This is a genomic window from Massilia frigida (genome assembly GCF_011682175.1).
In the GTDB taxonomy this organism is placed as follows: Bacteria; Pseudomonadota; Gammaproteobacteria; order Burkholderiales; family Burkholderiaceae_D; genus Telluria_A; species Telluria_A frigida.
Window position 1 is genome coordinate 1 of record NZ_WHJG01000036.1, and the last position, 57,671, is coordinate 57,671.

The following is a 57,671-nucleotide window of genomic DNA, read 5'->3' on the forward strand; positions in this document are numbered from 1 at the left end:
TCATGGTGTGGGCGTTTTGATTAAGCGTTAGAAACTAAATCATGCCAGAAATGGGCGCCCACCCCCACCTTTTCGCTTGCGCTGCCAAGCAATTTTCATCCGTTCCGCTAGTTTTGCAAGAGGCTCACAAGCTAAATCTAAAACCGTCGACGCCGGGCATTTTCCGCATCTGGAAGTTCCCTTTTCGGAATGGCACCCGCTACACTTGAGCAATAACGCAGTCTCGCCATGACTTCCTTCAACAGTGAGTTGTTGAGCTTGTACAAAGATTGCCGTTCTGAATCAATCGACAGGTTCCAAATCGCAGTGTTTGAACGTATAAAGGCGCTAGTTCCTTTTGATTCGGGACGTTTGATTGGAGTTGATACAACTCGTGGCGGCGCTGAGGTCCGTACCTCACTAAATCACCGAGAGCCTGAAGCAGTGAACGTGCATTGGGAAGAAGTCGCTCGTCTTGATCGGGTTTTGTCCGCAGTATCGAACTCTCCAGGAATTGCATGCAACTTCAACGCTCGACGTCTCTTTTCGGATGCAGAAGTCGCAGTTGTTCTTGACTACACTGTGCGCTTCCGCCATTTGAATGGACTTGTCATCGCAACCATCAATGAGATATCGGGTTTGCTAGAGGGACTTTCGCTATACCGCGCGCGCGACGACGATCAGTTTACGTATGCAGACCAACGTTGTATTGAGGGGTTTGCTCCCCACCTTCAGCAAGCGTTGCAGATAAATCGTGCGTTGACTCAAGGTGCTGAACCTGCCTTTCCCTTTGCAATTATTTCTTACTCTGGATTGCTAAACTTCTGCACCTCTCAGTTCGACGAGTATTTACGCGCAGAGTTCGCCTCTTGGAAGGGCTACCGCATCCCTGAATTATTGCAACGAACGCTCGAAACGGATGGTTATTATAATTTCGTTAGTCATCCCGTTCGACTTACCGTCCAATGTCTCGAATCTGTATGGTTGGTGCGAGCACACCGCATCGAACCATGTGGACTAACTCCGCGGGAGTTAAAAGCTGCATTGTTATATGGGCAAGGTCTGACTCACAAAGCAGTAGCACGCCAACTCAACGTGGCGCCGTCTACAGTCCGAAATTTTATACAGAATGTTTACCAGAAATTAAACGTCCACGATAGAGCATCTCTGGCCCTAAAGCTTTCGGCTACTCCTGGCTCATTGTCGGCTTGATCCGCCGGTGGATGATGGAGCGATGAATAACACAATTCGTGAACTACGCGCCGAACGTGGATGGAGCCAGGCCAACCTGGCCGATCGGCTCGAAGTATCGCGTCAAACCGTCAAGGTTCTGTCGCGTTGTTGATCAAACGACGGAATGTTGGTTCTGTCGCATTAGCGAACGTCGGCGGGGCAATCATGTAAACTGCGGCGCCCCAACCCAGGACGAATCGACATGCTCAACTTCAAAGGGATGCGCTTCCCTATCGATGTGATCCTCGTCTGCATCCGGTGGTATGCCGGCTATCCACTGAGCTACCGGCACCTCGAGGAAATGATGGAAGAGTGCAGCGTGTCGGTCGACCATTCGTCAATTAACCGGTGGGCGATTCGCTTCCTGCCGCTCATCGAGAAGATGGCCCGGAAACACAAGCGCCCGGTCGGCTGCAGCTGGCGCATGGATGAGACCTACATCAAGGTCAAGGGCGTCTGGAAATACCTCTACCGTGCCGTCGACAAGCAGGGCAAGACCGTCGACTTCTTGCTGACGGCCAAGCGCGACATGGCCGCAGCGAAGCGCTTCTTCGACAAGGCCATCGTGGCGAACGGCTATCCGGATAAGATCGCGATGGACAAGAGCGGCGCCAACAAGGCGGCGATCGATGCGATCAACACCAGCCGCGACGTCCCGATCGTAGTACGCCAGGTCAAATACCTCAACAACATTGTCGAGCAGCACCATCGCGCCATCAAGCGGGTGACCAAGCCCATGCTCAACTTCAAATCGTTCCGGTCCGCCGGCTCGGTGCTCGCTGGAATCGAGCTGATGCACATAATCCGCAAGGGTCAGTTCGAAATCGACGGCGCCGATGCGATGTCGTTCGCCGAGCAATTTTTTACGCTGGCAGGGATGGTCCGTCCAGTTTGAGGCGCACAGTGCCGTTCCAGGGAAAATTCCGTCGTTTGATCAACAACGCGACAGAACCCGCGATGACGGGCAGGTAGCCGTCCGGGTACACCGACACGATATTTTCATCCTGCAGCGGACGGCGGAAGAAGCCGGCCGCGCGCGAATCGCGCCGCTGGTAGCTGGCCGAACCGTACAGCCGGGCCTCGTCCTGCAAGGGGATGCCGGCGTTGGCGAACACGGTCGCCTGCGTCAGTTCCGGCTCGCCGCCCCAGGTGTCGTAACGTTGGAAATCTTGCTCGCGCGGGTCGAACTTGCCGTTTACCAGGGGATACTGCTGGCGCACGTCGTAGGCGCTGCGTTCGGTATGCGATTGCTTTTTGTACTCGGCGGCCACGGTGAGGAAGGCATCCTCGGCCAGCGTAAAGCCTTTCCAGCCGCTCAGCGTGGTGCTGTGGCCGTCGGTGCGCTTGCGCGACCTGGGCACGTCGAGCGCCAGGCCGGCCGGCGGGGTGCCCGGATTGACTCCGTAATCCGTGATGCGCGCGCCGCTGCTGGCGCTCAGTTCGCCGCCGCTGCGGTTTTCGCGCAGGCGGAAATTGATGACGCCGGCAATCGCATCCGAGCCGTATTGGGCGGCGGCGCCGTCGCGCAGCACTTCCACCGTCTGGAGGATGGCAGCCGGAATGGAATTGAGGTCGGCGGAGGCCGAGCCACGGCCCACGGTGCCGTTGACATTGACCAGGGCCGAGGCGTGGCGGCGCTTGGAATTGACCAGCACCAGAGCCTGGTCCGGCGCCAGGCCGCGCAGGGTGACCGGGCGCACCGTGTCGGTGCCATCGGTCAGGCCGGGGCGCGGGAAGTTGAGCGCGGGCAGGGCGGCCGACAGCGCCTGGCTGACTTCGGTGACGCCATTATTGTTGATCAGCTCGGCCGACACCACGTCGACCGGCGACGCCGTATCGAGCACGGAACGGTTGGACACCCGGGTACCGGTCACCACCACGGCCGGCGGGGCTGCCTCGGCCCCGGCGTCCGCGCTTTGCGCCCAGCCCATGCCGTGCAGCGATGCGATCGACATCGCCAGGATGCTGAGACGGATGCCCGTGGGGCCGCGATGATAACCGTGTTGCTTCATTCCGTGTACTCCTGAGTGATAGGGGCGCCGGCGCGCGGCCGTGCGTTGGCAGCCACTATAAATTGTGCCTACCGTTAACAGAACGACGCATTTCACATAAGCTTGGAAGGCCGGAACAACACCGCTGCGCTGGCCCGACGGCTTGGCCTATTGGCCAGTTGGCTTTTCAAACCGCTTGCTGTAGTGTCATCAGTGTCACACCGCCGGGGCCTCCGCGCATGTCATGCGTTCGGACAAAAGGTGGCGTGGATGATCCAAACGACGTTTCGGATGAGTTTGGAGTCGTAGCGTGAACATTCACGCGACGCCTTATGTGGAGAATAAAATGCGGCGCTTTGCTCTCTCGTTTTTATTGCTCATGTTTGCCTTGACTGCACTCGCTGCCACAGAAGCGGACAAGTACGCGGCATTTCATGCGCTCACCAGGGACCTTGCGGCAAACGTCGAGGCGACGGCCGCGCGGCTTCATGCGGAGGGAATTCAAGGCTACGCGCCCGGTAGCGATCGGCGCAGTGCCGTCGAACGTTTAGGTAGCAGGCTCGAAAAATTTTCCCGGATTCCTGCGCCGACCGAGTGGGAGATTCGAAACGCCGGCTATGTGCTGGGCGGGCTCATCGAAGAGGCACCGGAGGTCTACGCGGCAGTCATCAACGAGCCTGCCATGCTCGCCCGGCTTCATTCCGCTGAGCTGAGCATGGGGATGGAGTTCTTTGTTTCGCCGGGATTGCTTGCGCAGGGCATGAAAATTCTCGACGATCTGCTCGCCTTGGCGAAGACCAGTCCAATTAAAAAGCCTGCTGCGGACAAGGAAGAGGAGCTCTTCGGTAGCGAGAATATCGACGATATGGTCAGTGAGCTGAAAAAGAAAGTGCTCAGGTCGCAGCCGAGGCCTTCGCCAATCGCCATATGGCGGCCCGAAGCGGGGCAATGTTCTATAGGGCGCTTGGTACCTTGCATCGAAGCGGGCGAGCCTCCAACGAATCGCTGGATGTGCAGATCATGTCTTACCTGCTTGAAGCCAGGGGGCCAGCGTACCAGTACTATCGCCTGAACGCTTTCTACGGCAACAACTACGCACTGGCCAATCGCCTCGGCAGCATGTTCTTCGCAAAATACTGCGCTGACATGGACAACGCCAGTTTTACGTGCTTCACCGTCATAACGCAGACGGCCTTCAACTATTACCGGCTCGGCGATAGTGTCAGCTACAGGGCTACGCTGCAACTGCTGGATAAAGCACTCGCGCGACATCCGCAGCTGCAACTGGCACTCATGCCAGTTAGTAAGGTGTCCGGAGCAGACACAGAAAGGCGGAAAAAGGCGCTGGTGGAATTGCGCTCCTACGTACCCGATATGGACCGCCTGTTTGACGGAAATGACGGAGAGTGGGGATTCGAGGAGATGGAAAGGATTGCGGCCAACCTGATGCAAGCCCAAGCTGTGGGCTACTGGATCGCGCGAGCTGACGGCAAGCACTTCCCCCGGATCGCAAAGGCAATGGCCGCCGCCAAGGATGAGGAAATGTCCGAAGAAGACTGGGCGGCAGTGTTGATCTCCATGGCCTATTTAAGTGCCGCCGCACTCAATGACTACGATATATTACTGGCGTCCGTTAACGCTATGCGCGACTTATATGCCGCACTCGCGGCAGCAGAAGAGGTAAAGATCGACCTCACCCCCTTCGATCTCATGAAGCTTGGAGCGCTGTACAGCGCCAACCAGCTGAAAGAGGCACGGCAACTCGTCAAGACAATAAGGAATAGCCCCGCATTGCGCTCGCCCCACATCGATGCCGTGCCAGCGCCTTTGAACGTCCTGTCCAGCTGCCACGCGGCGGCGAACTTCGCGCCGAACGAGGATGCGGATCAGGTAATGCCCGCTAAAGAATATCTATTAAGTAAGATCGCCATGAAGATCGGGCTGAAAATGGGCGAACGGGTACCGACAGCGGCGGTCCGCTCGATCATGGAATACGAGGCCCGCGAATTGTTCGCAAAAGCATCCGGCATGGACGAGGCACGTCAAGCGTTCCTGCCTTCGGATTTTGTCGCGAACTGGCCGGACTACAGCAAGGTATTCGCAGGCGATCACGTGGCGCGAACCCGACTCGCCCAGGCGGCCAAATGCTTGCTCGCGCGGCCAGAAATCGTCATGCGCCTGGGGCAGGAGTTCGTTAACAAAGGCAGCAAGGAACGCCAAACCCTGAATGCCGCCATTTTCACCATGCTGGCCGACAGTGGGACGTTTCAGCAGCACAGCAATGCGATCGGCAACGAAGACTTCGTTTTGTTGCAGGCTGCCTCCATCATGCAGGCGCACAACGGCATCTCCTCAGCGACGGCCCGATCCGTCTTCGCAAGCGTCGATGTCCGCAACAGTATCCAGGAGGCAGAGCTTGGCATGGTGCGGCTTTCCGACCAATTTAACGTGGCGGCCAAGGAGCTTCACTTATCGGACATGGTAAGACGGATGTCCACGAACAGCGCTGACGGCCTCGAGAAAATGATGTCCAGCATGATGGATCACCCAGCAGAATACGCAAGATATGCGGAACTGAGGAATCAAAGCATTGCCACGCTGGCCGAAGTAAAGAAAGCGCTGACGGCAGACGATGCCGCTATGCTGTTGACGCTGTTTGATGACACGCTGGTATCCGTCGTAGTGCGGCACGATTCTGCCAGAATTGTGTCCACCAAGGTCTCGCGCAATGCGATGAAAAATGCCGTGGCAAAACTAAAGGCAAGTACCAATTTTCTCTCGCAGCAGAGTACCCGCTTGCCTCCCGCTTATCGTGCCGACATCGCCTGGCAGCTCTACAAGCAGTTATTCAAGCCCGTCGAGGCATTGCTCGCCGGCGCGCGCACGGTCTATCTGGTGGCAGGTGAAGATCTGGCGCTGATTCCATTTTCAGCGTTGGTCACAGCGGCGCCGCCGGCCCAGTCGGCCATCGATTTCTCGACGTATCGCCGCTTGCGTTGGCTCGGAGACAGGCTTGCCTTTGTTTCGCTTCCCTCCGTGCATTCGCTGCTAAAAACCAGCGCCGCAAACGACCGGGAAAATCCCCGTTTGCTCGGCGTCGGCAACCCGGAGGTCGCGATGCAAATGCTGATCGATCTTCGTCTATCGCCGATGCCCGATACCGCAAGCTTGCTCGACAGGGTTCGCAAGCCCGGCGATCCGGCGCCGCTGCTACGAGCCCAAGCCAACTATGGGGGCCTGGAAGCGGCCAGCAATAGCGCAATCCTGTCGAGTGGCGACATGGCCTTGATCAACTCGCACGCATTGGCTGCGGGCGAGAGCGCAAAATACGGAACGCAGGAACCTGCCATTCTGCTGGCACCCACAAGCCAGGCCGATGTCGCCGATTTCCTCGATCCGTCCAAGGTGATGTCGCTGAAGCTCTCACTAAGACTGATCATGTTGCTTGCGTGCGAGACGGCGGGTGGCCGAACGATCGACAATGCCCAGCCATATGCGGGACTGGTCAATTCATTTTTCTTCGCAGGTGCGGATTCCGTTGTGGCGACCAATTTGCCGGTTGATCCGGCTGTCGCGGAAGACTTCGCGGTGAACTTCCTTCGCTACGTGAGGGACGGCAAGAAGTCCAGCGCAATGGCGTTGCAGATGGCCGCAGCCGATGTCCGTTGCGCAAACGATTCCATGGCATGCGCCGAGGGCGACAAATATGTGTGGGCCCATCCTGCGTATTGGTCGCAATTTACGCTAGTCGGTTCGGGCCGCTGAATCCGACGTTAACGCGCTCTAAATAAAGGAGAACACATGAGCTCATCCCATTGCCAGACCATACATGCGCATGCATGGCAAGCTGCCGCCGCCCTGTTTTTTAGTGGCATGTGTTTTGCCCAGGCCGCACCGACGGTGTCGGAACTGATCATCAAGAACAATGCCAAAGACGGTGAGGTGTCGACCGCTACCCTGATGCACATCATTGCGACGGCGGCGCCCAAAGACAAGGATGAGCGTGAGGTGGTGCTCAGTATGAAGCTCGATGCCCTTGAGCGCTACCTGAACAATGAGGCACCGGATAAAGCCACCGCTCTGGCGCTATCGAAAACGGTCGTTGACGAGGCACGCGAGCTCTACGGAAAGGACAGCGCCAGGTTGATCCCTGTATTACGCCTGGCTGCAAACGTGTGCTTGCGCTCCAAAGAACCGGCCCGTGCCGTCGGTCTGCTGACCGACGCGCTGAGAGTGTCCGACATCGTTTATGGCGCCGATGACCCGGCCAGCCGTTTTGTCCTGCGCGATTTGGGCCGGATCCATGCCGCAAAAGGCGATGCTGCCCAGGCCGTACAGTTCACGAAGAAAGCAGACTATTTGAAGAAGGTGGCTCCCGCCTCGATCAAGGGCATCAGCGTCTTGGCGAGCGCTCCGCCCGCGATTGAATCGAAGCCTTATCAGCTGGTTCCCGTCTTTTTTCAGACCACCCGCACAAAAACAGGTAACGACGATCCCCAGGCGTATTTCGGCACGCAGCGCGCCGGGGCGAGCAGCTATGGCGTTTCCTACGTCAGCGTTCCGCGCCAGCGCGAGAGCGGCACAATTCCGCACGCATCCATCCTCAAGCTCGACTTCAGCACCGATCCCAACCACCATGTGATTCTGAAGGAAATCTCCCTTTATGACGGCAGGGCTGGTTTCCTGAAAGCCATCGGCGAGAGAATGAATGCCTCCGCTCGCAAGGAATCGCTGGTCTACATCCACGGCTTCAATCAATCGTTCCAGGATGGCATGGAAACGGCGGGAATGCTGGCCGTCGATCTGGAAATCGATGGCAGCGTGGTCTCCTACGCCTGGCCCTCCAAGAAAAATGTGTTGAAGTACGTCGCGGATATGGATGAATCGAATGCCCTGATCAATAAGGAGGCCCTTAAAGACTTGCTGGTCGACGTGTCCAGCTCGGTTGGCGCGAAGAGCGTCTACGTCATCGCACACTCGATGGGCAATCGATTGCTGCTCGAAGCGCTGCAGCTCTTGCCTTCCAGCGGTGAAAAGCGGCGTTTCGATAGCGTGATCTTCGCCTCGCCCGACGTCGAGAGCAAGGAGTTCGACACAATGGTCGGCAAAACCTACAGCCAGGCAAGCAGAATGACGCTATACACGGCAGGGCGCGATATCCCTCTCAGTCTGTCGGAATTGATTCGCACCGGACTGTTCAATACTGATCATTTGAAGCGTGCCGGCGACCGCGATGGCGGTGTCCAGTCACTCCCATATCTGGACGTGGTCGATGCGTCCAAGGCGCAGTCGGATTGGCTGGGACACAGCAACTTCACCCAACTTGCGAAGGATGACTTGAGGGCTTTGTTGTGGCTGCGCGTCCCGGCAACCAGGCGCTGCGTGCTACAGGCACAGACTGGAGGATGGCGCTACGATCCGCAGGAAAACTGCAGCTCTGGCGCCTTTGGCATGGCGACCTTATTTTATAGGCGTCTCCAGGATACGGCCAAGGCGGCGGCGCAGCTCGATAGCACTGCCGGCCCGCTGGCGAAGCAGGCCAGTTCTATCCTCAAAGCCATGCTGCCGACGAACTAGCGCCGACCCGGCGATTCGTGCATCCGCCTCACGCGGCAATGGGCTGGTGAGCGCGCCGCGCGCGTTTCCTTCCGGCTTGGCCTATTGGCCAGTTGGCTTTTCAAACGGCTTACTGTAATGTCATGAGATTCGCGCCGCCGGGGGCGCCACTGCGCCTGTCATGCTTTCGCTAAGGGGTGGCTTGGATGACGTCAGAAGTCAGGGATGCAACCGCACACAGCCTCGAAGCCGAGCTCCTCCGGCTGCTCGCGCGCCAGGGCCGCCGCGTGCCCATCCCGGTCTTTCTCGGCGCCGTCATGATCGCCGCCCTGGCGTGGGGACGCGTCCCCATCTTGTACCTTGGCGCCTGGCTGCTGCTGGTGGCGCTGGTGCTGGTGGCGCGCTGGGTCATCCTGGGACGGCTGCCGGCGCTGGCCGACCTGAGCGACGCGCGCCGCCTGCAAATCTGCATCGCCCTGAGCGCCCTGAATGGCTGCACGCACGCGCTCTCGCTGCTCTTTTTCACGGCCCTGCCCGAATTCCAGCGCGCCATCCAGTCCCTGCTGCTGGTGGGGCTGTGCGCCGGTTCGGTCGCCACCACCGCCGGTTACCGCCCGGTGTTTCTCGCCTTCCTGCTGCCGGTGATGGCGCCGCTGGTGGCCCAATGGGCGCTGATGGGCCATGGCGGCTGGATCGGCGGCGCCACCGCGCTCATCCTGGCCCTGTTCGGCGCGGTGCTGATCGCCCTGGCCAGCGACTCGTTCCGCCTGTTTCGCGAATCGTTCGAAATCCGCCTGCAGCAGGCCAGCCTGAACGCGCAGCTCAACACGGCGCTGAGCGCGGCCGAAGCAGCCAACCGCGCCAAGACCCGCTTCCTGGCCTCGGCCAGCCACGACTTGCGCCAGCCGGTGCATGCGCTATCGCTGTTCGCGGGCGCGCTGGGCATGCAGCAGCTCGACGACGCCAGCCGCGACATCGCGCGCCACATGGGGCAGGCGCTGCAAACCCTGTCGGGCCAGCTGGACGCCTTGCTCGACGTCTCCAAGCTCGATGCCGGCATCGTCCAGGTCCGGCCGGCGGAACTGGAGGTAGCGCCTTTTCTCGCCTGCGTGTTCGACGAATACCTGCCGGCCGCCCAGGCCCGGGGCTTGCAGCTGACGCTCGACTGCGGCTGCGCACCGCTGATCGTGACCGATGAAGTGCTGCTCGGCCGGCTGGTGTGCAACCTGGTCGACAACGCCATCAAGTACACCTCCCACGGCACGGTCAGCCTGAGCCTGGACGGGCACGGCGGGCAGGTGGTGCTGGCCGTGGTCGACAGCGGTAGCGGCATTCCGCTCGCCGAGCACGACCGCGTGTTCGAAGAGTTTTACCAGCTCGGCAATTCCGAGCGCGACCAGAGCAAGGGCCTTGGCCTGGGCCTGTCGATCGTGCGCCGCCTGGCCGACCTGCTGCGCCTGCGCCTGGAAATGGTGTCGCTGCCGGGCGTCGGCACCAGCTTTTACCTGGTCTGCGATCAACATGGCCAGCAGCGCAGCGCCGAACGCCCGGCCGCCGCGCCGGCCGCCCCGATTGCGGCCCGCCATGTGCTGGTGGTCGACGACGACGCCTCGGTGCGCGCCGGCATGCAGGCCTTGCTGCAAGGCATGGGTGCGCAAGTCACGCTGGCCGGCGGCACGGCGGAGGCGCTGGTGGCGGGCGCGCACTGGTGTCCGGACTTGCTGCTGGTCGATTTTCGCCTGCGCGACGGCGACAACGGCCTGGCCACCGTGGCGGCGCTGCGCCAGCTCTACCCGCGCCTGCCCGCCATCCTGATCAGCGGCGATACCGCACCCGACCGCCTGCGCGAAGCGAACAGTGCCGGCCTTCCATTGCTTCACAAACCCGTCGCTGCCGACGTCCTCAGGCAAGCCCTGAACGAGGCCAGCGCACTTCAAGCGAGCGCGTGCCATGGACCAGACGAACAGCGGTAAGCGGGCGCCGGCATGGCTCTCGCAAGGCGTCGAACAGCTGTTTTCCACGCTGAAGGAGGAGGGCGAGCCGGCGCTCGATGTCGACGTGCTGATCGTCGGCAGCGGCTACGGTGGCGCGGTGGCGGCGGCAGGGCTGGCCGGCAGCGCGAAGGATGGCAAGCCGGTGACGGTCTGGGTGCTCGAACGCGGCAAGGAATACCTGCCGGGTTCCTTCCCCGGCCGCATGAGCGAACTGGCCGGCCACGTGCGTTTCAGCACGTCCAACGGGGCCGCGCCAAGCGGCGAGCGCGAGGGCCTGTTCGATGTGCGCGTCGGCAGCGACGTCAGCGCGCTGGTCGCCAACGGCCTGGGCGGCGGATCGCTGATCAATGCGGGCGTCATGGTGCGCCCGCGCGGGGCGCCCCTCAAGAAACTGGCCGCGCTGGTGGGCGAGCTGGAACCATACTTCGTCACGGCGCTCGACGCCCTGGGTGCGCGGGTCGGCGGCGCGGCGAATACGATCGAGAAGCACGCCGGCCCGGCGCCCGCCAAATACGAGGCCCTGCGCAAGATGGCCGGCCGGCTGCAACCGAACGATGGCGTATTCAGCCCGGCCGCGATCACGGTCGCCATGGGCGAGCGTCCCAGCGCCGGCGGCGTGGGCTTGTCGGCCTGCGCCATGTGCGGCGACTGCGCCACCGGCTGCAACCTGAACGCCAAGGAGTCGCTCGACACCAACCTGCTGTACCAGGCATGGAAGCAGGGCGCGAAACTCTACACCGGGGCCACGGTGCTGCGCATTGAGCGCGACGCCAGGCTGGGCGCCTGGTGCGTCCACGTCAACTATACCGACGCCCAGCTGCGGGCGCGGCGCGACCTGCCGTACAAGATCCGGGCGCGCAAGCTGATCCTGGCGGCCGGCACCTTCGGCTCCACCGAAATCCTGCTGCGCTCCCAGTGCGAGGAGCTCAGGTTCTCGTCGGCAATCGGCCAAAAGTTTTCCAGCAACGGCGACATGATCGCGGTCGCCTACGATGGCCCCGATCAGGTCAATGGCGTGGCCGACGAGAGCGTGCCGCCGCGCGAGCGCCAGGTCGGGCCGACGATCACCGGCATGGTCGACCTGCCCGGCCGCTTCGGCGACCTGCTGGTCGAGGACATGGCGGTGCCGGGCCCCCTGCGCCGCCTGTTCGAGGAAATGGCCACCACCGCGAACAGCCTGCATGAACTCGGCCGGCGCGACAGCGGCGCGCATAGCGGCCTGCCCGACGAGCGCGACCCGTGCGCGCTCGACCCCGCGCGGCTGGGGCGCAGTGCGCTGCTGGCCGTGATGGGCGACGATGGCGCCGGCGGCGCGCTCGAACTGGTCGGCGGCAAGGATGACGCCAGCGGCGACGGCGCGATCCGGGTACGCTGGCCGGGGCTGCGCGATCATCCCCTGTTCGAGGACCAGGTGCGCGCGCTGGGCGGCGCGCCGGACAGCGGCAATCCCGGGCCCGGTCCGAACGGCACCATTCTCCCGAATCCGCTGTGGAAGATGCTGCCCGAATCGATGGAATTCCTGCTGGCGAAGCGGCGCGGGCCCTTGCTGACCGTGCATCCGCTGGGCGGCTGCGCCATCGGCGCGAACGCGCTCGACGGCGTCGTCAACGACTGCGGCGAGGTGTTTCGCGCCCAGGCCGGGGACGACGGTGCCGTGTACGACGGCCTGATGGTGCTCGACGGCGCCATCCTGCCCGGCGCGCTCGGCGTCAATCCGGCCCTGACCATCACGGCGCTGGCGCTGCGCGCGATCGACAAGCTGAAACGGAAATGGGGGTGGAGTACGGCGCCTGCCGCCGCGCCGTCGCCGGTGCTCCGGCCGCGCTTCCGGCCAGAACAGGAGCCCGAGACACCACGCCCGACCACGGCCGAGTTCATCGAACGCATGTCCGGCCCGGCCACGCTGGTCGACCGGCGTGGCGTCAAGCTGCATTGCGTAATCGAGCTGAGCCTGCATTTTTCCACCATCGACCTGGCCGCCCTGGTGCTGCCGCAGGGGGGCAAAGCGGCACCCATCCAACGCGCCTTGCAGGTCGATCCCGCGACCAGCACCTTGGACATCTTCGACGCCACCCAGTGGGACGACTGGAAACTGCGGCGCGACGTGCCGGGCGAGATGCCGCCGCCGCCCTTGCTCAAGGCCGGCGTGGCGGGGACGCTGCATTTCTTCCATCGGGAAGCGTCCACGCCGCAGCAGCGCCGCTCCAACAGTTTGCGGCCGTGGCTGCTCAACCGCGGCTTGCGCGACTTGTGGCAGTGGGGCGCCGAGCGCTTGTCGCACGGCGGTTTGTCGTTCACGCGCGCGACGGCGCGCCAGTTGTGGGGCGACGTGCGCACGCGCTACGACAACGCCATGGCCGTGGCCTCGCACGCCGGCGAAGTGCGCCTGTTCGAGTACGCCCTCGTGATCGGTGCCGCCGAGGTGGCCGGCGCGCGCCTGGACGCCGGCAAATTCAGCGGCCAGCCGATTCTCGGCTGCAAGCGCTTCACCTACGCCCGCGCTTCGAACCCCTGGAACCAGCTGATGCGCATGGAGCTGGGCGCCTTCCCCTGCCTGAGAACGGGCACCCGGCCCGAGCTGGAGCTCGACACCAATTTCCTGGTGCGTGAAAACGTGCCGCTGTTCCGCATCCTGGATCAGCAGGACCAGCCATCCGCGCTGGCCGACGTGGTCGCGCTCGGCGCCTACCTGCTGCGCCTGCTGCTCACCATTCACGTGTGGAGCCTGCGCAAGCCCGATGCGACGCCAATGCGCGTGCCGGCGCGCCTGCCGGGCATCATCCCCGGGCTGCCGCATCCGGAAATCAGCGAACTCGAAGTCGACCAGTTGCCTGACGGCACGCCTGTGCATGTGCGCCTGACGCGCTACCGCTGCGACCAGCAGGACCCGGATCGCCCGCCGGTGGTCATGATCCACGGCTACAGCGCGAGTGGTACCACTTTTGCCCATCCGCAGGTCAAGCCCAACCTGGCCAGCTATTTGTGGAAGCGAAAACGCGACATCTGGATCGTCGACCTGCGCACCAGCAGCGGCATGCCGCACGCGCGCCACCCGTGGTCATTCGAGGATGCGGCGCATGCCGACATCCCGGTCGCGATCGACCATATCTGCCGCGCCAGCGGTTTCGGCTATCTGGACGTGGTCGCCCACTGCATGGGCGCGGCCATGATCAGCATGGCCATCCTGGCCGAGCCGCGCGCAGGGGAGCGCTTTGCGGCGGAGCGGCGGGCCATGAATGGCAGTATCCGGCGCCTGGTATTGTCGCAGGTGGGGCCGCTGGTAGTGTTCAGCCAGGCCAATATTTTCCGCGCCTATCTGCTCGGCTACCTGCGCCAATTGTTGCCGCTGCGTGATTTCGCGTTCCGGATCGACGGCGAACCGGGCCTCATGGACGAGGTAATCGACCGCCTGCTGGCCACCACCCCGTATCCAACGGAAGAATTTCACCTTGAAAACCCGTGGTGGCCGTGGGGCAAGGCCGATTTCGTGCGCACGCGCCACCGCATGGACGCGCTGTACGGGCGCGACTTCAGCCTGTGCAATGTGGACCGCCCGGTGCTCGACCATATCGATGACTTCTTCGGGCCGCTGAGCATCGAAACGGTATCGCAGGCCATGCATTTCGCGCGCCTGAAAACCATCACCAACCGCGCCGGACGCAATGTGTACGTGTCGCGCGAGGACATCAAGAAACGCTGGATCTTCGATACCATGAGCGTGCACGGCCTGGACAACGGCTTGTCCGATCCGGCCACCCTGGGCCGCATGGATGCCATGTTCAAGGACACCCTGTTCGCCTATGTCACCCGGCCAATGGAGGGATTCGGCCACCAGGACTGCTTTATCGGGCGCGACGCGCGCAAGGTGTTCGCGGCCGTGGAGGCGTTCATCGGACCGGAATCGACCTCGCTCGCGCAATACAAGACGAGCGACTCGCCCAGCGTCGACCGCTGGTCGCTGCGCACGCCCTGGAGCGGGCCGGTACGCACCAGTGTCGACACGCCGAACGGCTTCCAGGTCGGGGCCGGATCGGACCCCGCATACACGCGCGCGCTGCTGGTCGCCTTTATTCCAGTCAAGGTCGATGGCGAACACTACCGCATATGGTCGGGCACGGCCGGCGATTCGCCCAAGGCCGCTTTGTGGCGCGGCCTGCAGCTGTACGCCGGCGCCGGCGACGAGAATGGCTGGATGCAATTCGCGCCGGCGCGGCCGGAGGGCGCGGACGGGTTGCTGATGCTGCTCTTCTATGACGAAAAGCCGACCTTCTGGGATAACAGGGTGGACTTGCCGCAGTTCCTCCATCCGTCCTTGCGCGGCAGGGAGTTGATGGGGCTGCTGCGCGGGCGGCGCGCCATGGCCAGCCCGCCCATCCTGCCGGGCAACCCGCTCACGCTGGCGGCGATCCTCGCCGAGCTGCTCGATTTCGTCGACAAGACCTTCGACGATATCGTCCTCAGCATCGAGCGCGAACTGGCGGCCAGCCTGGCGACGACGCTGTTGCCGGGCCTGCTCGGTTTCGGCACCGGGGCCATTGGCAAGCAGCCAGCGCGCCTGTGCTTTGCGATGGGCAGTTGCCAGTACCCGGCCGGTATGCTCGACGAGGAACCGGCGTTCGCTTCCTTTGGGCGTCTATCCAGGCGGCTCGACAGCGATGACGGCACGCTGCCAGCCTTCCTGCTGCTGCTGGGCGACCAGATCTACAGCGACGCCACGGCCGGCCTGTTCGACCCCAGCGCGCTGGACGACCGCTATGTGCAGCCCTACGAAAAGCTGTTCGCGAACGAACACGTCAAGTCGGTCATGCGGCGCCTGCCCACCTTCATGATGCTGGACGATCACGAGATCATGGATAACTGGGAACCGCTGGCCCATGCGCGCCGGGTCGACCCCAACCTGACGGCGGGCCGCGCGGGCTATCTGCGTTTCCAGCGCACCAACGCGCTGGTGCCGTCGCTGGGGGCGGCGCAGGCGCCGCACAGCCTGGAGACGGGAACGCCGCTGCACGGTTTTGCCTTCTTCATCGCCGACACCCGTACCGAACGCCAGCCGCGTTCCGCAGCCACGGCGGCCAGCGCCTCCATCATGAGCGAGCGCCAGTTCAAACGCCTGCTCGACTGGCTGCTGGCCCAGCAGCGGGCCGATCCGGAGCGGCCCAAGTTCATCGCCTCGCCATCGATCCTGGTGCCGCGCCGGCTGCGCGCCATCCACGGCGGCCCGGGCGCGCACTGCCTGCGCTCGGACGCGTGGGATGGCTACCCGGCGTCGATGCAGCGGCTGCTGGCGCACATCGGCGGCCATGGCATCCGCAACGTGGTGTTCCTTTCCGGCGACGAGCATCTGTCGTGCACGGCGACCTTGCTGGTCCAGCCACCCGGCGCGGGGCCGGCGGTCACGATCCGCTCGTTTCACAGTTCGGCCCTGTACGCGCCATATCCGTTCGCCAATTCGATCGCGGAGGACCTGGCCGACAGCGGGGACGCCTTCGATTTTGCGGACCCGGCCGGCGCGTTTTCCGGCCGCTTCGACTGTACGGTGGAAGAGGTGGTGTATGCCAAAGGCGACGGTTTCGCGCTGGTCACGGCCGAACAGCGCGGCGGCCGCTGGGACATCGTCTGCACCTTCGACCGCGCCGCGCTCTAGCAGGCGCTGTGGGTGCGCTCCGGCGCGCGGTAGCTGGGCTGGCTTGACTCCACGTCGGGAAACAGGTGCAGGCGGTTCGCCTCGTACACTGCCGCCGTGCGGTTGAGTACGCCCAGCACCTTGAACGCGATGGCCAGGTGATGCTTGACCGTGCTCGGGGTCACGCACATTTCGCGCGCGATCACCTTGTTGCTCTGACCGCGAATCGCGCTGAACAGGGCTTCCCGCTGGCGCGGCGACAGTGCGTCGAGCACCGCATTGTGCGCAGACGGCGGGCGCGCAGGCGGCTGTGCGCCGGGAAATTGCGGGCGCGGCAGCTTGCTCGGCAGCGCCACGCCGCCGTTGAGCACGGTTTCGAGCGCCTCCAGCAAGGTGTTCAGGTCGGACGCCTTGGACACATAGCCCGCGGCACCATGCTCGATGGTCTGGAACACGATGCGCGGATCGGTCTCGCCCGAGACGATCACGATGCAGGCCGTATCGTAAGCCTTGCGCAGGATGGCCAGGTTGTCCATGCCGTCGTTGCCGGGCATGTGCAGGTCGAGCAAAATCACCTCGAAATGCTGACCGGCGCTGGCGTATTCCAGTGCTTCCTCGCGGCTTTGCGCGACCAACAGCGTGTTGCCCTTTTGCAGGCGGTCCAGCGCCATGGTCAGGCTTTCCGTGAACATCTTGTGGTCATCGACAAGCAGCAAGCGCACGACGGGCTCCTTTGAGGACATCGTCCGGACTAGTGCTCAGTCCGGTACTGGCCCGAATGGCCAGTTGACCCCGTAAGGCTAGCACATTGTCCATCCGGAATGGGCCCTCGGACTGGCCATGCGGACAATTTCGCACGCTGGTGCAACTTCCTATACTGGCTCCAGCTACCGGGCGGCGGACTGCGATGCCAACCGGACTGCCTTCCATCGGATGCGGACAAGGGAATCAACATGAATACTTTTCATCGGCTTGGCTGCGCGTCGCTGTGCCTGGCGTTATCGGGCTGCGCCGGGATGCACCTGTACAGCGAGAAGCGCGACCAGCAAGGCAAGGACCTGAAGGCGGCGTGGGCGAAAGTGGACTTGAACGGCTATTTCGCGGCCATGCATGAGCAGCGCAAGAAACTGCTCAAGGCGGACATCGATAGCATCGCCGCCGGCCGCAGTGCCGAGGTCGACAGCGCGCTGGTGCTGCTGCTCGATGCTCCGGTCGCCACGGGCGGCCCCAGCGAGAGAACGTTCTATTCGATCCTGGACGGCGAGCTCAAGCCGCTGGCGGCCACGACGGACGCCAGCGGCTTCCTGGGCGCGGTAAAACGATGGAAGAGCCTGTCACTGCAGCTGCAGGCAAACCGGGCCAGGCAAACCGCCTATCGCAAACTGCTCAAGGCCGAAGGCGCCGACGCACCATCCTGCAGTGCGGTCAATGTTGCCGCTAACGGCGAGCTGAGCAAGTATGCCGCCGAGTATCTTGGTGAGCTCGGCAAGCTGTGCGCAAGCGAAGTAACGCTCGCGGGCAATCAGGACGCGCTGATCGCGAAGCTACCGGCCGGGACGCTGCTCACCAGCGCCAAGAACACAGCCGATCTCGAGCGAAAGCACGCCGCTCTCGCCGCCGATGCCGATGCCTTGATGGCACAGTACCGCGCCTCGCTGGAGGAGTATGCGGCGGCGGTGCGCGCCAGCCAGCCCGGCAGCGCGCCTTCCGTGCGCTTGACCGCACTCGGCAAAAAGGTGCGCAGCGCGCTGGCACAGATGGCGACGCTCAACAATGTGCTCGGCAACGAGGCGCTCGCCGACGACCGCGTCAAGCGCATCGACGCCATCCTGCGCAAGCTGGGCACCAGCGCCGATCCCGGCAAGGATGCCAGCCGCGCCGAACTGGCGGCGGTCCTGGTCACGCGCGTCGCCGACGATGTGCAGGTGCTCGCCGATCTGGACAAGCCGCTGGTTCCGATGAGTCTGCTGATCCGGCGCGACCTGGAGAAAAACCGGGCCGACCTGGCCACGGTCCAGGCCGACCTGGTTCGCAAGGACATTGACCTGGTGCGGGCTGCCCAGGCGTCCCGGGTGGCCGAGGCAGTCGAACTGCTGGTGGCGCGCTCAAGACTCGACACCCTCCAACGCTGCTACAGGAGCATGCGCTTGGTCGACGCCATTGCCTTTCCTGCGGTTAAGGTCAATCCCCCCTGCGACGATGCCGACAGCCGGGCAGCGCTGTACGACGCCGCCGGCCGCTATTCCTATGCGATCGGCGACCAGCGCGCCCGCACCTTGCGGCTCGAAGAGTTGCGCCGCGACCTCACGCGTGAACGGCAGCTCGCTTTCGCCCAGGCCAACGCCGGCCAATGGGCGGTGCTGATCGATGCCACTGCGGGACAGGCGGTGGCGTACGCGGCGTCGGGCCAGAAAGCGTCCGATTACAAAGACCTGGTCCAGGCACTGTCCCTGCTCTGGATTGGACGAGGAGTGAACAAATGACGATCCGCTTTCTACCTTGCATGACGGCCGCGCTGCTGCTCGCGGGCTGCGCCACCTCGCCGGTGGCGCTGGAAGAAGCGCAGCACGGCCTGTCCCTGAGCGCCCAGCTCAAGCAGGAGCTGGCGCTGTACGCCAGGCGCCAGGCCGCCGTCGACGACATGCGCAAGGAGCAGCTCGGCGACAACATCAAGAGCTACAACGCACGCCTGCTCGACTTGCCGGGCGACGAACAGCTATATGAGTTCAGCGGCCAGGCCAAACGGCTGGCGGCGCTCAGGCAGTTGCGCAGCAGAGTGGCATTGCTGGGCGCCGCTGTGTCGGCCAAGGAAGCGGGCGTGGCCCACGTCGAGGAACTGATCAGCCAGCTGGTCACGCCGCTTCCTCCGCTGGGCGAGGCGCTCGGCGCGACCGGCAAGGCGTTCGGTGCACTGGGCAAGGAGTTGCCGTTTGCCGAGCGCGCCGCGCTGGCGGCATCGTTTTTTGAAGAGGTGCGCGAAGAAGCAAAGAAGAACCAGGCTGCGGCAACCGATATCGCCTCTGCCACCGCCAAGGAGCTCCCACAGAGCGCCGACGCCGTGGTGAGCACCGCAGTCAATCCATCCACCCACTAGGAGAACAATATGTCCGACTCAGCATTACCCTGGCTGCAAAGCGTCGAAACCATTTTGCAGCGCGCCATCGCCGACGTCACCATCGAATACGAAACCGCCAGCCTGAAGGACCGGGCGAAGGTGTACATGGTGCTGGCCAAGCTGCGCGAGCGCCGCAACACGGTCAACAACGCCATCATCGACATCCTTCAAGAACGAATCCAGGTCCGGCCGCCGTCGGCCGAGACGGTGGCGCGTAGCAAGGCCCTGACCGACGCGCTGCAATTGTTGGTTTTTACCATCGACAAATACGATGCCGTACTGAAACTGCTGTCCGATCTTTCCGTTCTGATCAGCAAAACCATCATGGAGCCCGCACATGTCTAAGCCAACCGACCTGAGCACCGCGCTGACGGCGCGCCTGCGTTATCACTACACCAAGGAGCAGATTGCCGGTCTCACCGATTCGGTGGCCGAGCTGCATGACATGGGGTTCAAATTCGACGACATCTTCCCGGACGGCATACTCAATCCCGACGCCCTGGTCCTGAAAACCTCGGTGCCGATGGCCGGGCTGGAGGCGGCGATCATGAAAATCCAGAAGCATCCCGAGCTGCGCCGCATCGAGATTTTCCCTTACGGCATTCCGGTACGCGATCTCTGGCGCATGCATGTCAAGGTCGGCCTGAAATGAACGCCGCCGCCACGCCTGGCGCCGGCCCGACCGCCAGCGCCATCTTCCATCTGCATCCTCTGCGCAGATGCAACCTGGCGTGTGCGCACTGCTATTCCGACAGCGCCCCGCACGCCGCCGGCCTGCTCAGCTTCGAGCAGGCCGGCGGCGCGATCCGGCAGGCGGCGGCGTGGGGCTACACCCGGCTCGCCATCTCGGGCGGCGAGCCGCTGCTCTACCCGTGGCTGGCCGATGTGGTGGCGCTGGCGAAGGACTGCGGAATGCAGACGGCGCTCATCACCAACGGCCTGCTGGTGCCGCACCGGAGCAACCTGGACATCCTGCGCCAGGTCGACACGGTGGCGGTCAGCATCGACGGCCTGGGCGCCACGCACGACGCCCTGCGCCGCCGGCCGCGCGCCTTCGCCGGCGTGCTGCACAGCATCCGCCTGCTGGCCGACGCCGGCATCGGCTTTCACATCATCTGCGGCGTGAGCGGCGAGAACCTGGATGATATCGATGAACTGGCCGCGCTGGCCTGCGACCAGGGCGCGGCGGCGCTCCAGCTGCACCCGATCTCGGCGGCCGGACGCGCGCTCACCACCATGGCCGACGCCGTGCTCGGCCCCGACGACGCCAACCTGCTGTACCTGGCCGGCACGCTGCTCGCGGCGGCGTACGCCGGGAAGATGGGCGTGCACACCGACCTGGTGCACCGCAATTGCGTCATCGCGCGGCCCTGCATGATCTATGCCCGCGCCGCCGGCGCCGGCGATACGGACGCGCGGCCAGCCGACCTGCTCGGCGTGCTTGTGCTCGAACCGGATGGTACGGTCAATCCGGTCAGCTTCGGCTTTGGTTCCCTGTACGGCTTGGGGAACATTCTCGAACAGCCGCTTGGATCGATGTGGGAACCCTGGCTGGACGACGGTTACCGCCGGCTCGTGCGGCTGGGACGCGGCCTGCTGGACGAACTTGGCGCGCCATCCGCCCCGTCAGTGTTCAATCCCAGCGACGTGCTGCGCGTCGCCTCGCATCGGCTTGGCGCAACCCTTATGCGGCGTGGCGTTGCGCGGGAGGCGCTGGCGCTGGGCTGAGCGGCGTGGCGGAAGGATGGGATAATAGGCAACGAAGAACCGGTTCCGGAGACATTGTCATGCTCATGCTGTCGAAGCACTTACCCAGCACCAGGACCTTGCAGTGCTATCTCGCGGTGGCGCAGGAACTCAATTTCCGCCGTGCCGCCGAGCTGCTGAACATGTCGCAGCCGCCGCTGTCGCGCCAGATCAAGGGCCTGGAAGACCTGCTCCGGGTGCAACTGATCGTGCGCGACACTCACCGGGTCAGCCTGACCACGGCCGGTGAAGCCTTCAAGGACGAGGCCCACCGCGTCCTGCTGGCGCTGGACGCGGCGGTCGCCGGCGTGAAGGCCGATTGTCACGATGACGATGCGGCCACCGTGCGCATGGGCCTGACCAGCGTGATCAATCATTCCCTGATGCCCGGGCTGAACGCGCTCGTCACCGATCCGGCCTTCACCGGCGGACGCGCGCTGGAGCGTGCCTGGTCGAAGCGCCTGGTCGAGCGCGTCCGCAGCGGCGAGCTCGACCTGGCGATCGTCGGCGATATCGCCACGCCCGCCGATGACCTAGCGGTCGAGACGGTCGGCAGCGAACCGATGATCGTGGTCCTGCCAGCCTCCCATCCGGCCGCCGCGCAGGCCGAGGTGGACCTGGCCGCACTGGGCGCCATGCCCCTGTTCTGGTTTTCGCGCACCGACAATCCCGCCTACTACGACAAGTGCGAGCGCAGCTTCAGGGACTTCGGCTACGCGGCGCCGCGCCGCCTCGAACCGAAGGACTTCACGATGCTGCTGGCGCAGGTGGCGGCGGGCGAGGGCGTGGCCCTGTGCCCGCAGTCGATGCAGGCCACCTCGCGCATCGGCGTGGCTTACCGCGCGCTGCCGCCGGCACTGGCGCGCCTGCTGTCGATCGATGTACAGGTGGTCTCGCGCGCGCACGAAACGCGCGGCGCGGTGCGCGACAAGGTCGGCACCATCCGCGCGGCCCTGGCCGGCAAGCCGACCTGACTCAGCGCGGGCGCGGGGGCCGTATTTGCGAGGCCATGCGCCACTGAGTCGCCTTGACCGGGTCGGCCGTCACACCCTCGCCGCGTTCGTACATCGTGGCCATGAGACGCTGCGCCGGCTTGCTGCCGCCGAGCGCCGCCTTTTCGTACAGCGTCACCGCCATGGCTTTATCCTGCGGCACGCCGCGTCCGGTGTCGTAGCATTGCGCGAGGAGGAACTTTCCCGTGAAATCGTCTTGCGCCGCGGCCTTGTGCAGCAATGCAATGCCTTGCGCTAGCATGTCCGGCGTGTTCTTGTTGAGCAGGAACCCAGCAAAATACGCTTGGCTGACCGCCAATCGTTGCATGGCCGCCCTGCGAAACCATTCCCGCGCCACAACTTCGTCAACGGGCACCCCGATACCTTCGAGTGTCAGGACTCCCATCATGTGCTGCGCCTCGGGCATGTTCAGCTCGGCGGCCTTGCGATACCAGATCATGGCCTGTGCCAGGTCTGGCTTGCCGGAAACGCCGAAGTGAAGCGCGGCGCCCAGGCTGTAGATGGCCCAGACATGACCTTGTTCCGCCGCCTTGCGCCACCACGCGAAGGCTTGCGCGGGGTCGCGCACGACGCCGTCGCCATCCATGTAGATCGACCCCAGCTTGTACTGCGCTGCGGGATCGCCGCGTTCTGCATTTGCGAGGGCGGCAGGCAGGGCGGCGGCAGCCTCGGCCGGGGTCGGTCCGTCCAGGGTCCAGACGTATTGCATCTTCGTCCATGCGACCACCGGTTTGCCGTCGATGCGGCTGGGCCTGAACATGCAGCGCCGGATGCCTTCCTGGGCAGCCAGGTCGAGCAAAGGAAAGCCGCTCGACTTGACTACTTTGGCCTCCTTGACTGCGCCGTCGCTGCCGATCAGAAACGCCAGCGTGACCGTCCCTTCCTGCTCGCCGTACAGGGCGGCTTTGGGATAGACCGGCTTGGAGCAGGAGCGGAACTCGGCCACGGGCTCGGTCGCTTTACCGTTCTTCACTAACAGGGGTACCACGCTCGTGGGCGAGCGAGCGCCCATGTTTTGTTGCGCAAGCGCGTTGCTGGACATGGCCGTCAGCACGGCGATCATGAGGGCAAGCCGGCGCGGCAAGCGGGAGAGGGGGACAGGGAAGCTCATGCAGACTCAGGGGAAAATTTCATTGTTCCAATTTTACATGGTTGCATTCCCTATGGAAAAATCCCTTGCGGCCGGCGTTCGGGCTCAGCGCGGCTGCGGGAGCGGCTTTTCCGCAATCTTGCGCCATTTGGCCGCCTTGACCGGGTCGGCCGCCACGCCACGGCCCTGTTCGTACATCGCGGCAATGGATTCCTGCGCCGGTTTGCTGCCGTTCAGCGCCGCTTGTTCGTACAGGGCTGCGGCCTGGGCCACATCGCGTGCCACGCCGTTGCCGTTTTCGTAGCAGCGCCCGAGGAGAAACTGCCCCTGGACGTCGTTTTGCGCGGCCGCCTTGCGCACCAGCGCGAGGCCGTGCTCAATCCACTCAGGAGAAACTTCTTTCATCAGCAACCCGCCGTAAAACGCCTGGCTCGGTGCGTATCCTTGCGCGGCGCCCTTGCGGAACCATTCGCGCGCCGCGTCCACGTCGCGGGCGTAGCCGGGCTGGCCCATCGCCAGCATGCCCATCCTGTGCTGCGCTTGGGGCAGGCCCAGGTCGGCCGCCTTGCGGTACCAACTCGCCGCCTGTGCCGGGTCCTGCTTTTCGCCAATCCCGAGGTGGAAGGCCAGGCCCACCGCCATATGGGCGGCCGCGTGGTCTTGCGCCGCCGCCTTGCGCCACCATGCCAAGGCTTGGGCCGGATCTCGCGCCACGCCCGCGCCATCCATGTAGCTGATGCCGAGCGCGTACTGCGCCTGCGGTTCGCCGCGCTCGGCCGCCGCGCGCGTGTCGGCCAGTGTGGCCGCCGTTCCTTCCACGGCCGAATTGTCGATCGTCCAGACGTATTGCATTTGCATCCAGGATTCGATCGCCGTGCCGTCCACCTGCGCCGGCTTGAACTTGCAGGGCACGAGTCCATTGTGGGCGGCGATGTCGAGCAGTTGAAAACCGCTCGACTTGACGATCTTGGAATCCTTTACCACACCATCGACGCCGATCAGGAAGGCCAGCGTGACCGTGCCTTGCTGGTCGTAGCGCAAGGCGGCTTTGGGATACTCCGGCTTGCCGCATTCGCGGTGTTCGGCCGTGCGAAGGGCGGCGTTGGTGCTGTACGTACCCGCAGCTGGCGCGACCGGGATAGTCAGGGGCGTCTCGCTGCGCTGGGCCAGCGACTGGGAGCATACGGTCGCCAGCATGACGGCAAGCGCGGCGAACCGGCGCGGGTGGTGAAGCGAAGGGAAGTGGGCAGTCGTGGCCATGAGAATTCGAAGTAAAATTGCAATTGTGCAATTCTACAGGGGAAGTTCTCTGCGGTAGGACAAGTCCGGTCGACCTGAACGGCCGCGTCAGGACGATGCCCGTGTTTTTTGCTTGCGCCAGAAGGTCGCGCAATGCATTTTGTCTAGCATATTGAATTCGACAATTCGCTGGAGGAGTGGGAAATCGACATCGCGGTTCCACGGAATGCGGATCAACAGTTTGGTATGTTCATAGCCAGCCTGTTCGATCTCCCTGGCAAAATGATCGATCGCCGCCGCTTCGGGCGCGACCGCCAGATGCGGCTTGGCCAGGCTGAAACCGATGATGAAGGTGCCGTGATCGGTGAACATCGGCTGGTTCCAGGCGATTTTCCCATCCAGTTGCGGGAACTTTTCGCCTACCCAATCGAGAACGGCTTGCGTACGTTCACGTTGCTGTGGATCGGCGATCTGCGCCAGGAAATCCGCGAACACGGTCATGATGTCACCTTGAGAGTTGCCGATAGTCAGGCCGGCGCGCCATCGTCAGGGCACGCCGGCGACACGATACTGGTTTTTGCCCGCATGCTTGGCGCCGTACAGGGCCGCGTCCGCATGCGTGGCCAGCACCTGCGCTGTGGCGGCCTGATGCGGGCACCAGGCGATGCCGATGCTGGCCGACACGCTGCACGGCTGGCCAAGGACATCGAAGGCCAGCGCCATCGCGGCCACCAGCTTCTACCCGACCGTGTCGCATTCGGCGGCCGACTCCACGTTTTCCAGGGTGATGCTGAATTCGTCCCCGGCGAGACGGCAGACGGTGCCGGTTTTCCTCACCGCTGCGGTCAGGCGGCGGCCGAATTCCTTGAGCACTGCGTCGCCGCCGGCGTGCCCGAGGGTATCGTTGATGGTCTTGGTCAGCCGGTCGAAGCGCTCTTCAGGCGGCGTGTCGAGCAAGGCGAGCGCCTCAAGCGCGCGTACGCGCGCGGCATCGTCCACATCGTCAATAACCGTATGCATGGCCAGCGTCATCCAATCTCGCGTCGACGGCGGGCAGCACAGCAATGCGTCGCCCTGGTCAGGCGAGCATAGCAAATTGAGTCAGATCCTGTCGGCGTTCACGGCAGGCGAATCGCGGCCCGCTGCCAGTCCATGATCCAGTTTTCTTCCCAGTTGGCGCCGCCGTCGCGCGAGACCGCCTGGTACCAGCGGCACGAGTTGGCGCCGATCCGGTCCCATACGCCGCGCGTAATGACCGGTTTGCCCTCCTCGACATCGGCGCTGTCCCAGGTGCCGACGCCGTTGCTGAAACTGCCCCACGAGGCTGGATTGAGTACCCCGTTCTTTCGGTTGCACCAGTGGTCGGCCCACAGCTTTTTCTCGACGTCGAGGATGCGCAGCCCCATGCCGCTGAAATGTCGTGCTGGAATGCGCAACTCTTCGACGCTGGCCAGGCCGCCCAGCATGCCGACCACGGTCGCTTCGCCGTCGAACGAGTCCCAGTGCTTCTCCTTCAACTGCTTGTGGTGGATGGTCCATTCGCCCGACAGGAAATCGAAATCGCCGGGCTTGCCGCTTGCCGCCGGTGCCAGTGCGGCTGCGGCGGCGTTACCGAGCCCGAACTGGCCAGCCGCGCCGATCCCGGCAGCGGCCTGTAGCAGCAGTCTGCGTTGTGCATTGTTTGTCGTGGTCATTTCATTCTCCTGAGAAATCGTTATAAGGTCATGCCCGGCCGTTGCGGCCATCTGGTGGCAACGGCGGGAAGGATGAGGCTTAATCAGGGCCGATTGCGCCCTGTTACGTTTCCTGGAGAGTGGATCAGCCCTCGAACTTCACCTTCACGCCCACAGCGCCTCCACATCGCGAATCAGTTCGCTGGCCGCGATCGGATCGAGGGTCGACATCGGTTCGGGGTGATCCACGCTACCCCACTTGTCGCCCGCACCGGTTTCGAGTTCGCGCAGCGTCTGTTCGGGGGCGATGTCGGCCGCGCCAGCGAAGATGCCCGGATCGAGGCGCAGCACCACAATGCGTTGCGGCGCCACGAACTTGAAGAAGTCGTGGATGGCACCGCCGTCTTGCGGGGTGCCGCGCCGCCAGCCCCGCTCGGCCAGGCCGAGCACGCGCGCCGTGGGCACCAGCGTGCCGTTCCAGCGCAGCAGGCGCTCGGCCGCTTGTTCGGCCTGGTCCAGGGTGTGGGTGTCGCGCCCGATCTGGGCAAAGGGCTGGGTCAGCTCGTAGTCGGCCAGCAGGGCGCCGAAAGCGGCGGCATCGGAGGCCGGGAGCTCCAGCGCGTGGGGAATGCCGATCGCCGCGCCGGACGGCAGCGCGAAGGCGTCGTCGGCGGCGTCGGTCAGGGCGCCGTCGGGCGCGACCCGGAAGCAGGCGAGCAGGCCGCCGCCGTCGGCCTCGTAGGCGCCCCAGACGATGCGCCGCACCAGGTGGCGCAGCAGCGGATGCCCGGCCAGGAAGGTGTGGAACACGCCGGCATCCCAGCGCCGCCGCGTGCACATCGCCATTTCCAGGCGCCGCACCTGTTGCGCGGCGATGGTGCGCGCGTCCTTCTTGAGCAGCTTGAAGCGCGCCACGGCGGCGCCGGCCAGGGCTGCGTCATCGCCCTGGTTCGGCTTGGGCAGGTCGGGCAGGCGTTTGCCGTCGGCGCCGCGCACGCAGGGCTTGAGCGCTTCGTCGAAGCCGACCAGGAAAGTGCGCGCGCCGAAATCGAGCAGCAGGGTGCCTTGCGCGTCCAGGCCCAGGTCGGGCGCCAGGCGGTCTTCCAGTTCCTCGGCGCTCAAGCCGCGCGCCTCGGCGAGGTCGGCGATCTTGTCGCGCGCGCGGTCTTGCAGGGCTTTGAACCTGACCCTCTGGGCGACGCCGTTGAGCAGGACCAGCGCAGTGTCGCTGCCGATCCGGGCCAGTACCTCGAGTCCCGTGACGGCGCGCGCATGCTGTCCTTGGCCCGGCCAGGCGCGGATCAGGGGCGCCAGCTTGCGCGCGCTGTCGTCGTCGCCCAGCAGGCCGAGCGCAGTGAAGGCCCAGCTCTCGCGCGATTCGGAACCGGCATCGGTCCAGGCACGAAACGCATCCCACGCAAAGGCCGCCAGCGACGCGCTGGTACAGGCTTGCTTGAGCTGCGTGACGCCGGCGTACACGCCATCGGCATGCGGAAAGCGCAGCATGATGCCGATGTGCTCCAGGCTTGCGGCGGGCAGGGCCTGGCCGCCCGACGCAAGCTGCGGCCGGGTCCATGTTTGCGGTTGCCAGAAATCGGGAAGCCTGGCGATCTTGGCGGGATAGTGGTCGAGCGGGTCGGCGTCGAGCAGCGCGTGCAGGGCCGCTTCCACCCCTTTTTGCGGGTAGCGCGCGGCCACCCGCATCAGCAGGGGTACATGGCCGGCGGTGGCGAGCAGCAGCAGGGCGGCGCGCGCCTGGTCGCGGGCCGCGCCGGGTTTGCCCAGCGCCGGCGCAATCAGGGCGCACGCGGCATGCTCGGGATAGGCCAGCAGCCAGTCGCGCGCGCCGGTGCGGGCGGCGCCGGCCTTGAGCGTGGCGCAGGCGCGCGCCACCGGCACCGCCAGCTCCACCGCGCCGATGTGGGCGGCGTGCCGCAGTTCCTGCGCCGGGCGGCGTTCGCACATGGCCGCCAGTCCGGGCAGGCCGCGCACGCCCAAGGTGCCCACCACATGCCCTGGATCGCGCATCTCGAAGCCGTCGAGGGCATTCCACACTTCTTCGTTCATCGGTTCGGGCAAGCTGGCCAGCACCCAGCTGTTCATGCCCCCGCCGGTGCCCTCGGTAGCCCGCCATGCGGCCATCAGCGCGGCCGCGTCGGCGTTGGTAATGGCGCTTGCCGCCTGCCGGGTGTAGGGCGGCTTCTGTATCCCCAGGTGCTTGGCCGCCAGGACCGGATCTTTCAGGATGTCGGCCGGAGCGTAGCCGGGAACGGGGAGGTGGATCATGGCGGCGCGCTCGGCGGCGCTCCAGCGTTCCACCGGCGCCAGCGCGAGCGGTTCCAGCAGCAGCGGGGCGGCGGCTTTTTTGGGCGCCGCCTTCCATGGCGGGCAGGCCAGCACCGGCGGCAGGCCGCTTGTATCGGTGCTGTCGGCGGGGGCGGGGGCGGTGGTGCCGGTTCCGATCTCGGCGAGTACGCGCGCGGCGCCGGCCGAAATCCACGGCGCGAACGCCGCCAGCGACTGCGCGTGCGCATGCGCCAGCGCTGCCAGGGCCGTGCGCGCCGATGCCGGACCGGCGCCGTCAAGGGCAATGAGTTCACTGAGCGCGGCAATGGCGGCCAGCGGCCAGCGCTGCGCGGCTTTGGAAAAGCGCACTACCGCATCCTTGTTGACGTCGCAGGCGAGCGCCATGGCCCGCATCGAGGCCGGGGTGCCGATGCAGGCCAGCGCGCGGCCGGCCGCCGGAATCGCCGCGCCGTCTTCCAGCAGCGCGACCGCGTCGACGCCGCGTTCCCGCACCAGGCTCGCCACGGCGCCCGGGTCGCCATGGTACATCTGGTGCCAGTAGCCTTCGCGCGCCTTCAGGCCAGCCAGGGCGGCCAGGCTGGCCGGCGCGGTGGCGGTCAGGCGCAGCCACGCGGCTGACTGGTCATCGGCCAGGACGTCGGGTAGCAGCGCCAGTTCGTCCGACAGGTCGGGAACGTCGGGCAGCAGCACGCCGAGCAGCGGCTGGCGGCATGCTTCGAGGGTCGGCAGCGCGCGCCGGATCATCTGTACGCACTGGGCATAGGTGTCGGCGTCGGCCACGGCCAGGTGGGCGCGCACGGCCAGCTCGGTGGCGCAGAACACGCCCAGCCCGAGGGAGAAACGCCGTCCGCCGCTCTCGGACAGGTACACGTCGCCCATCATCGAATGCAGGCGGCAGGATTTTTCCATCTCCAGCAAGACTGCCAGCGCATGCGGCAAGCCTTTGCTGGCGACCAGGAAGTCGATGAAGGGCGAGCCGTCGGCGCGCTTGAGGTCTTTTTCGAAGATGGTCTGGGCCGCGAGCAGTATCACGTCCGACAGCAGCGAGCCGTCGCGCAGGCCGTGTTGCACCCGCTCACCCGCTTCGCGGTGGCCGTCTTCCTTGCTGACGAAATTGCACTTGCGGCGCGCATGCGCGAGATACGTGTTCCAGGCGGCGTCGGCGTCGCGCGATGGTGGCGTTCCGGGAAAGCGGCGCGATGGCAGCGCCACGGATGCCAGGGCCGGCGCAAGGTCGATGACCGGACCGCCGGCGAGCCATGGCGCTACATCGGTGGCGGCGCATGTGGGAGCTGTCATGCCGCATGATCCAGAGTAGTTCGGTGATTGTTCGCCAGAATACTACAGTTCCGGGCATGCTTTCATCGCAGGCAAGAAGGCGGGCAGGTACGGCGGCGTGCCGCACCTGGGTGCCCGGCCCGTATGGCGATCAGCACATTGATTTGGTGTCCATCAGCAGGCTGGCGCGAGCGGCGCCGTCCTCGTCCGCCATGGTGCCGGCCGGTTCGCCGCTGTCCGGTTCCACGCGAATGGATACCATTTTCCCGGCATTGACTTCGAACAGGATACGGTCATGCCCGCGCTGTTGCATGATGATGAACGTTCCCGCGGATGGAACGGCGTGTGGGCGTGCAGGCATAAAATTTCCTTTCGGTTGATCAGGCGTTAAGTCGGGCGGCGGGCGCGCTGTCGCAGACATCGATGCGCGCACCACGTGACAGCCGCACATGCAGGCGACTCCCACTGCTACCCACTTGAGCAAATTCCGGGCCATGGCCGCAACAGCTGCGAGTCGAGCGTGTTCCGGGGCGCCATACCCATAGCGCTTACCCGAACGGATCGGTTGACATGTAAATGGCGTGACGCGGCAACACGTAAGCGTGGGCGCCGGCCGCGCCGGCCGTGAAACGTCTGGTAACAAACTAGTCGCGGCAGGCCGGTTTTTTTGGTGAGCCGAGAGGACGAATTGCCGTATGATCTGCGCTCACTATCATGATAGAAAGATAAAAATGCGTTTTCCACAAGGTTCCCTCGTTCGTGGCGCGGTTACGGGTCTGTGCCTGCTGGTGCTACTGTCCGGCTGCGCGACCCGTTCCATTTCGGATTCCGGTTATCCCGCCCAGTCGAGCGGTTACGGACGGCCGATGAGTACCCAGTACCGCGGCGAACTGACGGAATTTAACGTGCTCGGTATCGATCAGGACGCGGTGGTCAGCGATGAAGCCATCCGCACGGCGCTGGCGACGCGCCAGCGCTTGACGCTTCCCCGGAATAGCGCGGTCATGCTGGTGCAGTCCGGCGCACTGATTCCCGACGAGGCGATGGTCAAGGCATTTTCGCAGTACTACCAGCCGATTGCCTTCAGCGGCGTGCCCGAGGAAGGGAAGGGCAAGGCCAATTACGCCGGCCACCTGCGTCTGGCCGCCGCCCGCAGTGGTAGCGAGAAAATGATGGTCTACTGGGGCATCCTGGAATCGGGCCGTGAAAACATGTCCACCAAGGTGGTGTCGTGGTTCCCGATCCTGGGCGCACTCGTGCCGGACGAGAACCAGCATATGCGCATTCGCCTGAAAGTCGCACTGGTCGACGTCCGCACCGGGCAATGGGAAATGTTCTCGCCCGAGCCGTTTGAAGACGTCGACTTCAGCTCGCGCGGTTCGCGTGCCGCCGTCGACCAGGCCCAGGTCGCCCTGTTGAAAAACAAGGCGTATGGCGAGGCTGTCAAACAGCTGTTCTACAAGTTCTCCAACTAAGCGCTTGACGGCAGGGCCGCCCGCACCATGCGGCGTACACAAGACGCCGGATCGGGACAATACCCGGCAAGGGTGCCGGGGCGGAACACTCCCTGACGGCCCTTGTCCTTCAACCGCGCGGCGTTGGCGGCGGCTACCAGGTCGCTCGCCTTGCCGGGCCGTTGCCGCGCCGGCTGGACAGCGTGTCCGGCAGGCGGCCAGGCTGCCTGATTCATCGGCTCGTCCTCGCGCGCTGACGGCCTATTTGCTCTTTGGTTGAAATTTCTCCTGGTCGAACCCACTGACATCGAACTCGAATACAGGTGCGCCTTGCTGATAGATATTGACCGAGAGCCGTACGGTTTTCGCTTTTCGCAGCTTTGCCGAAAACTTGTCATACCCACGGATGAAAATGGTATCGGAGCTGTTATCGGCAGGTCCGGCGGCGGCATATTTGGCTGGCTTCTCATCGTCGAATCTGACCAGCACGACGCAGTCCTGGAAGGAGTGACACAAAATCTGCCCTTTTTCGATTGAAAATATCACATCCTTTCCATATTTCCGGTCAATGCGCAGGCGCAGGGTGCCGTGTTGTTGGCCGGAATACGGGAAATCGAAACTCACCGTATTGCTGCTGCTGACCGCCGCGTTATAGGTTGTGCCTCCCGTCATCTTGTCCGCTGTAGCCGAATAGTTCCACTGCTGTCCCGTCGGCGCAGCCGGGGCACTTGCGATGGCAACTGCAGCCGCCGCCGCTGCTTGCGGCGCGCCTTTGCTGCCGGCTTTCGGCGTTACCTTGACTGTTTCCGGGGCGGGATGTTTGGCTTTTTCGAATGCCAGCTGGGCCTCAAGCTTGGCAATTTTCTGTTTCGCCTCATCGAGTTCAGTATTGCCCGAAAAGCCGGCAAACGGAATCGACATCAGTAGTACAGCGGCGATCCTGGTCAATGTCATACGGTTCCGTTTCACGTGAGTGATTCATTGTGGCCGCGTCCGAAACGGTACGCCAGCCAGGCAAGCGCCATGGCGCTCGTCATTCACCCAGTTTACTATCTTTATTTTCGGCAATACTAACAAATAGTCACCAATTCGCGGGTTTAGCCTGCGATCTGGGCAACTGCTTGCCCTTACAGGTCCACCTTCACGCTCAGCTTGACGGTGCGCAGCGCGCCGGCGGCCAGGCGTCCGCCAGCGCCGGCCCAGTACCGCTTGTCGCCGAGGTTCTCGATATTCGCCTGCCAGGTGGTGCGTTTGCCCATGGTCTGGTTGACATAGCGCGCGCCGGCGGTCCACAAGGTAGCGCCGCCCAGCCAGGCCTGGTTCAGGTCATTGACCGGACGGCGGCCCGTGTAATACATGCCGCTGTTGAGCGACAGGCCGGGCACGGCATCGTCGAAAGCATACGAGAGGAAGGCGCTGGCGGTCTGCTTTGCGGCGTTTTCCGGCAGCTTGCCGTCGTAGCTGGCGTTGATGCCGGCCAATTCCGGCCGCAGGAACTGGGCCGATGTTTGCCACGCCAGCTGGCGCGTCAACTGGCCCTGGGTCGCCAGCTCCACGCCCCGGTAGTGCTGCGCGCCGTCCGCCACGAGGTGATGGCGCCGATGGCCACCGGGTCGTACAGGTTCTGCGCGGCGACCGCGTAATTGTTCTGGTAGATCGGGTCCTGGGTCTTGCCGGTGCGGCTCACGCCCAGCGTCATCTCGTGCCTGATGGCGCCGGTGGTGGCGCTGCCGAACAGCTCCGCGCGCACGATGCTTGATCCAAGCACGCTGTATTGCGCATTGCCGGCGATGCGCCCGGCGCCCGTCGCCACGGCGGCCGCGTTGGTGAAGCGGAAAATCGCCAGGTTGCGTTCGCGCGCCACTTGCGAGCGGCCGCCTTCGAGCGTGAGCGCCCAGCCCTCGGCCAGCGCGTAGTCGGCGCGCAGGGCCACGCTTTTGCTGGTGGCGTTGAATGGGGCGATGTCCGGGCCGACCAGGCGTGCCGGGTCCACCGTGCGTGGCAGGGCGATTACGCCATTGACGGCGGCGGGCAGCGCCACGCCTGCTTGCTCGGTGATCTTGCGGCGGTCGTATTCCAGGTCGGCCTTGAGCAGCAGGCGGCTGTCGACGCGCCAGTCCAGCGCGGCGGAGGCAAAGCGCCGGCGGCCGTCGCCGGTGTTGTCGAGGAAACTGCCCAGCGTGCCACCGGCGGCGTTGACGCGCACGCCAACTTGCTGCTGCCCGCCGAGGCGGCGGCCGATGTCGACGTTGGCCATCGCCGTGCCCTGGTCATCGAGTTTCAGGCCGAAGCTGGTGATGGGGGCCGTGCCGGCGCGCCGGGTGACGAAGTTGACCACGCCCGCCGGCGAGGTAAAGCCGTAGTACAGCGCCGATGCGCCCTTGAGGACTTCGACGGGCTCCTTGTTCTCCATCGGCACCTGGGAGAAGTTCATGAGCGGCACCGAGCCATTCAAGCGGTAGTTGGTGCGGTTGTCGAGCGCGATGCCGCGGATGACCAACTGGTCCCAGGTGTCCCCGCCATTCTGCTGGCGCGTGACGCCGGCGGTATTGCGCAGCGCATCGTACAGGCCGGCGGCGCCTTGCAGGTCCAGCACCTCGCGCGTGATGACGTTGACGGTGGAGGGCACGTCCATCACATCCGCACCGCGAAAACTCCCCGCCGACACCGAATTGGGCACGAAGCCCTGGGCGCGTACGGCCGTGATGGTGACCGCTTCCACCGCGCCGCCGCCCTGGGCGAGTGCCTGGGCGCAGGAGGGAAATGGCGAAGCAGAGAGGGCGAAGGCGGGGTGCGGTCATGGTAAAACTTTCAAGAGCTCATGCAAAGGCCCAGGATTTTATGCTAAATGAGAATCATTAGCAATTGCGTGGGCGTTCGGCTCCGGGTAAAACCATGTCAATCAGGTCGTTGCGCCTTGGTCGGACCGGAACAGTTTGCGGTAGGCCGAGGGCGAGGTGCGCAGGGTGGTGCGGAAATGCAGGCGCAGCGAGAGTGCACTGCCGAAGCCGGCTTCCTGTGCCACGCGTTCAATCGAGGCATCGCCGGTTTCCAGCATGCGCTGGACGTGCGCCGTGCGCTGATTCAGGAGCCATTGCTTGAACGAGGTGCCGGTCGTCTGGCGGAAGTGGCGGGTGAAGTTGCGCCGGCTCATGGCTGCGCGTTCGGCCAGCGTGTCGATGCTGTGGGCTTCGCCCAGGTGCTGTGTCACCCAGTCGAGCACCTGGGAGAACCGCCCCTCGCTGCTCGACACCGGCAGCGGGCGTTCGATGAACTGCGCCTGCCCGCCATCGCGGTGCGGCGCGATCAGGAGCCGCCGGGCGACCCGGTTGGCGATCTCGGCACCGCACAGTTGGCGCACCAGGTGCAGGCAGCAATCGAGTCCCGCCGCCACGCCGGCCGAGGTGAGCACGTCGCCCTGGTCCACATACAGCACCTCTTGATTGACCTGGACCTTGGGATACAGTTGCGCCAGCTCGGCCGCCGCCGCCCAGTGCGTGGTCGCGCTGCGGCCGTCGAGCAGGCCGGCCTGGGCCAGGGGGAAGGCGCCCAGGCACAGGCCCACCACCAGCGCGCCGCGCGCATGCGCATGGCGCAGCGCGTCCAGCAAGGCTGGCGGCGCGCGGCGGCAGTCGTCGTGCCACGCGGGCATGACGACGATGTCGGCCTCGTCCAGCGCTTCAAGCCCGCACTCGGGGGCGATGGCGAAGCCCGCCGAGGTCCGCAGCGGCCCGTGTTCCAGCGCGCAGACGCGCACGGCGAATGGGGATGGCGCGCCGTCGCCGTGATGGGCGCCAAAGACCAGGCAGGGCACCGACAGGTGGAAGGGCGTGATGCCATCGAAGGCAACGATGGCCACCGTGCGCGGGGCGGAAGAGGCAGATAATTTTCGCATGGCCCGATTATATCGAATGTCGGCCTTCGGGCCACTGTCCGGCGCGCCTGTACGGGCGGAAAATACGCTTCAGTCTTCGGGAAACAACAGATCCCGGCTCGTTAACCCCACTATCAGGAGAATTTGCATGTCCCTCATTTCAAGCCCGACCCTGTTGCGCTGCGCCGCCGCCGGCGCCCTTGCCACCGCGCTGGCTGCCTGTGCGGGCACGGGCGGCAGCGCCGGCACCCAGAGCGCCGGGGCCGTGCAGTTTCAGCAAATCCGCAATGCGACCATCAAGCTGGAGTACGCGGGCACGACCTTCCTGGTCGATCCGATGCTGGCCAGGAAGGGCGCGTTTCCGGGCTTCCGGGGCACCTACAACAGCCATCTGCGCAATCCGCTGGTGGAACTGCCGCTGCCGCTGAGCGAAGTGGTGAAGGCCGATGCCATCGTCGTCACCCATACGCATGACGACCACTGGGATGACGCGGCCAAGCAAAGCCTGCGCAAGGATATGCCGATCTTCACGCAGAATGAAGAAGATGCGCAAAGCATCCGCAAGGATGGGTTCACGGATGTGCGGGTGCTGGACGGGGACACGGTGTTCAAGGGGACGCGCCTGCGCAAGACGGCCGGGGTGCATGGCACGGACCAGATGATGATGGTGTCGCCGCTGGCCAAGCGCATGGGTGCCGTCTCGGGCGTGGTGTTCGAGCGGGCCGGCTACAAGAGCGTGTACGTGGCGGGCGATACGGTCTGGAATGGCGACGTGGAGTCGGCGATCAAACAGTTCCGGCCGGATGTCATCATCCTCAATACGGGCTACGCGCGCGTGCTTGGCTTCGAGGGATCGATCATCATGGGCAAGGAAGACCTGTACCGCGCCTATCAGCTCGCGCCCAAGGCCACGGTGGTCGGCATCCACATGGAAGCCCTGAACCACCTCATGCAGACGCGCAAGGACCTGCGCGACCATATCGTGGAAAAGAACATGGATCCGACGCGCGTGCTGGTGCCGGAAGACGGCGAGTCGTACCGCTTCTGATCCGTGCCGGGCAGGCTTGGTATACTGCCCGGATTTATACGCACAGGGTTATACGATGGCGCAATCGCTGGAACTGCGCGCGCATGCGCTGCAGTGCTTACTTGAACCCGATCCCGCGACCAAGACCGCGCTGATTGCCGCGCTGGCGCAGGCGCACCTGGCCGGTGACTGGGTGGTGGACAATGGCGCGGTGTTCGACGTGACGCGGCCTGACGCGGCCCGTCCGATTCCGGGCCGGCCGGAGCGCCCGCTGCTGGTGCCGCCACGCCTGGTGGGGCGGCGTTCGATGGTGACGGTGGAAGGGCGCGCGATGCTGGTGCATTCGCTGGCCCACATCGAATTTAACGCGATGAACCTGGCGCTCGATGCGCTGTGGCGCTTCCCGGACCTGCCCGAGGCGTATTACACCGACTGGCTGCGGGTGGCAAAGGAAGAGGCGTATCACTTCTCGATGCTGGCCGCGCACCTTCACGTGCTCGGTTACGGCTACGGCGACTTTCCGGCGCATGACAGCTTGTGGGAGATGGTCGAGAAAACCAGGGGCGACGTGGTGGCGCGCATGGCGCTGGTGCCGCGCACCCTGGAAGCGCGCGGCCTCGATGCGATTCCACCGCTGCGCGCCAAGATCGCTCAGGCGGGCGACATGGCGGCGGCGGCGATCCTCGACATCATCCTGCGCGACGAGGTCGGGCATGTGGAGATCGGCAACCGCTGGTACCGCTATCTGTGCGAACGGCGCGGGCTCGATCCCCAGGCCGCGTACGGGGAACTGGCGCTGCGCTATGAAGCGCCGGTACTGAAGGGACCATTCAATCTCGAAGCGCGCCGCCGCGCCGGGTTTACCGAGGCGGAGCTGGTGGATTTTTCGTAGGCGCACGGCGGCTGCCGCCGCCGTGCGACACGCTTAGCGCATCTTGAGCATGTCGGCCAGCGACCATTTGAGCGGCGCGCCCGCCGTGTCGGTAATGGTGGTCAGTTCGCCGAAGATGCGGCCCTGGACATTGTCGGGCAGGCGCACGAAGGCCGTGCCGCCGACCGCGGCATCGCCGTGCACGAAGCCCCAGGTGAAAAATTTGATGACGGCCACGGCGTTGTCGGGCGTGCCGCTGACCAGCGGGACGATGGCGAAGGTACTGGCGGTGATCGGCCAGCTGGCGGCGCCCGGTTTGTCGGTCAGCATTTCCTCGTACGCGCCCTTGGTCGCCCATCCGCTATTGTTCATCGCCGACGAGAAGCCGGCACCGCTTGGCGCGACGAACTTGCCGTCGCGATTTTTCAGGAGGGCGAAGTTCAGCTTGTTCTTCGACGCATACTGGTAGTCCACGTAGGCAATCGCGCCGGCGGTCTGCCTGAGCGCGGCCACCACGCCGGCGCTGCCTTTGACCGGGGTCGTGCCGGCTGCCCAGGTGACGCTGTAGTTGCTGCCGTAAGCGGCTTTCCACTCCGGACTGCTTTTACTGAGGTAATCGGTGAAGTTGAAGGTGGTGCCCGAGCTGTCCAGGCGGGTCACGACCGTGATCGGCAGGGCCGGCAGCGTCAGGCCGGCATTGACTGCCTGCACTTTGGGATCGTTCCATTTCGTGATCTTGCGGCTGAATATATCCGCCAGCAGCTCGCCGGTCAGCTTGAGCTGTCCGCTGGTAACGCCCGGCAAGTTGATGATCGGCACAATACCGGAAACGGCGGTGGGGAAGCACAGCAGTTTGCCCGACTTGCGCTCGTCCGCGGACAAGGCCACATCGGTGGCGCCGAAGTCCACCTTGCGCGCCTTGACTTGCTGCAGGCCGTCGGTGGAGCTGCTGGGCTGGTACTTGACGTTCACTTGCGCGTACTTGCTGTACGAAGCGGCCATCGAGGCGTACAGGATTTCGGCGGCCGACGAGCCAGCGCCCGACACTTGGGTCTGCGCGTAGGTGGCAGGAGAGACCGCAACGATGGCGGCAAACAGGATCTTATTTTTAAATGACATATCGGTGTTCCGTATTCGGCTAAGGTGGTTCAGGGATGTTGCGTACGCATGGACCCGGCACCCGGGCTTTGGTGTGGCCAGGGTGGGCGGGAAGCAGAGGCGCGGGATGGGCGCTATGCCCGCGCTACGCCAGGCGTAACGCGGGAGTGCTGCAAGCGGAGGGCGCGGCGCAGGGCCGGGACCAGATTGCGGCGGTGACGCTGGTATGCTGTCCAGCGACAGATTGGCACGTAACTTCTAACAATAAACAATTCTACACGACAATAAATAAAAAAAGGTTGTGAACGCGGCTTTAGAGGAAAAGCTCGGAATTGCGCGCACTTAGCGACATTATAGAGCATCGCGTTCAGCCAGGTAATGGACGTAAAGACGCAACATTGCTATTATGGCCATGATATTTCAGCTGCGACTTGTCTAAACGATACTTTTTGCGGGCGTAAAAAAAGCCACCGCATCGCTGCGGTGGCCGGTTAGAGTGCCACGTGGACGCTTCAGGCGGCTGCCGCGTCGCTCTCTTCGTCCTCGCCTTCGCCTTCTTCAAGCGCGTCGTCGGCCTTGTATTTCAGCTGCGCGGTGCTGCACGCTGAGATGTCGAGGTCGTCGCGGATGCCTTTGTAGGTCGAGATATGCAGCTTGCCGTCGGGGTGCGCGTACAGGTAGCGCACGTCGACCAGCGCCCCGACCGGGGGAATGTCGAAGTTCGAGGAAATGGTGACCTTGCCCATGTCCACCTTGTCACCGGCGGCGTCGAACAGCGCCAGGTGCACGCTGCGCTTGCCCTTGGCCACCTGGTCGACCACGAAGGTGCCGGTTTCGTAAAACACGTGCTTGAGGGCGTCGCCACCCGAGGCCGGGCGGCCGTGGGCGTAGCTGGCGTCCTTCTTGCGGAACACCACGCCTTCGCCGCGCTTGTGGCGGATGCGCTCGAACGCCTCGGTCTTGGCCGCCGTGCCTCGGTAGACGGGCGAGACCGACACGCTGGGCCCAGGCTTGACGGCTTGCGTGAGCAGCGCGTGGCGTTCTTCGAAGCCGAGTTCGTGCAGCTTGCGTCCGCCCAGTTCGAGGATGTCGAACACGCTCAGGCGCGGACCGGGCAGTGCTTCGCCATCGAGGATGGTGCCGGCGGGCAGGGCCGCCAGGTCGGCCACCACGCCCAGCGGCAGCGGCGCCGGAAAGCCGTTGCGCTTGCTGCCGACCAGTTCGCCCGGCGCCTTGACCGACACCATGCGCCGGTGGCCGTCGTCCTTTTCCTGCATCAGCCAGTCGTCGTCTTGCAGCAGCCTGGCGGCGCGCTCTTCGGCGATGGGATTGAGCAGTTGCGGCAGCACGCCGGTGAAATCCGACGCCAGCTCGGTGCCCTGGTAGGGCACGCCGGCATCGTCAGGGCTGTAGCCGCCCTTGAGCTTGGTCCTGACGAGGGTATCGTAAATGCCCTTCGCCTCGGCGTAGGGCAGGGGCGTGGCGGTCTTGGCCTGGTGGGTCAGCGCGCTGCCGCGCCGTCCGTTGCGTCCATACACCACCCAGCCGCCCTCGACCGGGTCGAGGTGGCAGTGGTATTCCTTGTCGGTCGAGCCCTTGGTCTGGTACAGCGACACTGATTCTTTTTCCATGCACATTCCTGTCTTGTTGATTGATGCCTTGCGCCGGGTTCAGCCGTGCCGGGCGTCCCGGTGGCGCCGATGGTAAGATCGCGCCATGACAAATACACTTGCCCCAAACCTGCCGCCGACCCTCGTCCACACCATGCGCATGCCGATCCGGTGGGGCGACATGGACGCGATGGGACACGTTAACAACACGGTGTACTTCCGCTATATCGAACAGGCCCGCATTTCGTGGTTCGACCTGGTCGCGTGCACGCCCGATCCGGCCGGGGAAGGGCCGGTGATCGTCAATGCCCACTGTTCGTTCCTCAAGCAGCTCAAGTATCCGGGGGAGATCGAAATCAGGACCTTCGTGGGGCCGCCGGGACGCTCCAGCTTCGAGATGTTCCACCAGATCCGCCTGGTCGGTGCCGATGGCAACCCTGGCGACCTGCACGCCGAGGGGGGCGCGAAAGTCGTGTGGGTTAACTTCCCGGCCGAAAAGTCGGTGCCCTTGCCGAGCGCGATCTGCAAATTGCTTCCGCCGCAGAAGCTGTTGCCCGGCAAATAAACCGGGACGCCGGGCGCAAGGTAAAACGCCGTCGTTTCCGCCAATGGCAAAAACGACGGCGCAAGATGAACGCCGTGGCGTTTATTTTGGCGTGTTCAGCAGCGAATGGCGGCGCGAATACGTAAAGTACACCACCAGCCCGATCAGCAGCCAGATGCCGAAGGCAATCCAGGTGGTGTTGCTCAGGAAGGTCATCAGGGCCACGCAAAAGATGATGGCCAGTCCCGGCACCACCGGCACGCCGGGGCAGCGGAACGCGCGGTGCAGGTCAGGGCGGGTTTTGCGCAGCACGATCACGGCCACCGACACCAGGCAGAAGGCCGCCAGCGTACCGATGTTGATCAGCTCGGCGAGCACGCCCAGCGGCACCACGGCGGCAATCAGGCCGAACACGATGCCGACCATCCAGGTGGCAAAGAACGGCGTGCCGAATTTCGGATGTATGGCGGACAGGCGCTTGGGCAGCAAGCCGTCGCGCGACATGGCGTAGATGACGCGGGTCTGGCCGTAGCTCATCACCAGGATCACGGTGGTCATGCCCAGGATCGCGCCCAGGTCGACGAAGCCGGCCACCCAGTTCTGCTTGGCGAATTGCAGGGCCAGCGAGACCGGGTGGTCGACACCGGCGAATTGCTGGTAAGGCACGATGCCGGTCATGATGGCCGAGACGATCACGTACAGGATGGTGCAGACCACCAGCGAGCCGATAATGCCGATCGGCAGGTCGCGCTCGGGGCGCTTGACTTCTTCCGCCGCCGAGGTCACCGCATCGAAGCCGATGAAGGCGAAGAACACCAGCGCGGCGGCGCTCATCGTGCCTTTCATTCCGAACGGCATGAATGGCTGCCAGTTGGCCGGTTCGACATAGCGCGCGCCGACAACGATGAACAGCAGCACCACGGCGATCTTGATCACCACCATCACGCTGTTGATGCGGGCCGATTCGCGCACGCCGAACGAGAGCATGGCCGTCAGGATCAGCATGATGACCATGGCGGGCAGGTTGAACAGGGTGTCGACCCCGGGAATTGATCCGGGCGCGGCGGTGAGCGCGACCGGCAGCTTGATGCCCAGGCCGCCGATGAGCGACTGGAAGTAGCCGGACCAGCCGACCGACACGGCCGAGGTGGCCAAACCGTATTCGAGCAGCAAATCCCAGCCGATCATCCAGGCCACCAGCTCGCCCATGGTGGCGTAGCTGTAGGTATAGATCGAGCCGGCCACGGGAATGGTGGAGGCGAATTCGGCGTAGCACAGGGCGGCGAAGCCGCAGGCCATCGCGGCGATCACGAAGGAGAGGGTGAGGGCCGGGCCGGCGGTCAGCGCGCCGGTGCCGGTGAGCACGAAAATACCGGTGCCGACGATGGCGCCTATGCCCATCAACACCAGGTCAAGCGGCCCGAGCACCTTCTTCAGCCCGCCAGCGGCGCGGCTTTGCGCCACCATATCGTCCAGATTTTTTATTCGGAAAAGGCTCATTAATTGTCTCACTTAAAGTCTTTATGTTTTTAGATGCCACCCGGGAGCTTCTTTACTGCCTGGGCGTACGACTGCTGCGCCCGCGATTGTAGCGTACCGGGCGCGCTCATAGACGAGTTACAAGACAAAAGATGGTGAAAAGGAAACCGTTGCGTGGAACTGGGCGCGGAAAGCACGGCGCCAGGCGGACCTGGCGCGTGCCGCATGATGGCGTTGCCGCTCAGCCCAACAGGGCGGCGTGGTGAATGCTGTCGATTCCTGTGAGTAACACGAGCGCGGCGTCGCCGTCGGCCGGCGGCAGCTCGGCGAGGTGTTCCAGCGCGCTGCGCGGAACCGGCGGCAGTTTGCCGATGGCTTCTTTTACCGACGCCTGGAAGTCGAGGATGTCGGTGTCCGCGTTCAGCGACCTGAGCAGGGTACGGGCGACCGCCGCCGCCTCGGCGCCGGTGTAGGCGGCGCTGGCCTTTTCCGTTTGCAGCGCAAAGGTGAAATTCGACGCCACGTCGATCTTGGTGTGCACCAGGGCGGCATCCGCGTGCCCCTGGAAGCTGTTGTTGGCGAGCGCCCCGGCCATGATCGAGAGCGAGGCATTGGCCCGGGTGAGCGCGCCGGAATCGATGGCGCCGCTCCAGAAATCGAGGCCGGCCTGGCCCGCAGTCCGGTTCAGGAGGTTGAGGAAAACGGCTTTGACGAAGGCCTTGTTGTCGCCGCTATAGAGCGCATGCGATTCACTGCTGGTGCCGAAGGAGTCGATCAGGCCTTTCACCGCCGCATCGGTGGCATAGCGCGCGCTGAACTCGCCCACGCTGGCGGGCGCGCCCAGGGCCGTGAGCTGGGCCTGGAAACTCTTCAAGCCGGCGACGTCGGCGGCGCGCCCGAAATAGCTCACATACAGCGCCTGGGCCAGGCCGACGTACGCCATGTTGATCGTGGTGTCGGAAAACTCGAGCACCTCGATGTTGTGCAGTTCATCGACGCTCTTGTCGCCGCTGCGCTCGCTCAGGGTGATGGTGCCGGCGTCCAGCACGATGCTGAACGCGCCCACGGGGGCGGCGGCATACACGGTGTCGACGCCGGCATCGCCATCGATATAGTCGTTCAGATAGGTGGGGCGGATATAGGAGTCGCTGCCTGGGGTGCCGAAGATCATGTTGAGCAGGCCGGGCGCCCGCGTCTCGTCGCCGTAAATGGACAGCGAGACGGTGGGCGACGCGGCGCTCTGGATCCAGCCGGCCGACACATAATAGAGGCCGGAATACGGGGCGATGAAGTCATTCATGATGACCGAATGCTCGTCGTAGGTAGCCGGATCGTAGCGGGCGGCGATGACGTTGCCGGAGCCGTCATACAGCTTGATCATGGAAGGGGCGTGTCCGCTACGGCTGAAGATATCGTAGGAAATGCCGGCAATCGCGCTGAAGGAAAACACGTCGTCCCCGGGCGTGCGCATCTGGAAATCCGTGAAATCGATGCGGACGTCCCAGGCTGCGACCGTGATCGGGATGCTCAGGGGGGTGAAGGCCAGCATCTGGGCCGCCGTCATTTGCGCCGCGCTCAGGTCTGGCAGACTGTCGATCGTCTTGTATGTCATTGGAATTGGGTTTCATTCATGGTGGGGCGGAGGTTCAGGCCGGCGAGGCGGCGCCGTTGACGCTGCTGCGTATGCCGGTGAGCATGATCGGCTATACGCTGGCCTGCGCTTCCCAAGGCTGCCCGGCGGGATGCGCGAAGGCCGCTGGCGCGGCCTGAGGCAGTTTGAGAATGGCCAGCCAGACCGAGGACTTGCGTTAAACATCGCAGTGTACGCGACATTATGTGCAAAATGCAATTGTTAGTTACTTATGGAAACTTTGTGCGCTGACTTGCAAGCGGCTGGCGCTGGCGTGCCAGGCAAGCACAGGCCTGCGGCGCCGGCTGGCGGCGGTGTCGGGTCACGCTGGCAGGGTAACGGCGCGCCAGACGTGGTGGACGGATTGGCAAGGGCCGGAGCGGCGGGGCGCCCCGCCCGGTTGCGGTAGCTCCCGCGCGCATCGTCGATCAGGCCGAAAAAGCCAGGTCCGCCGCATGGCTGTCCAGGCCGGTCAGGGCGATGGCGGGGCCGTCGAACTGGGCCAGCGGCAGGTCATGCGTGTGCTCCGGGGCGCTGCGCGACACGGTCGGCAGAGCGCCCAGCGCCAGCTTGACGGTGCTCTGGAAGGTGTTCGCATCGGTGAGGGCGGTCACCGACTTGAGCAGTTCGCGTGCGACGGCGGCGGCGCCCAGGCCGTTGTACGAGGCGGCCTTGCCATCCGTTTCCAGCCCGAACGTGAAGTTCGACGCCACGCTGATCTTGTTGTTCACCAGCAGCGCGTCGTTCATGCCCTGGACCGAGGTATTGGTCTGCGCACCGGCCAGGATCGACAGCGAGGCGTTGGCGCGCGTGAGCGAACCGGAGTCGATGGCCTTGGTCCAGAAATCGAGGCCGGCCTGCTGCGGGTCGCGGTTCAGGACGTTATTGAAGACGGCCTTGACGAAGGTCTTGGTATCGCCCGAATACAGCGCCTTCGATTCGGCGCTGGTACCGAAGGAATCGATCAGGTTCTTGACGGCCGGGTCCTTGGCGTAGCGGGCGCTCAGGTCGGTCGCGCTGGTGGGCGAACCGAGGCTGCCCAGCTGGTCCTGGAAACTCTTCAGTCCGCCCACGTCGGCGGCGCGGCCGAAGTAGCCGATGTACAGGGCCTGGGTCAGCTCGCCGTACTGCATGTCGGCCACGCCGTCGGCGAAGACCAGCTTTTCCACGCTGCGCAGGACATCCGTGCCTTCGTTCCTGACATTCGAGCTGACGGTGAGCACGTCGGCGTTCTTGACGATGTTGTAGTCGGCGCGCTTGCCGGTATACACCATGCTGTCGATGCCCTTGTAGCCGTTGACGAGGTCGCTGCTTTTGGTGGCGACGAAGCGGTCGGTGTAGTCGGTGCCGATGAGGGTGTTGGTCGGTTTCGGAATGGTGTCGAGGTCCACGTCGATGTACAGCGAGACGTGTTTATGGGAATCCGCGTACCCCTGGTACCAGCCGGCGTCGACGTACATGGTGCCCGAATAGGGCGCCACGAACTTCGATAGGTGGTCCATGCCATAGATGTCGGGGTTTTCCTTGTCGACGGCGATGACGCGGCCGAGATTGTCGTATACCCGGATCAGGAAGGGGTCGAAAAAGCTGAAGCTGAAAATATCGTAGGTGGCATCCTCGACCGCCGTAAACGAAAACAGCTCGTGCAGGATCGCGTAAGGCTGGCTTGTGCTCGTGCTCGCTTCCAGATCCCAGTTGGACTGATAGGTCCCGCTCGGAACGTAGGTCTTGAACGTCAGCGGCTGCGCCGAAGCGATTTCTTGCGCGGTCAGGACGCCCAGGTAGTCTATGGTGGGGTAAGTCATCGTGATTTCCTTGTTGTTTTTCGTTAGGGGAAGCCGTATGCCAGGGATGGGGCGTGTCGTGGCGCTGTTTTCCCAGCCGCTGGGCACCTATCCCGGATCAAGTATTTCACGGTCGGCATTCAATTTCTATATTGAAATTTGTATTTCTTGTTAATAGGGTGTTAGCAAGTGTAAGCGCCGGTAAGCAAGCGTGCGCGCAGGGGTATTGTGTGTTGGCATAATGATTTTGTGATGTTTAGTCAATTCATTGCGACGAACGCGGGCGGCTAACGGTTATGATGATTAAGCAAGCATGATGTTAACCTAAGTCACATCATGCTTACAATAAATAATTATTCTAGGAAATTTTTTCAACATGAATCGGAGTAACAAAATGAGGAAAACCGTGCAAGCCAGGTTTGGCCTGATCGCCGTTCTTGCCGCCCTGGCCGGTTGTGCCAGCAGCACGCTGCCGGGAACGGTCGGGGTCACGCGCTCGCAGTTCATGATCGTGCCAGCGGCTGAAGTGGACGCGATGGCACTGTCTGGATTCAGCAGCCAGAACCAGAAAGCCAGGGCGGCAGGGCGGCTGGTCAACAGCGGCGCCGAGTATGATCGCCTGGACCGCATCGCCAAACGGCTGCAAGCGCAAGTACCGGTGTTCCGCGCCGATACCGCAGAGTGGAAGTGGGAGCTGGCGCTGATTGACGCCCCGGTGCTCAACGCCACCTGCGCGCCGGGCGGCAAGATCACCTTCTACACGGGCCTGGTTCGCAAGCTCAAGCTCACCGACGACGAGATCGCCATGGTGATGGGTCACGAAATCGCCCACGCGCTGCGCGAACATGGCCGCGAGCGCATGTCGGAAGCCAAGGCCACGGGCACTGTGACCACGCTGGCCAAGGTGCTGGCACCGGACAAGGCATTGACTGTCGACCTGGCCAACAAGGCTTCGTACTACCTGTTCTCGCTGCCTAACTCGCGCGAGCACGAGTCGGAAGCCGATACGATCGGCCTGGAACTGGGTGCACGTGCCGGGTATGACCCGCGCGCGGCGGTGTCGGTATGGGAAAAGATGGCGGCGGCATCGAACGGAGCCGGCGGGGCCGAGTTCTTGTCGACCCACCCCTCGAACCAGACCCGGATCGCCTCGCTCACGTCGATGCAGGCGCGCGTGGCGCCGTTGTACGCGGCGGCCAAGCAAAAGTAGGCTTGCGATAAGGTGGCGGGCCGGCCGGGACCAGCAGCCTGGTTCTGCCTGCGCAATGTACGGCAGTCGTGCGAAGCCGGCCCCAAGGGACTGTGTTTCCGGCTATCCCGCCATCACAGAGGAGTAGGGGAATTGGAGGAATTGCTGTTGCAATTCGTCCTGCTGACGGTCATGAGCTGGCGCGCCACCAGCGCCCTCATCGCCTCCGTCATCCTGGCGCTCGCCCTGGTGTTCGCAGTACCGCCATTTAACGGTCCTTACGCCATTGCGCTGGTGCTGCTTGGCCTTGGCGGGGGATTCTGGTGGCATTCCAGGGCTGTGAAAATTCAGTCGGATAAGCGGTACAGCCTCGTATCCAGCGATGTATGTGCATTGCCTATGCATTGTACATACCGTTCTCGCGGGCTAACACCGACACTAACTTGTTCTGCGGCGGCATCATCTGCCTTAAAATGGATTCCTTGCGCTCTGCCGGATAACGATTCACAACATGTCTTTACTCCGCCCCCGGTGCGGTTTTTATGAATTAAATCACGCGACATCTATCCTGACACAGGGGGGCCACCCTGGTCCCATCGAGCGCGGAGTCCCCGCAACAGCGGCACTACCTCAAGCTGAGCTGGTTCCAGGAGGGTGGCGATCCATTCGTTCGCCTCGCGGACATTCTCTCCGGGCTCGATTTCACGCGGCATAGGGCCACCGACGGCGTGACGTTTCTTCCCGGATACACGAACGAAGTGCCATTCGGAATGCGCCCCATGAAAAACAAACAGGGCATTGCCGTTACCATCGACGCGATCCGGGGCGAGTTTGCCCGGGCCGGCATGCTGGAAGGCAGCCCCTACATGGAGCGAAAGTTCCGCCTCCTCAAAGGCCGCAATGCCATGGAACGCCCGGGCTGCTACGTTGACGGTCTGGATGCGCTGGAACAGGAAATCGCCGGGCTTACGCACGATTGCGAGATCTGGGCGCCGAACGAACGCTGGAGCGCGCGGCTGGTGACGCCGCCCGACTGGCCCTCGCATCTGCGGCAGTACGTGCATGTTGACTGGTTTCAGGAGGGCGGCGATCCCTTCGGGCGGCTCGCGACGATTTTCGCGAATATGGACTTCACAAAATATTGCGCGACCGAGAAACACGATCCGTGTTCAGAATAATCGCCAACTGTTTGTTCCGGAGATCAAAGGACACCACCCAATCGGTGGAAATCAGTGCGGACCGATAATTTTGTATTCTTACCACCCGTTATGGCAGCGATATCCCGGACCCAAGCGGAAAAGACCTTGAGCGGGCACGGAAAGAAGTGTTTTCTTCACGCGACGACGAACATCCCAACGCATGGCTGCGCTACGGGCCTGCCGATGGAACGATGTTTGTTCTGGATATCTCTCATTCCGGCCGGGTTGAATTCTCGCAGTGGAAAGACACCGACTATCACGTTGAGCTAGCGCCGCCAGTCGAGCTCGAACGCGTCAAGAGACAAACTGCGTTGATCCTCTGGAAAGCACTCGACCGGGGCGATCTGGAATGTGTTCGCCGCGAGCTGCACGCACGCTGAGTATCCGCCTGGTCGCCCATGACCGTCCATATCTCTCATCTTTTACCTGTTTCGGCCAATCCACGCCTTTGCCGTTGACCGGAAGGCGCGCGCTCGCGGCTTGGCGGTGCGTTTATCGCGCCAGTGTTCGCGTTCTAACAGACTGCTCATTCGTTCATGGGCAATCTCTTCAGATTGCACGTTTTTCGGATGCGCCACATCGCCTTTGCGGCGCCCCGTCGGGGAGCGGGCGCTCGTGCGGGAAGCCAAAACAATCAGCGAAGAGGATGCCATTACATGGACGAGTTCAGCGACATCAAACTATCGAGGCGGGAACTGCTGATCGCAGGCGCCATCAGCGTCACGGCGGCCAGCGTGCCCGCTGCGGCCGACGCTGCCGCAAGCCCGGCTGGCGCGCCGCCGGTGACCACCAAGGTCGCCTTCCAGGTCAACGGCAAGCGCCATACGCTCGACATCGACACCCGCACCACCTTGCTCGATGTGCTGCGCGAGAACCTGCACCTGACCGGTACCAAGAAAGGTTGCGACCATGGCCAGTGCGGCGCCTGTACCGTCATCGTCGACGGCCGCCGCATCAATTCCTGCCTGACCCTGGCGGTAATGCATGAAGGCGCCAAGGTCACCACCATCGAAGGCTTGGGCAACAAGGACAAGCTGCATCCGATGCAGGCGGCCTTCATCAGGCACGACGGCTACCAGTGCGGTTACTGTACGCCGGGCCAGATCTGCTCGGCCGTGTCGGTGCTCGATGAAATCAGGCAGGGCATCCCGAGCCACGTCAGCACCGACCTGATGGCGCGTCCGCAAGCCACGCCCGACGAAATCCGCGAGCGCATGAGCGGCAATATCTGCCGCTGCGGCGCTTACTCGAACATCCTCGACGCGATCACCGACGTCGCGGGGAGCAAGGCATGAAGGCCTTTACCTACCAGCGCGCCACCAGCAGTGCCGACGCCGCAGCGGCCGCCATGCGCGCCCCCGGCGCCAAATTCATCGCGGGCGGCACCAATCTGCTCGACCTGATGAAGCTGGAAATCGAAACGCCGGGCCACCTGATCGATGTCAACGGTCTTGGCCTCGACAAGATCGAAGCGACCGCGGACGGCGGCCTGCGCATCGGTGCCCTGGTGCGCAACACCGACCTGGCGTCCAGCGAACGGGTGCGGCGCGATTACGCCGTGCTATCGCGCGCCTTGCTGTCGGGCGCATCGATGCAGTTGCGGAACAAGGCGACCACCGCCGGCAACCTGCTTCAGCGCACCCGCTGCCCGTACTTTTACGACACCAACCAGCCGTGCAACAAGCGTCAACCGGGCAGCGGCTGTTCGGCCATCGGCGGTTTCAGCCGCCAGCACGCCATCGTCGGCGCCAGCGACGCCTGCATCGCCACGCACCCGAGCGACATGGCGGTGGCCATGCGCCTGCTCGACGCGCAAGTCGAGACGGTGCGTGCCAACGGCGCCGCGCGTACCATCCCGATTGCCGATTTCCACCGCCTGCCGGGCAGCACGCCGCACATCGAGACAGTGCTCGAACCGGGTGAACTGATCACCAGTGTCACCTTGCCCAAGCCGCTGGGCGGCACCCATGTGTACCGCAAGGTGCGCGACCGTTCTTCCTACGCCTTCGCGCTGGTGTCGGTCGCGGCCGTGATCCTGCCGGGCGGCGGCCGGGTGGCGCTCGGCGGCGTAGCGCACAAGCCGTGGCGCATCGAAGCGGCCGAGCAAAACATGGCAGGGGGCGCCAAGGCGGTCGTCGACCAGTTGCTGGCAGGCGCAAAAACGACGCACGACAACGCGTTCAAGATCCTGCTGGTCCAGCGCACGCTGCACGCGGTGCTGGCGGATGCGAAGAAAGGCTGACCCATGAAGTTCACCACACCTGCCACCACCAATCCCATCGACCAGCTCAAGGTGGTCGGCCACCCGCTCGACCGCATCGACGGCCCGGCCAAGACCACCGGCAGCGCGCCGTACGCCTACGAGCAGCACGAGGCCGCGCCCAACGCCGCCTACGGCCATGTGGTCGGCGCCGGCCTCGCCAAAGGGCGCATCAGGTCGATCAACCTGGATCATGTGCGGCGCGCGCCCGGCGTCATCGCCGTGATCAGCGCCGAGAACGCGGGTGCGCTCGGCAAGGGCAAGATGAATACCGCCAGGCTGCTCGGCGGGCCGGAGATCGACCACTATCATCAGGCCATCGCCCTGGTGGTGGCCGAGACGTTCGAGCAGGCGCGCGCCGCCGCCAACCTGGTCAAGGTGGAGTACGCGAAAGAGAAGGGCGCTTACGACCTCGATCAAGCCAGGGAGTCGGCGACCGTACCCAAGTCGTCCAAGCCGGACACCAGGGTCGGTGATTTCGACCGCGCCTTTGCCGGCGCGCCGGTCATCCTGGACGCCACCTACCGCACGCCCGACCACTCGCACGCCATGATGGAGCCGCACGCCTCGGTCGCCTCGTGGGAAGGCGACAAGCTGACTCTGTGGACCACAAACCAGATGATCGACTGGACCAAGGGCGATTTGGCAAAAACGCTTGGCATCCCGAAGGAGAACGTGCGCCTGATTTCACCCTACATCGGCGGCGGCTTTGGCGGAAAATTGTTCCTGCGTTCGGAAGCGCTGCTGGCCGCCCTGGGCGCGCGCGCGGCCAAACGGCCGGTCAAGGTCGCGCTCAGCCGTCCGCTGATGATCAACAACACCACGCACCGGCCGGCCACCATCCAGCGCATCCGCATCGGCGCCACGCGCGACGGCAAGATCAGCGCCATCGGCCACGAAACCTGGTCGGGCGACCTGCCGGGTGGGAAGCCCGAGGAAGCGGTCCAGCAAACCCGCCTGCTGTATGCCGGCGCGCACCGCATGACTAGGACGCGGCTGGCCGTGCTCGACCTGCCCGAGGGGAACGCGATGCGCGCGCCGGGCGAAGCGCCGGGCCTGATGGCGCTGGAAATCGCCATGGATGAAATGGCGGACAAGCTCAAGATCGACCCGGTGACCTTCCGCATCCTGAACGATACCAAGGTCGATCCGGAAAAACCGGGCCGGGCGTTTTCGCAGCGCCGCCTGATCGATTGCCTGCGCACTGGCGCCGAGCGCTTCGGCTGGAAGGCGCGCAACGCCGAACCGGGCAAGAGGCGCGAAGGACGCTGGCTGATCGGCATGGGCGTGGCCGCCGCTTTCCGCAACAATCTGGTGATGAAGTCGGGCGCCCGCATCCGCCTCGACGCCAAGGGCATCGTCACGGTGGAAACCGACATGACCGACATCGGCACCGGCAGCTACACCATCATCGCCCAGACCGCGGCGGAGATGATGGGCGTGGCGATCGACAAGGTGGTGGTGCGCCTGGGCGACTCCCGCTTTCCGGTGTCGGCCGGATCGGGCGGGCAGTGGGGCGCCAACAGCGCCACCGCCGGCGTGTATGCGGCCTGCGTGAAGATGCGCGAGGCGGTGGCGCAGAAGCTCGGCATGAATGCGGCGGAGGCCGAATTCACCGATGGCGCCGTGCGCGCCGGCGGCAAGAACGTTCCGCTGGCACAGGCCGCGCAGGATGGCGAACTGGTGGCCGAGGACAGCATGGAGTACGGCGACCTCGATAAAAAATTCCAGCAATCGACCTTCGGCGCACATTTCGTGGAAGTGGCGGTCGACAGTGCCACCGGTGAAACGCGCGTGCGGCGCATGCTGGCCGTGTGCGCGGCGGGGCGCATCCTCAATCCGAAGTCGGCGCGCAGCCAGGTGATTGGCGCGATGACGATGGGACTGGGCGCGGCGCTGATGGAAGAACTGGTGGTCGACACCCGCGGCGGGTTTTTTGTCAATCACGACCTGGCCGGGTATGAAGTGCCGGTGCATGCCGACGTGCCGCACCAGGAGGTAGTGTTCCTCGACGAGACCGATCCGATGTCCTCGCCAATGAAAGCGAAGGGCGTGGGCGAGCTGGGGATTTGCGGTGTGGCGGCGGCGATTGCGAACGCGGTGTACAACGCCACCGGCGTGCGCGTGCGCGAGTATCCGGTCACGCTCGACAAGCTGCTCGCGAAGATGCCGGCCATGACCTGAAACGGGCCAGCCACGCCACGAAAAGTGGAACAGCGCCATCGCATACGTTATGCTGTCGCCCCACGGCGCGAACGAGGGTAGTGGTTCGCCGCCGGGTCAAGCTGAGTAACGGGAAGATGGTAAAGGTCTATGTCAAGTAAGAAGAAACCGGTGGTCCCTGGACTGGAACCACCGCAGGCGCGCCTGGCGCCACGGTTGCCGCCGACGCTGCTGGCGACGGAATCGGCGTGGGCGGGGGATGCCGCCGCCAAAAAGCAGGCGCGCGAAGAACGCGATGCGCTGGTGCGCGGCGTGACGTCGATTGAGGAGATGCGCGACGCGATCCGGCGCGTGGGACGCGATCTGCCGGCGATTTCCGAGCTTGCGCGCGTAGGCATACTGGACGCTGCGGCCTTTCGCGCGCGTGCGGCGCAAGGTTTGCCATTCGTGATCACCGGGGTGGTCAAGCGCTGGCCACTGTCCGGCCTCACGCCGCACACGCTGCGTGAACGCTTCAGCCACGTGCCGGTGCGCGCGCGGGTGGGGGACTATATCAATACGGCATTCGCGCCCGACCGCGCCATGCAGGATATGTCCATGCTGGAGTATCTGGACCTGGTCGATGCCGGGGCGGAGGGCTTGCCACCTTACCTGGGCAACCTGGAGCTGCGCGAGTTGAACAGCATGTGTTTCTGGCCCGCGTATTTCAGCAAAATGGGTCCGCCGCGTTTCTGGCTCGGGCCGGCGGGAACGGTGACGCCGCTGCATTGCGATTATGACGATAATATCTTCGCGCAGATCTGGGGCACCAAGCGGATTTTCCTGTCGCCGCCGCACCATGACGAATTCCTGTACGCGAATCCGGCCAACGCCATCCTGTTCGGCTCTCCGTTCGACCCGGAGGCACCGGATTTCGACAGGTTCCCGCTGGCGCGCCAAGCGACCATGATCGAGTGCATCGTCAATCCGGGCGACATGCTGTATGTGCCGGCCGGGTGGTATCACCAGGTGCGCGCGCTGACGTTTTCGCTGTCGGCCAACCGGTGGGCGAGGGCGGTGCCGTTTGCGCTCAATGGCGAACCATCCTTGCTGCGGACATCAAGCTAGCGAAGGACAGACGGACGCGCCTGCCGCCACGCAAAATTTGGCAAAATGATATTATTCCCCTCCGGCATCGCGTGTGTGCCAAGCCAAGGACGAGGAACCCATGACCGATTTTTACGACCGCCTGACGCCGTTCTATCACCTGATCCACCAGGACTGGCACGCCAGCGTCGCGCTGCAAGGCGAGCAGCTCAGCAAACTGATCGACGCCGAATGGCCAGGCAAGCGCACACTGCTGGACGTTTCCTGCGGCATCGGCACCCAAGCCATCGGCCTGGCCCAGCGCGGCTTTTCCACAGTCGCCTCCGACCTGTCCGAAAAGGAAATCGAGCGCGCCCGGCGCGAAGCCGAGCTGGCCGGCGCCAGCATCGACTTCTCCGTCTGCGACATGCGCCGCGCCCACGAGCACCACGGCTCCGGCTTCGACATCGTCCTGTCCTGCGACAACTCGCTGCCCCACCTGCTCACCGACGCCGACCTGCTCACCGCGCTGCGCCAGATGTTCGCCTGCCTGGCGCCCGGCGGTGGCTTCCTGATGTCGATGCGCGACTACGAGCGCGAAGAGCGCGGCGTCAACCTGGTCAAGCCGTATGGCGCGCGTACCGAAGACGGCAAGCGTTACGTGCTGTTCCAGGTCTGGGATTTCGAGGGCGAGCATTACGACCTGACCTTCTACTTCATCGAAGAAAACCTCGCGACCCAGGCGGTCCAGACCCACGCGCTGCGCTCGCGCTACTATGCCATTTCCACCGACAAGATGTGCGCCCTGATGCGCGAAGCCGGCTTTGCCCAGGTGCGCCGGATCGACGGCGCCTTCTACCAGCCGATTCTGGTGGGCACCCGCCCAGCATGAGCGGCGCGCCACTGCAAGCCGGGCGCGCGGTGTATCCGCAGAGTGTGTGTACTGCAACACTTTGCCTTGGAGAGTGCGGCGTTTGGTGAATAATAGAGGCTGACCTTTGCGAAGGTGCCCATGCCGACCAGCGTTGCCCAGCCTGACGACAAGCGCAGCGGCGGACCACCTGCCACCCGCCTGCGCGGTAAGTACGCTCCCTTCATCCTGGCGCTGTCGATTTTCCTGCTCGCCATGATCGCCACCGCTTTCGCCTGGCACTTCGCGCGCGCAACTGCTGGCCAGTCAGGAGGCCGAATTCGCCTTCGAGGCGCGCCAGATGGAACGGCGCATCGGGCAGCGCATGGCCACCTACGAACAGGTCCAGCGCGGCACCCAGGCCTTCCTGCTCGGCTCGATGCAGGTCGGACGCGAGGATTTCCGCGCCTATATCGCCTCGCTCAAGCTCGACGAAACCTATCCCGGCATCCAGGGTATCGCCCTGGTCGAACTGGTCGCGCCCGCACGGCTCGACGCCCACACCGCCGAACGGCGGCGCGAGAGTCCTGGCTACACCGTCCATCCCCTGGGCGAGCGGCCGGTGTTCTCGGCCATCACCCACATCGAACCGTTCACCGGCCTGAACCTGCGCGCGCTCGGCTTCGACATGCTGAGCGATCCAGCGCGGCGCCAGGCCATGGAACGCGCGCGCGATAGCGGCCGCGCGGCTGCCTCGGGCAAGGTGCGCCTGATCATGGCGCTGGCCGCCGACATGACGCAGCAACTCAGCGCAAGCGAATTTCGCTGGAAATACGCGCTCGAAGGCGCCGGCGATGGCGTCTGGGACTGGAACGGGGGCACTGGCGATATTGTCCACTCGCGCCGCTGGAAGGAAATGCTGGGCTACGGCGCCGACGAAATAGAACCGACCAACCCCGCCTTCGAGGCCCTGATCCACGACGAGGACCGCGCGCGCGTGCTCGCCACCCTCAATGCCTACGTCGAGAGCACCGATCAAGCGTACGAGTGCCAGTTCCGGCTGCGCTGCAAGAACGGCACCTGGCGCTGGATCCGCGCGCGCGCCATGGCGGTCACGCGCGATGCCGATGGCCACCCCTTGCGCACCATCGGCACCCATACCGACATCACCCGCGCCAAGGCCGACGAGCGCACCCTGCTCGAAGCGAATGCGCGCCTGGCGGCCGAGCAGCACCGGGTCAGCGTCATCCTCGACCATTCGCACGATGCCTTTGTCGCGGTCAGCGCGGACGGGCGCATCACCGACTGGAACGCCAAGGCCGAAGCCATGTTCGGCTGGCCGGCGGCGGCCGCCATCGGGCACGATCTGGCCGAGCTGATCATTCCGCCCGAACTGCGCCCCGCCCACAACGCCGGCATCGCGCGCATGGTCGCCAGCGGTACCGGCACCGTGATCCGCAACGTGTTCGAGGTCAACGCGCTGCACCGTGACGGGCGGCGCGTGCCGGTGGAACTGGCCATCGCCGGCTTTCCGCAGGCGTCCGGCTTCGTCGTGAGCGCGTTCATGCGCGACGTCTCCGGGCGCAAACATGCCGAGCAGCTCGAAGTCGAACGCAGCCGGGCGCTGGAAGACGCGCGCCAGGCGCTGCAACATGCGCAAAAGCTCGAAGCGGTCGGCAAGCTGACCGGCGGCGTGGCGCACGACTTCAACAACGTGCTGCATGTCATCGGCGGCAATGTGCAACTGCTCCAGCTGAGCAAGCGCGACGATGCGCGCCTGCAGAAGCGCTTGCACAGCATGCAGTCGGCGGTCGACCGCGGCGCCAAGCTGGCTTCGCAGCTGCTCGCCTTTGCGCGGCGCCAGCCGCTGCAACCGGTGGTGCTCAACCCGCTGCAAATCCTGCGGACCATGGACGACCTGCTCCAGCGCGCGCTGGGCGCGTCGGTGCGCATCCGCATCGAAGCCGATGACGGCCTGTGGAATACCCTGGTCGATCCCGGCCAGTGGGAAAACGTGGTCATCAACCTGGCGATCAACGCGCGCGACGCCATGCCCGGCGGCGGCGTGCTGACCATCGGCCTGCGCAACGACCGCATCGATGCCGGCGAGGCAGGCGCGCTGATCGATCTGGCGCCGGGCGGCTATATCCGCTTCAGCTTTGCCGATACCGGGCAGGGCATGGACGGCGAGGTGATCGCGCACGCCTTCGAACCCTTCTTCACCACCAAGCCGGTGGGGCAGGGGACCGGCCTGGGCCTGAGCATGGCGTACGGTTTCGTCAAGCAGAGCGGAGGCCATATCGCGCTTGAAAGCGAGGCGGGCAAGGGCACCACGGTGCTGATCTACCTGCCGCGTTCGGCCGAACGCGCGGCCGGCAAGCTTGCCGCGCCCGAGCAGGACGTGGTCGGTGGCGGCGAGACGATTCTTGTCGTGGAGGACGACGCGGAAGTGCGCGCGACTGCGGTGGCGACCTTGAACGAGCTGGGCTACTGCGTGCTGGAAGCGCACGACGGCGCCAGCGCGCTGGCCATGATCCGCAATGGCGCCTGGATCGACCTGTTGTTTACCGATGTGGTGATGCCGGGGCCGGTGTCGAGCATCGAGCTGGTGTCGCTCGTGCAGCAGGCGCTGCCGGGCGTGGCGGTGCTGTACACGTCGGGCTACACGCGCGACGCGCTCACCACCGGCGGCCGGGTCGATGAGGGCGTGCGGCTGCTGGGCAAGCCATACCGGCGCGCGCAGCTGGCCCAGCAGGTGCGCGACGCGCTGGCGGGGCGGATAACGGCGCCCGAGACGCTCACCACGGGCTCGGGGTTGTGACTGTCCGGGCGACTACAGCGTTTCCTTGTGAAATAACTGCATTCCTTCGAGCACATCAGACACCAATGCATCGACGGTCGCAAGGCCGCCGAACACGTCGGGGCCATGCGGCAGGATGGCGGGGCTGAACCCCTCTTCGACCAGAAATCTGTTGAGCATGACAAACATGTGCAGGCGTCCGTTTGCATCGCCAAAGAAATGCCCGATATGTAGCGAGCGGATCGTCGTGACGATACGCTTTAACTTGGCGTCGTTTTCCTGCACATTGAATCGTCCCTCGTAGTACAGCTTGAGGATCGCGTTGACCAGCAGCTTGCCATCGGCTTGTGAATAGTTCGTGTCCATGTGCCCCCCGCCGCCATCCTGGCTATGCAGGGTGATGGCCTTGGGCTGGTCTTCGCGGGCCGTGCTCGGGAGCGCCTCCGCCAGCAGTGGCGTGTCGGAGATCATTACCTGCCTTGCTTCATGGAGTGCAGCCAGCCTTTCGAGCCGCTCCAATCCTTGGCCATCCGGGATCTCCGGTGTGCCAAATTGCGAAAATTCTTCCCGTCCGCCCAGTTTCTTCATCTTTTCCGGGTCGGCTGTGTATTTGATGACGGCGTCATGCAGGGCCGTATAGCTTTCATAGTTCAATTGTTCGCGCGGCGACTCGGGCTCTTTTTCTTCCTCGGCGCTAGCGCTGGGACGGGACGGTGCCAGCATCGGTGCCAGCGCTTCAAGCATGCTCTGCTGGTAGCCCGGCGACTGTTGGGAATCGAACAGCATGCCCGGATTCGCAGAATTGCTGTCCACGGCCTCTTTGTGATACTTTCGATCCAGGTAAGTTTTCCACAGTTTTTCTTTGGGGATGTCGCTCAAGACGTGACGCGTCACCTGGTCCGCCGCCTTTTTGTTATGTCCCGTACGCAACTCCACC

At 64.2% G+C, this 57,671-nt stretch carries 45 protein-coding genes and 2 pseudogenes (1 of these 47 running past the window's edge); 29 read left to right on the forward strand and 18 right to left on the reverse strand.

Going from position 1 to position 57,671, the window contains the following annotated elements:
- Window positions 1-228 precede the first annotated feature (228 nt).
- The 3 genes from F2P44_RS26190 (at window position 229) to F2P44_RS26200 (ending at window position 2,107) form a co-directional block, all read left to right on the forward strand.
- Window positions 229-1,191: a LuxR C-terminal-related transcriptional regulator gene (locus tag F2P44_RS26190; protein ID WP_167090996.1), complete on the forward strand. Its 963-nt coding sequence runs from the start codon at window positions 229-231 to the stop codon at window positions 1,189-1,191.
- Window positions 1,192-1,213: 22 nt separating this feature from the next.
- Complete coding sequence (locus F2P44_RS26195; protein ID WP_167090998.1) at window positions 1,214-1,324, forward strand: helix-turn-helix transcriptional regulator; 111 nt, start codon at window positions 1,214-1,216, stop codon at window positions 1,322-1,324.
- Window positions 1,325-1,414: 90 nt separating this feature from the next.
- Window positions 1,415-2,107, forward strand: a complete 693-nt coding sequence (locus tag F2P44_RS26200) for an IS6 family transposase (protein WP_167091000.1) — start codon at window positions 1,415-1,417, stop codon at window positions 2,105-2,107.
- On the opposite strand, the gene F2P44_RS26205 is transcribed toward F2P44_RS26200, so the two are convergent.
- Entirely contained in the window at window positions 2,076-3,224 is a 1,149-nt protein-coding gene (locus F2P44_RS26205; RefSeq protein ID WP_223165109.1) for a TonB-dependent receptor plug domain-containing protein, read from the reverse strand. The genes F2P44_RS26200 and F2P44_RS26205 overlap by 32 nt on opposite strands.
- A gap of 289 nt (window positions 3,225-3,513) precedes the next feature.
- On the opposite strand from F2P44_RS26205, the gene F2P44_RS26210 reads away from it, so the two are divergent.
- From F2P44_RS26210 to F2P44_RS26230, 5 genes are all read left to right on the forward strand, one after another.
- A complete protein-coding gene (locus tag F2P44_RS26210) occupies window positions 3,514-4,275 on the forward strand; it encodes a hypothetical protein (protein WP_167091002.1) in 762 nt (253 codons plus the stop codon).
- On the forward strand, window positions 4,224-6,968 hold the full coding sequence (locus F2P44_RS26215; protein ID WP_167091005.1) for a CHAT domain-containing protein: 2,745 nt from the start codon (window positions 4,224-4,226) through the stop codon (window positions 6,966-6,968). The genes F2P44_RS26210 and F2P44_RS26215 overlap by 52 nt, the downstream gene beginning before the upstream one ends.
- A 36-nt stretch (window positions 6,969-7,004) precedes the next feature.
- Complete coding sequence (locus F2P44_RS26220) at window positions 7,005-8,780, forward strand: alpha/beta hydrolase (protein WP_167091008.1); 1,776 nt, start codon at window positions 7,005-7,007, stop codon at window positions 8,778-8,780.
- Window positions 8,781-8,965: 185 nt separating this feature from the next.
- Complete coding sequence (locus F2P44_RS26225) at window positions 8,966-10,732, forward strand: ATP-binding response regulator (protein WP_167091012.1); 1,767 nt, start codon at window positions 8,966-8,968, stop codon at window positions 10,730-10,732.
- Window positions 10,710-16,397, forward strand: a complete 5,688-nt coding sequence (locus F2P44_RS26230) for an alkaline phosphatase D family protein (protein WP_167091016.1) — start codon at window positions 10,710-10,712, stop codon at window positions 16,395-16,397. Before F2P44_RS26225 ends, F2P44_RS26230 begins: the two co-directional genes overlap by 23 nt.
- Here the strand turns inward: F2P44_RS26230 and F2P44_RS26235 are convergent.
- Window positions 16,394-17,098, reverse strand: a complete 705-nt coding sequence (locus tag F2P44_RS26235; protein ID WP_167091018.1) for a response regulator transcription factor — start codon at window positions 17,096-17,098, stop codon at window positions 16,394-16,396. The two genes, F2P44_RS26230 and F2P44_RS26235, sit on opposite strands and share 4 nt — an antisense overlap.
- A 231-nt stretch (window positions 17,099-17,329) precedes the next feature.
- On the opposite strand from F2P44_RS26235, the gene F2P44_RS26240 reads away from it, so the two are divergent.
- The 6 genes from F2P44_RS26240 to F2P44_RS26265 are packed head-to-tail and all read left to right on the forward strand — an operon-like array spanning window position 17,330 to window position 22,211.
- Window positions 17,330-18,859, forward strand: coding sequence for a hypothetical protein (locus F2P44_RS26240; RefSeq protein ID WP_167091021.1), 1,530 nt, complete (start codon window positions 17,330-17,332; stop codon window positions 18,857-18,859).
- Entirely contained in the window at window positions 18,856-19,470 is a 615-nt protein-coding gene (locus F2P44_RS26245; protein ID WP_167091023.1) for a hypothetical protein, read from the forward strand. The genes F2P44_RS26240 and F2P44_RS26245 overlap by 4 nt, the downstream gene beginning before the upstream one ends.
- A 9-nt stretch (window positions 19,471-19,479) precedes the next feature.
- The gene (locus F2P44_RS26250; RefSeq protein ID WP_167091026.1) at window positions 19,480-19,836 is read left to right on the forward strand and encodes a hypothetical protein; all 357 of its coding nucleotides are present in this window, start codon (window positions 19,480-19,482) and stop codon (window positions 19,834-19,836) included.
- A complete protein-coding gene (locus F2P44_RS26255; RefSeq protein ID WP_167091029.1) occupies window positions 19,829-20,143 on the forward strand; it encodes a hypothetical protein in 315 nt (104 codons plus the stop codon). Before F2P44_RS26250 ends, F2P44_RS26255 begins: the two co-directional genes overlap by 8 nt.
- Window positions 20,140-21,219 carry a radical SAM protein gene (locus F2P44_RS26260; RefSeq protein WP_167091032.1) on the forward strand — a complete coding sequence of 360 codons (1,080 nt, stop codon included), beginning with the start codon at window positions 20,140-20,142 and terminating at the stop codon, window positions 21,217-21,219. Before F2P44_RS26255 ends, F2P44_RS26260 begins: the two co-directional genes overlap by 4 nt.
- A gap of 59 nt (window positions 21,220-21,278) precedes the next feature.
- Complete coding sequence (locus tag F2P44_RS26265) at window positions 21,279-22,211, forward strand: LysR family transcriptional regulator (RefSeq protein ID WP_167091036.1); 933 nt, start codon at window positions 21,279-21,281, stop codon at window positions 22,209-22,211.
- Window position 22,212: 1 nt separating this feature from the next.
- Here the strand turns inward: F2P44_RS26265 and F2P44_RS26270 are convergent, their stop codons facing one another.
- The 7 genes and pseudogenes from F2P44_RS26270 to F2P44_RS26305 all read right to left on the reverse strand — a co-directional run bounded on the left by F2P44_RS26270 (window position 22,213) and on the right by F2P44_RS26305 (window position 30,198).
- The gene (locus F2P44_RS26270; RefSeq protein ID WP_167091039.1) at window positions 22,213-23,361 is read right to left on the reverse strand and encodes a TonB family protein; all 1,149 of its coding nucleotides are present in this window, start codon (window positions 23,359-23,361) and stop codon (window positions 22,213-22,215) included.
- 84 nt (window positions 23,362-23,445) lie between these two features.
- The gene (locus F2P44_RS26275; protein WP_167091042.1) at window positions 23,446-24,600 is read right to left on the reverse strand and encodes a TonB family protein; all 1,155 of its coding nucleotides are present in this window, start codon (window positions 24,598-24,600) and stop codon (window positions 23,446-23,448) included.
- A gap of 87 nt (window positions 24,601-24,687) precedes the next feature.
- On the reverse strand, window positions 24,688-25,080 hold the full coding sequence (locus tag F2P44_RS26280) for an iron chaperone (RefSeq protein ID WP_167091045.1): 393 nt from the start codon (window positions 25,078-25,080) through the stop codon (window positions 24,688-24,690).
- A 45-nt stretch (window positions 25,081-25,125) separates the two neighbouring features.
- A pseudogene (locus F2P44_RS35825) lies at window positions 25,126-25,611 on the reverse strand (diguanylate cyclase domain-containing protein).
- Window positions 25,612-25,697: 86 nt separating this feature from the next.
- Complete coding sequence (locus F2P44_RS26295; RefSeq protein ID WP_167091054.1) at window positions 25,698-26,273, reverse strand: hypothetical protein; 576 nt, start codon at window positions 26,271-26,273, stop codon at window positions 25,698-25,700.
- Between the two features lie 144 nt (window positions 26,274-26,417).
- A complete protein-coding gene (locus F2P44_RS26300; protein ID WP_167091057.1) occupies window positions 26,418-29,858 on the reverse strand; it encodes a DUF4132 domain-containing protein in 3,441 nt (1,146 codons plus the stop codon).
- A 130-nt stretch (window positions 29,859-29,988) separates the two neighbouring features.
- Entirely contained in the window at window positions 29,989-30,198 is a 210-nt protein-coding gene (locus tag F2P44_RS26305) for a hypothetical protein (protein ID WP_167091060.1), read from the reverse strand.
- A gap of 370 nt (window positions 30,199-30,568) precedes the next feature.
- On the opposite strand from F2P44_RS26305, the gene F2P44_RS26310 reads away from it, so the two are divergent.
- Window positions 30,569-31,312: a lipoprotein YafT gene (locus F2P44_RS26310; RefSeq protein WP_167091063.1), complete on the forward strand. Its 744-nt coding sequence runs from the start codon at window positions 30,569-30,571 to the stop codon at window positions 31,310-31,312.
- A gap of 240 nt (window positions 31,313-31,552) precedes the next feature.
- On the opposite strand, the gene F2P44_RS26315 is transcribed toward F2P44_RS26310, so the two are convergent.
- The 3 genes and pseudogenes from F2P44_RS26315 to F2P44_RS26325 all read right to left on the reverse strand — a co-directional run bounded on the left by F2P44_RS26315 (window position 31,553) and on the right by F2P44_RS26325 (window position 35,186).
- A complete protein-coding gene (locus tag F2P44_RS26315; RefSeq protein ID WP_167091066.1) occupies window positions 31,553-32,245 on the reverse strand; it encodes a hypothetical protein in 693 nt (230 codons plus the stop codon).
- A 173-nt stretch (window positions 32,246-32,418) separates the two neighbouring features.
- Window positions 32,419-34,013: pseudogene (locus F2P44_RS26320) on the reverse strand (TonB-dependent siderophore receptor); the annotation flags it as partial.
- A gap of 180 nt (window positions 34,014-34,193) precedes the next feature.
- Window positions 34,194-35,186: a GlxA family transcriptional regulator gene (locus F2P44_RS26325; protein ID WP_167091069.1), complete on the reverse strand. Its 993-nt coding sequence runs from the start codon at window positions 35,184-35,186 to the stop codon at window positions 34,194-34,196.
- A gap of 127 nt (window positions 35,187-35,313) precedes the next feature.
- On the opposite strand from F2P44_RS26325, the gene F2P44_RS26330 reads away from it, so the two are divergent.
- Window positions 35,314-36,213, forward strand: coding sequence for an MBL fold metallo-hydrolase (locus F2P44_RS26330; RefSeq protein ID WP_167091072.1), 900 nt, complete (start codon window positions 35,314-35,316; stop codon window positions 36,211-36,213).
- Window positions 36,214-36,268: 55 nt separating this feature from the next.
- On the forward strand, window positions 36,269-37,084 hold the full coding sequence (locus tag F2P44_RS26335) for a ferritin-like domain-containing protein (protein ID WP_167091075.1): 816 nt from the start codon (window positions 36,269-36,271) through the stop codon (window positions 37,082-37,084).
- A gap of 33 nt (window positions 37,085-37,117) precedes the next feature.
- Here F2P44_RS26335 and pstS read toward each other — a convergent pair whose 3' ends face one another.
- Entirely contained in the window at window positions 37,118-38,182 is a 1,065-nt protein-coding gene (gene pstS, locus F2P44_RS26340; RefSeq protein ID WP_167091078.1) for a phosphate ABC transporter substrate-binding protein PstS, read from the reverse strand.
- A gap of 491 nt (window positions 38,183-38,673) precedes the next feature.
- Window positions 38,674-39,792, reverse strand: a complete 1,119-nt coding sequence (locus F2P44_RS26345) for an ATP-dependent DNA ligase (RefSeq protein ID WP_167091081.1) — start codon at window positions 39,790-39,792, stop codon at window positions 38,674-38,676.
- Between the two features lie 85 nt (window positions 39,793-39,877).
- Between F2P44_RS26345 and F2P44_RS26350 the strand changes: the two genes are divergently transcribed.
- On the forward strand, window positions 39,878-40,336 hold the full coding sequence (locus tag F2P44_RS26350) for an acyl-CoA thioesterase (protein WP_229423766.1): 459 nt from the start codon (window positions 39,878-39,880) through the stop codon (window positions 40,334-40,336).
- Between the two features lie 81 nt (window positions 40,337-40,417).
- Here F2P44_RS26350 and bcaP read toward each other — a convergent pair whose 3' ends face one another.
- Complete coding sequence (bcaP, locus tag F2P44_RS26355; RefSeq protein WP_167091084.1) at window positions 40,418-41,815, reverse strand: branched-chain amino acid transporter BcaP; 1,398 nt, start codon at window positions 41,813-41,815, stop codon at window positions 40,418-40,420.
- 220 nt (window positions 41,816-42,035) lie between these two features.
- Window positions 42,036-43,406 carry a DUF4214 domain-containing protein gene (locus F2P44_RS26360; protein ID WP_167091087.1) on the reverse strand — a complete coding sequence of 457 codons (1,371 nt, stop codon included), beginning with the start codon at window positions 43,404-43,406 and terminating at the stop codon, window positions 42,036-42,038.
- Between F2P44_RS26360 and F2P44_RS26365 the strand changes: the two genes are divergently transcribed.
- Window positions 43,400-43,564 carry a hypothetical protein gene (locus F2P44_RS26365; protein WP_167091090.1) on the forward strand — a complete coding sequence of 55 codons (165 nt, stop codon included), beginning with the start codon at window positions 43,400-43,402 and terminating at the stop codon, window positions 43,562-43,564. The two genes, F2P44_RS26360 and F2P44_RS26365, sit on opposite strands and share 7 nt — an antisense overlap.
- A gap of 288 nt (window positions 43,565-43,852) precedes the next feature.
- Here the strand turns inward: F2P44_RS26365 and F2P44_RS26370 are convergent, their stop codons facing one another.
- Complete coding sequence (locus F2P44_RS26370; RefSeq protein WP_167091093.1) at window positions 43,853-45,229, reverse strand: DUF4214 domain-containing protein; 1,377 nt, start codon at window positions 45,227-45,229, stop codon at window positions 43,853-43,855.
- Between the two features lie 373 nt (window positions 45,230-45,602).
- Here F2P44_RS26370 and F2P44_RS26375 point away from each other — a divergent pair, with 373 nt between their 5' ends.
- The 10 genes from F2P44_RS26375 (at window position 45,603) to F2P44_RS26420 (ending at window position 56,755) form a co-directional block, all read left to right on the forward strand.
- Entirely contained in the window at window positions 45,603-46,418 is an 816-nt protein-coding gene (locus F2P44_RS26375) for a M48 family metallopeptidase (RefSeq protein WP_167091096.1), read from the forward strand.
- Between the two features lie 132 nt (window positions 46,419-46,550).
- Entirely contained in the window at window positions 46,551-46,943 is a 393-nt protein-coding gene (locus tag F2P44_RS26380; RefSeq protein ID WP_167091099.1) for a hypothetical protein, read from the forward strand.
- A 233-nt stretch (window positions 46,944-47,176) separates the two neighbouring features.
- Window positions 47,177-47,575: a hypothetical protein gene (locus F2P44_RS26385; RefSeq protein ID WP_167091102.1), complete on the forward strand. Its 399-nt coding sequence runs from the start codon at window positions 47,177-47,179 to the stop codon at window positions 47,573-47,575.
- Window positions 47,576-47,721: 146 nt separating this feature from the next.
- On the forward strand, window positions 47,722-47,976 hold the full coding sequence (locus F2P44_RS26390; RefSeq protein WP_167091105.1) for a hypothetical protein: 255 nt from the start codon (window positions 47,722-47,724) through the stop codon (window positions 47,974-47,976).
- Between the two features lie 276 nt (window positions 47,977-48,252).
- Window positions 48,253-48,891, forward strand: coding sequence for an aldehyde dehydrogenase iron-sulfur subunit PaoA (gene paoA / locus F2P44_RS26395; protein WP_167091108.1), 639 nt, complete (start codon window positions 48,253-48,255; stop codon window positions 48,889-48,891).
- The gene (locus F2P44_RS26400) at window positions 48,888-49,838 is read left to right on the forward strand and encodes an FAD binding domain-containing protein (RefSeq protein ID WP_167091111.1); all 951 of its coding nucleotides are present in this window, start codon (window positions 48,888-48,890) and stop codon (window positions 49,836-49,838) included. The genes paoA and F2P44_RS26400 overlap by 4 nt, the downstream gene beginning before the upstream one ends.
- A gap of 3 nt (window positions 49,839-49,841) precedes the next feature.
- Complete coding sequence (paoC, locus tag F2P44_RS26405) at window positions 49,842-52,040, forward strand: aldehyde oxidoreductase molybdenum-binding subunit PaoC (RefSeq protein ID WP_167091114.1); 2,199 nt, start codon at window positions 49,842-49,844, stop codon at window positions 52,038-52,040.
- A gap of 129 nt (window positions 52,041-52,169) precedes the next feature.
- On the forward strand, window positions 52,170-53,126 hold the full coding sequence (locus F2P44_RS26410) for a cupin-like domain-containing protein (RefSeq protein WP_167091116.1): 957 nt from the start codon (window positions 52,170-52,172) through the stop codon (window positions 53,124-53,126).
- 100 nt (window positions 53,127-53,226) lie between these two features.
- A complete protein-coding gene (locus tag F2P44_RS26415; protein WP_167091119.1) occupies window positions 53,227-53,976 on the forward strand; it encodes a class I SAM-dependent methyltransferase in 750 nt (249 codons plus the stop codon).
- Window positions 53,977-54,295: 319 nt separating this feature from the next.
- Window positions 54,296-56,755, forward strand: a complete 2,460-nt coding sequence (locus tag F2P44_RS26420; RefSeq protein ID WP_167091122.1) for a CHASE domain-containing protein — start codon at window positions 54,296-54,298, stop codon at window positions 56,753-56,755.
- A 12-nt stretch (window positions 56,756-56,767) separates the two neighbouring features.
- Here the strand turns inward: F2P44_RS26420 and F2P44_RS26425 are convergent, their stop codons facing one another.
- Window positions 56,768-57,671: the 3' portion of an eCIS core domain-containing protein gene (locus F2P44_RS26425; RefSeq protein WP_229423767.1), read on the reverse strand. The gene runs 890 nt beyond the window's last position; 904 of the gene's 1,794 nt are visible here — the last part of the coding sequence; the start codon falls outside the window, past its right edge — the gene reads right to left on this strand; the stop codon is at window positions 56,768-56,770.

Bases quoted from the DNA above. Each gene is read 5' to 3' on its own strand.
- F2P44_RS26350 (WP_229423766.1), top strand. From the start codon at position 39,878: ATGACAAATACACTTGCCCCAAACCTGCCGCCGACCCTCGTCCACACC.
- F2P44_RS26305 (WP_167091060.1), bottom strand. From the start codon at position 30,198: ATGCCTGCACGCCCACACGCCGTTCCATCCGCGGGAACGTTCATCATC.
- paoA (WP_167091108.1), top strand. From the start codon at position 48,253: ATGGACGAGTTCAGCGACATCAAACTATCGAGGCGGGAACTGCTGATC.
- F2P44_RS26375 (WP_167091096.1), top strand. From the start codon at position 45,603: ATGAGGAAAACCGTGCAAGCCAGGTTTGGCCTGATCGCCGTTCTTGCC.
- F2P44_RS26215 (WP_167091005.1), top strand. From the start codon at position 4,224: ATGTCTTACCTGCTTGAAGCCAGGGGGCCAGCGTACCAGTACTATCGC.
- F2P44_RS26225 (WP_167091012.1), top strand. From the start codon at position 8,966: ATGACGTCAGAAGTCAGGGATGCAACCGCACACAGCCTCGAAGCCGAG.
- F2P44_RS26255 (WP_167091029.1), top strand. From the start codon at position 19,829: ATGTCTAAGCCAACCGACCTGAGCACCGCGCTGACGGCGCGCCTGCGT.
- F2P44_RS26295 (WP_167091054.1), bottom strand. From the start codon at position 26,273: ATGACCACGACAAACAATGCACAACGCAGACTGCTGCTACAGGCCGCT.
- F2P44_RS26260 (WP_167091032.1), top strand. From the start codon at position 20,140: ATGAACGCCGCCGCCACGCCTGGCGCCGGCCCGACCGCCAGCGCCATC.
- paoC (WP_167091114.1), top strand. From the start codon at position 49,842: ATGAAGTTCACCACACCTGCCACCACCAATCCCATCGACCAGCTCAAG.
- F2P44_RS26370 (WP_167091093.1), bottom strand. From the start codon at position 45,229: ATGACTTACCCCACCATAGACTACCTGGGCGTCCTGACCGCGCAAGAA.
- F2P44_RS26310 (WP_167091063.1), top strand. From the start codon at position 30,569: ATGCGTTTTCCACAAGGTTCCCTCGTTCGTGGCGCGGTTACGGGTCTG.
- F2P44_RS26400 (WP_167091111.1), top strand. From the start codon at position 48,888: ATGAAGGCCTTTACCTACCAGCGCGCCACCAGCAGTGCCGACGCCGCA.
- F2P44_RS26245 (WP_167091023.1), top strand. From the start codon at position 18,856: ATGACGATCCGCTTTCTACCTTGCATGACGGCCGCGCTGCTGCTCGCG.
- F2P44_RS26420 (WP_167091122.1), top strand. From the start codon at position 54,296: ATGGAACGGCGCATCGGGCAGCGCATGGCCACCTACGAACAGGTCCAG.
- F2P44_RS26365 (WP_167091090.1), top strand. From the start codon at position 43,400: ATGTCATTGGAATTGGGTTTCATTCATGGTGGGGCGGAGGTTCAGGCC.
- F2P44_RS26325 (WP_167091069.1), bottom strand. From the start codon at position 35,186: ATGCGAAAATTATCTGCCTCTTCCGCCCCGCGCACGGTGGCCATCGTT.
- F2P44_RS26205 (WP_223165109.1), bottom strand. From the start codon at position 3,224: ATGAAGCAACACGGTTATCATCGCGGCCCCACGGGCATCCGTCTCAGC.
- bcaP (WP_167091084.1), bottom strand. From the start codon at position 41,815: ATGAGCCTTTTCCGAATAAAAAATCTGGACGATATGGTGGCGCAAAGC.
- F2P44_RS26330 (WP_167091072.1), top strand. From the start codon at position 35,314: ATGTCCCTCATTTCAAGCCCGACCCTGTTGCGCTGCGCCGCCGCCGGC.
- F2P44_RS26315 (WP_167091066.1), bottom strand. From the start codon at position 32,245: ATGACATTGACCAGGATCGCCGCTGTACTACTGATGTCGATTCCGTTT.
- F2P44_RS26335 (WP_167091075.1), top strand. From the start codon at position 36,269: ATGGCGCAATCGCTGGAACTGCGCGCGCATGCGCTGCAGTGCTTACTT.
- F2P44_RS26195 (WP_167090998.1), top strand. From the start codon at position 1,214: ATGAATAACACAATTCGTGAACTACGCGCCGAACGTGGATGGAGCCAG.
- F2P44_RS26220 (WP_167091008.1), top strand. From the start codon at position 7,005: ATGAGCTCATCCCATTGCCAGACCATACATGCGCATGCATGGCAAGCT.
- F2P44_RS26265 (WP_167091036.1), top strand. From the start codon at position 21,279: ATGCTCATGCTGTCGAAGCACTTACCCAGCACCAGGACCTTGCAGTGC.
- F2P44_RS26240 (WP_167091021.1), top strand. From the start codon at position 17,330: ATGAATACTTTTCATCGGCTTGGCTGCGCGTCGCTGTGCCTGGCGTTA.
- F2P44_RS26275 (WP_167091042.1), bottom strand. From the start codon at position 24,600: ATGGCCACGACTGCCCACTTCCCTTCGCTTCACCACCCGCGCCGGTTC.
- F2P44_RS26270 (WP_167091039.1), bottom strand. From the start codon at position 23,361: ATGAGCTTCCCTGTCCCCCTCTCCCGCTTGCCGCGCCGGCTTGCCCTC.
- F2P44_RS26200 (WP_167091000.1), top strand. From the start codon at position 1,415: ATGCTCAACTTCAAAGGGATGCGCTTCCCTATCGATGTGATCCTCGTC.
- F2P44_RS26410 (WP_167091116.1), top strand. From the start codon at position 52,170: ATGTCAAGTAAGAAGAAACCGGTGGTCCCTGGACTGGAACCACCGCAG.
- F2P44_RS26190 (WP_167090996.1), top strand. From the start codon at position 229: ATGACTTCCTTCAACAGTGAGTTGTTGAGCTTGTACAAAGATTGCCGT.
- F2P44_RS26415 (WP_167091119.1), top strand. From the start codon at position 53,227: ATGACCGATTTTTACGACCGCCTGACGCCGTTCTATCACCTGATCCAC.
- F2P44_RS26345 (WP_167091081.1), bottom strand. From the start codon at position 39,792: ATGGAAAAAGAATCAGTGTCGCTGTACCAGACCAAGGGCTCGACCGAC.
- F2P44_RS26230 (WP_167091016.1), top strand. From the start codon at position 10,710: ATGGACCAGACGAACAGCGGTAAGCGGGCGCCGGCATGGCTCTCGCAA.
- F2P44_RS26280 (WP_167091045.1), bottom strand. From the start codon at position 25,080: ATGACCGTGTTCGCGGATTTCCTGGCGCAGATCGCCGATCCACAGCAA.
- F2P44_RS26385 (WP_167091102.1), top strand. From the start codon at position 47,177: ATGAAAAACAAACAGGGCATTGCCGTTACCATCGACGCGATCCGGGGC.
- F2P44_RS26250 (WP_167091026.1), top strand. From the start codon at position 19,480: ATGTCCGACTCAGCATTACCCTGGCTGCAAAGCGTCGAAACCATTTTG.
- F2P44_RS26300 (WP_167091057.1), bottom strand. From the start codon at position 29,858: ATGACAGCTCCCACATGCGCCGCCACCGATGTAGCGCCATGGCTCGCC.
- pstS (WP_167091078.1), bottom strand. From the start codon at position 38,182: ATGTCATTTAAAAATAAGATCCTGTTTGCCGCCATCGTTGCGGTCTCT.
- F2P44_RS26360 (WP_167091087.1), bottom strand. From the start codon at position 43,406: ATGACATACAAGACGATCGACAGTCTGCCAGACCTGAGCGCGGCGCAA.